Origin of the sequence: Geomonas edaphica, from assembly GCF_004917075.1 — a bacterium.
Lineage (GTDB): Bacteria > Desulfobacterota > Desulfuromonadia > Geobacterales > Geobacteraceae > Geomonas > Geomonas edaphica.
Genome location: NZ_SSYB01000002.1, coordinates 1 through 57671, shown reverse-complemented (window position 1 = coordinate 57671; position 57671 = coordinate 1). Strand labels below are relative to the sequence as shown.

Below are 57671 nucleotides of genomic sequence, written 5' to 3'. Positions count from 1 at the left end.
ACCACCGCCGCCGCGGACAACAGATCGCTGCTGTACGATTCGGGAAGCGGCACCACCACCGGGCGCGGATGTTCCCGGTTCGTCTCCTGGAGGTTTTTCAGCGCGGAGCAGAGCTCGTCGTAGGAAAGCGGCGCGGTCCTCGCCGCCTCCTTGCCGCGTTGGACGTGCACGAGGCAGTAAGGCCTCGCGCCGTGCCGGTCCACGAGCAGTTGATGGTAATCGGGGTTCGACTGCATCGCCACGAGTTCGGGGCTTCGCTCCACCACCGGGGCGGGGAGGTTCATCTCGGCTACCTGGCTGCTGGAGGTGTCCATCCTCGACATCTGGGTGAAGACCAGAAGGAGCAGAAAGGCGACATCAGTGAAGGAGATGAGCCACTGGTTTCTGGATGTTCCGACGGTGCGCATGGCGTCCCCCTAGATCTTCACCTGCAGGCCGCGGTTGATCGAGCGCTTCGCTACCACGTCGAGGCAGACGCAGATAGCCTGCAAAAGCACGTAGTACATGAGGGCGAAGTAGGTGGACCAGAGCTTCGCGCCGATGGCCCCGTTGTTGATGGCGCTCCCCGGGTCGCCGGTATAGAGGAAGATGACGATCATCCCCGCCACGGTCCCCCAGAGCCCGATCGGGGGGAGCAGGTTCGCGCACATGTAAATGCGGTTCACGAAGAGGCCGTTGAAATTGTTCTGCGCCACCTCGCGCGTGGCATCGTAGAGAAACTCCTTCGGGGCCGGCTGCCCGGCCGCGCCGTCACTCTGGCTCGTCGCCCAAAGCATCTTCGCGACGCTTTCAGCTAAAGTGTCCTGCGGCGAGGCGTTCTTGTCCTTCACGCTGTCCAGGTGCTTGTGGTCCATGGACTTCGCGTGGATGAAGGCGCGCACGGCGAGGACCATGGCGATGACGAAGATGCAGGTGGTCAGGGTGAGCGAGACCCTGAGCGACCAGATGTTGAAGCTCATGGGGTTGATGGTGATGAGGCCCAGAATGTCCATGTCGTCGGCTCCTTGGCGTTATTTCTTGGCGATGCGCGCCAGGTCGCTGTCCAATTGGCGGATGGCCTCGTCCAGCGTGGTGGTTTTCCCCTGGATCTGAACCGACATCTTCTGGTAAGGGGCGTACAGCCTCTTCATCTCGCCAAGTACGGTTCCTGCGTCGTCCCGGTAGTTGAGCACGATGAGAAGACGCGTCTTGACGAGGGCGATCTCGGCTGAGAGCTGCGTCATCTCGATGTTCGAGCCGTCCACCGCCTGGGTCACCAGGTAGTCGACATGCCTTCTTAAGTAGTCGTCGAGGGGTGCCTGGAGCTGCGCCGCGGTCTTGGTCTCGCCGCTGGCGATGAAGTGCTCGGCGAAGTTCAAAAAGACCAAGAGATCCTTCTTCACCGTCTGGAGTCTCAGCTCGAGCCCCAAGTCGTTCGCCTGCTCCGAAGTCGGCTCCTGAGCGGGCGCGGCAACGCCCTGCGGCTCGGCGGCGAAAAGAGCCGAGGCGGTAAGAAGGGACACCACTGCCGTCACCACGACGGCCGTTTTCCATCGCAATGCAACGCTGTGATACATATCCGACTCCTCTTCACGAGTGAGCTAAAGCGAGCTCACGTATCGTGATCCACTGCCCGGAGCGGCATCGCGCCCCGCGCCGGTCAGGGTCCTATGTGATGGGTGCTTCTAGGCTTGATGTTGATCCTCAACCCCGTGTCGATCTTGAAGGTGCGGTACGGGATGATTTCCTCCCGGCCGGCGTCGAGGGTGATCTGCAGATAATCGGGGAATTCGCGGAAGCGGACGTTGGTGAGGTCGAATTTGTCGACCGCAGCGCCTTGGGCCCCCATGCCGTTCACCGCACCGATGAGTTCGATGACCAGGCTGTAGGGCTCCACCATGGTGATCACGCGGAAGTCGCTGACCTTGCCGTTGGTGAAGAGGCTCAATCCGTTTTTGTCGATGGTGACCCCGGTCAGGGCGATCTTTCCCTCGGGCGTCGGCGTTGATGGGGCGCCCTTGAGGACGAAGGGTTCCTCGTCGGGGGCGGGCGGCACCGGCTCCTGCTTCCTGAGCGCGGACGAGACCGACTCGGCTTCCGGAACGGGAACGAGCAGTGGTACCTCTGGTGCGGCTACAGCGGGGAGCGTCGGCTCCGGTGCGGCGGGAGTGTTTGCGGCGGGGGCTGCCACTTCCTTTGCCCTTTGTGCAGAGGGGAGTTCAGGCGGCAGTTTCGCCGCGGCAACCTCCCCGGGGGCCGGTTCTCCCTCCAGAAGTGGGGCAGGCTGCGGTGCAAGCTGCGCCGCGGGGATCGCCGCGGGTGCCGCGGCCCCTTGCGGGGCGGCCTCTACGGGACGGTCCACGTAGGAGGATTCGATTTCCTTCTTGCGCTGCGCGGAAGGCAGCGGAGGGGGGACGGCCCCCTCCGCTACTGCGGTTGTCGGCGCAGAGGGGAGCAAAACGGCTTCCGTCTCCCCCTTGCGCTGTGCTGCGGGCAGGGCCGCGCCGGGCGCGGCTACCTGCGGTACAAACAGTTTTTCCGGTTCACCCTGGCGCGAGCCCGGGGTAACGCCACCGTCAAGCGGTGCGCTACCCTTCGCTGTCGCCAGGGCTAAGGGCTTTTTTCCGAGCGAGCTCTCCTTTTGGGGTACGGCCGGTGCCGGAGTCACCGCAGGAGCGGCCTCCTTTTTCCGGCACACGAGGTTCGCCTCGATGCGCCTGTTCTTCGCACGTCCCACGGCAGTCTTGTTGTTCGCTATGGGGCGGCTCTTGCCGTAGCCCTTGGCGGTCAGCCGCTTCGGATCGATGTGGAAGTTCTTCACGATGTAATCGCGCACCGCCTGGGCGCGCCGCTCGGAGAGTCTCTGGTTGTGGTCGGCACTGGCGGTGCCGTCGGTATGGCCGGAGATCTCGCCGTACGCCTCGGGGAACTCGTTCAGGAAGTCGCCCACCGATTTGAGTTCCGCGTGGTACTGCGGCTTCACGTTCCACTTGTCGGTGTCGAAGTTGATCATGAGCACCGCGGGCTGGTTGCAGAACCTCTTCTCAGCCTTGGTCGGCTGGGCCACCATTACCGCGGCGTTGGCGGCACCGGTCCCCCCCTTGCCCGTGCAGGTCAGGGAGTAGACGGTGTCGACCGCCGGGGTCACCGTCATCGAGCCGTTCACGGCGACGTCACCCAAATCTGGGCGCATCTCGCAGTTGTCGGCGCGCTTGCTCTTCCAGCTCAAAATGGAGCGTTCCCCCTTCTTGATCGAAGTGGGGGAGGCGGCGAGCGCCACCTCGGGAGCCGCGACCACGACCGGAGGAGGCGGAGTCGGCACGGTCAGGTTCAAGGTCGGCTGCGCCTGCGGCATGGTGCGGGGTACCGACTGCGGCGGGGCCGGCGGCTCGGGAAGTTTGGCAACAGCAGGAGCTCCGCCGAAAGGGATGTACAGGCCCGTGGTGTACTCGACCACGTAGTCCTTAAACTTGTTGTTGTAGAAGATGCCGCGTACGTCGCCACGCCAGGCGACATCCTCGGTCACGAAATACTTGAAGCCCCCGCCAAGGTCGAAAGCGCCCTTGGTGCCGGGGGGGAGCTGTACGCCGGCGTAACCTGCGGCGAGATTCGGGACGAACTTCTCATTCGGGCGGAAGTTCCAGAGGAGGTCCCCACCGAAGCGGTTGAAGTCAGACTCGCTGCCGTTACGGCTGTTTCTGAGCTTCGCGTAGTCGTAGAGCGCCTCGAGCTCCAGGTTTTTCGTGAAGTTGTAGCCGGCACGTAAGCCAAAGACCGGAGAGGTTTCCAGGTGTTCTTTTCCGGCAAAGGAAACACCGCCCACCATCGGGGAGATGGAGAAGGGGGAGGTCGTAGCTGCTGACACGGTCCCGGGGAGGGAGGCGGCGCATAGCAGTGCTGCAGTCATGATGGCCAATGAATTTGTTTTCAAGTCACGTCTCCGTTTCGGTTTCTGGATGAGCCCCGGAGGCGCACTGTCACTGGGATAGCGTGCCTGCCTCATAGGCTTGCCATAAGGTACTATTAAGCTACTATCAAATTCTGCCATGTCAAATGCTCCCATTTCTTAGAAATTTTTATACTTGACTACTGGCCTCTTTACATATAATTAACCATACAAAATTACCATTTGCAAATTTATTATTCACATATAATATGTGTATCAACATGAGTGATCCATTTATCGTGCCCACTATTAGGCATGTGCAATGGTGGTTGACTTTCATACCACGAACAGGAAGGTAGTTTATGGCACTGACCAGTAAGGTAATGACCGTAGTGGCGCTTGGCATGTTAACCTCTGCGGCGGGTACGGCCCACGCCGAGACCCTCCAGGAAGCCGTGAAGTACATGTTGCAATCCAACCCCGAAGTCCGGGCACAGTACTACAACAAGGTGGCGCGCGAGAGAGAGGTGCGCCAGGCCAAGGCGGGGTACCTTCCCACCATCGACGCATCCGCGTCGGCAGGGGTATCGCGCCAGCATGAGCCGACCTTCAACACCGTCGCCCCCGCCACCGCCGTGGTGAGCGTGCGCCAGAACGTCTTCCGCTTCTTCGGCACGCAGCACGAAGTGGAACGCCAGGAAGCACGGGCGAGGTCCCGCGAGTACCTCCTCGGGGGGACCGCCGAAAACAACGCCCTACTCGCCTCCAGGGTGTACCTGAATGTACTTAGAAACGAGAAACTCCTGGCGCTCGCCCAGGAGAACCTGACCAACCACCTGAGGATCCATGACCAGGTAAGGCTCAGAAGCGAATCCGGCGTGGACCGCCGCGCCGACTTCGAGCAGGTGAAGGGTCGTCTGGCCCTCGCCCAAGCCAACGTCGCCGCAGCACAAGCGAACCTCGACGACAGTCTCGCCGATTACCAGGCCGTGGTAGGCTACCTCCCCGGCGAACTCGCCGACCCGCCCTCGGTAATTGCGGAGCTCCCGAAGACCAAGGAAGAGGCCGAAGACCTCGCCGTACAGGGTAACCGCACCTTGAAGTCGGCCGGTGCCGACCTGCAGGAGAGAAAGGCACAACACGAAGCCGCGAAGAGCCTTCTTTACCCCACCCTCGATCTCGCCCTTGATTATCGCTGGCAAAAGGATTACAACGACTTGCCGGGACGCCGCGAGGAGTTCCTCGGGACCGCCACCATATCCTTCAACATCTTCAACGGCGGCTGGAACAAGGCACGCCTTGGGCAGACCCGAAGCGAGGTGTACGAGGCGGAGGAGATCCTCAACAACACGAAAAGGCAGACGGTGCAGTCCATCCGCCTCTCCTGGGACGCCAACAAGTCGGCGCAGGAGCGCCTGAAGTTCCTCGACGACTACGTCAAGGCGGCCGGCCAGACCGCCGAGGCCTTCGCTGCACAGTGGTCCATCGGCAGAAGGACCATGTTCGACCTGCTCGACACCCAGGCCGAGCTCATCAACGCCAAGGCAAGCCTGGTGAACGCACAATACGACCAGAGGTACGCCGAATACCGGATTCTGAACGGGATGTCGCGCCTGCTGCCGACCCTTGGCCTGCAGGCGCCAGACGCCAGCGGGAAGGTGACCACGGCAAGCAGCACGCCGTAGCCTCCCGCCAACAGACGTGACACAGAGTCCCGGATCGCCGCGAGTTACCGACGGTCCGGGCTTTTTTTTAACAAAAGGGGCTTTCCCTGGAGCGCCGTGGGCATCTACCTTAAACGACTACTATCGCTGTCCTTGGCCGCCTTTGTCGCGGCGCTTTGCGTTGCAGGCACCGTCTTCACCGCCGGCAACTTCAGCGTCGACCGGCAGCTTCTGCAGCAGGCGGAAAAGAAGTACGGCCGGGAGGCCTACCAGCGTCTGATCGCCTGGGAGGAGCTCATCGCACACGACAGGAGCCGCCACGACCGCGACAAGCTCGAGAAGGTGAACCGCTTCTTCAACGAGCGGATACGCTTCGCTTCCGACCGCGAGGTGTGGGGTGTCGAGGACTACTGGGCGACCCCGGTGGAGTTCCTGGCGAAGGGGGCCGGCGACTGCGAGGACTTCGCCATCGCCAAGTACTTCACCCTGAAGGCGATGGGGGTCGACGACGACAAGCTGCGCATCACCTACGTTAAGGCGCTGCGCTACAACATCCATCACATGGTACTCACCTACTACAGCGACCCTGAGGCCGAGCCGCTCGTGCTCGACAACCTGGTCGACTCCATAGACCACGCCTCCAGACGCACCGACCTCATGCCGATTCTGAGCTTCAACGGCTCCGGGCTGTGGCTCGCCAAGCAAAGGGGCAAGGGAAAGCTCGCCGGCAAGTCGAACCGGCTGAGGCTCTGGCAGGATCTTTTGCAGAAGATGTCCGAGAACAAACTGTAACGGGCAAAGGAAAAACATATGACTCTGTATCGACAGCTCATCATCTTCACCGTCGTCCTTTTCCTGCTCCTCTTCACCGGGACCTGGTACGCGAAGCTCGCCAACACCCGCACCTTCCTGACCGACCAGCTGGAATCCCACGTGCAGGATACCGCGACCTCGCTCGCCCTCTCCATCTCCCCGCACGTGGCGCAAAAGGACCTCACCACGGTGGAGGGTATGATCAACGCCCTCTTCGACCGCGGCTACTACCAGAGGATCACCTACACCGGCCCGCGCGGCGAGGTGCTTATAGACAGGACGCTCCCGGTCAAGGTCGAGGACGTGCCGCAGTGGTTCGTGAAACTCGTGCCGCTTAAGACCCCCGAGGCGGAGGCGGACGTGATGGCGGGTTGGAACCAGGGAGGAACCATCCTGGTGAAGAGCCACCCGGGCTACGCCTACGAGACGCTCTGGAACGAGGTGATCTCCATGACCGTCTGGTTCGCAGGCTGCGCCGTCTTCATGCTTGCCGCGGTCGGCATTGGTCTCAAGCTCCTTTTAAAGCCGCTTGCCGCCGTGGAGCGCCAGGCGGACGCCCTCGGGCGCGGCGAGTACGAGCTGCAGGATCCCCTCCCGCGCACCCGCGAATTCAAGAGCGTGGCCGAGGCGATGAACCGGATGACGGTGAAGGTGAAGGAGATGTTCGGGGAACAGGCGGCAAGGGCCGAGGGGCTGCAGGAGCGGGCCTACCACGACCCGCTGACCGGCATCGGAAACCGGCGCTACTTCGAGACCCAGGTGGGAGCCGATCTAGGCGAGGGGCAGGGGCGTGGCCTGCTCATCCTCGCCCGCGTGCACGCCCTGGAGGCGCTCAACACGGAACGTGGACTGCAGGCGGGGGACGAGCTTTTGAAGCGGGTCGCCTTGCTGTTGCAGGAAGCGGTTTCCGGCTACGGCGACGCGGTGCTGAGCAGACTCACCGGCGGCGACTTCGGCATCTTCTTGCCGCACCACTCCTCTGCCGAAGCGGAAATCGTCGCCACCGAGATTGCGGGCGAGCTCGGGCGCCTCGCCCGTGAGAGGCTGTCGCTCTCCGACAACATTGCGAACCTTGGCGTTGCGGCCTACGAGGGGAGCGTCACCCTGTCGCGGCTTCTCTCCGAGGCGGACCTTGCACTCTCGGCCGCGCAAAGCAAAGGGGCTAACGGTTGGGAACTGCGCGCGGTGAGCGGGGAATCGGCGCTCCCCATGGGGCAGCAGCAGTGGAAGGAATCACTCGTCAAGGCGCTCGAGGAACGGCGCGTGACGCTCGACGCCCAGGCGGTGATCGCGAACACTAAGGAGCGCGGCGTGCGGCAGCTGGAACTCTTCGCCCGCATCGCCCAGGAGGACGGCACGGCACTCGACGCCGCCCTCTTCCTGCCGATCGCCGAGCGCCTGAAGCTTGTTTCCGCCATCGACCGCATGGTGATCGAGGAGGCGCTGCGCTTTGACTTCCGCAGCATCGGCGTGGAACGCATCGCGGTCAACATCTCCCCCACCTCGCTTGAGGACGAGGCGTTCCGGGGCTGGCTCCACGGCTACCTGAAGGGGCTTCCGGCCGGCGCACCGCACATAAATTTCGAGTTCTCGGAGTTCGCCGCGGTGCAGCATCTGGAAATGATCAGGGAATTCGCCGCCGCGGTGCGGGCGTGCGGACACGGCATCGGTCTCGACCACTACGGCAGGAGCTTCTCGAAACTTGGCTACCTGAAGTCGCTGCGTCCCGAGTACGTGAAGATCGACCGCGCCTACACAGGCGAGCTCTTAAGCGGGGAGAACGACAGCGGCTTCTACGTCGCCTCGCTCTGCAGCGTGGCGCACAGCATCGACATCGCCGTGGTGGCAGAAGGGGTCGAATCCGAAGAGCAGGCGGCGGTGTTGAAGGAGCTGAACCTCGACGCGATGCAGGGTTACTTCTTCGGCAGGCCGCGGCCGCTCTCCTCCTTTACCGCCGCTTAGATGATGTCGTGCACGAGGAGATCGCTGGTGGAGATCTTCTCGCGCAGGCTCTGGCGCGTCTTGATCCTCTGCTGCGCCTGCTCGGGAAGCTCGGTGAAGTTGATGACGTTCTTTCTGACCAGAAGGTCGACCAAGTCCTCGATGACGCGGACCGTGGCGGCGTCCGAGAAGGCAAGCGACTCGCCCCAGGCGCCGCTCTCGTTCAAGAAGGCGAGCACCTCCGTGTCCATCAGCGGCTTCTGCTCGGCGTCCTGGGTGATGGGGGTTTTGTGCAGGGCGACGATTTTGCCGTCCTCTCCTCTCTCTATGTAGAGCATGCGGTTTCCTCTCTGTGATTCTACGGACGACGTAATTAACCGAAAATCATTGACACCGGACAACAGGCCCAAGTATAACGCAAAACGATTATCAATGTGAAACCTATTATGCTACAATAACCCACCTTTTTGTTTTGACGGGTGGCCTGCATAAAGAGGAAGCGACGTGCAAGAGACAGATAGAACCCCCCCTGAAACACAGTGGAACCTCGGCGAGGACATGGATCGTCACGACGATCCCCTTCTCGACTCGCTGATGCTGGTTGCCAAGCTGCATGGGCTGCCGGCCTCGCGCACCGGTATCGTAGCGGGCCTGCCGCTCGTGCAAAACCGCGTGACGGTGGAGCTTTTTCCGCGCTGCGCCGAGCGCGCCGGTCTCTCCAGCCGTGTCGTCAAGCGACCACTGGCGCGCATAAGTCAGCTGCAATTACCGGCTATCCTGCTTTTGCACAACCGCCAGGCCGTGGCGGTGGTGGAGCGCGACCTCGAGGAGGACACCTTCAAGATCCTACTGCCCGAGACGGGGACGGGCGAAAAGAGCGTCACCCGTGCCGAGCTCGAGAAGCTTTACGCAGGGTTCGCCATCTTCGTCCGCCCAAAGTACCGCCTCGGCAGGGAGGGTGGCGTCGCCCGCGAGGCCGAGGGGACCGGGCACTGGTTCTGGGGCACCCTCACCTCCTCCTGGCGCATCTACCGCGACGTCGTCGTCGCCTCCCTGCTCATCAACGTCTTCGGCCTCGTCAGCACCTTCTACGTCTTGAACGTCTACGATCGGGTCATCCCCAACAGCGCCTTTGAGACGCTCTGGGTGCTCTCCATCGGGGTCACCGTCGTCTACCTCTTCGGCATGCTGATGCAGGGGCTGCGCGGTTACTTCATCGACGAGGCGGGGAAAAAGGCAAACCTCCGGATTTCATCGGTTCTTTTGCAGCGCGTCCTCAACCTGCGCCTAGAGGTGAGGCCCCAGTCGGTTGGCTCCTTCTCCAACAACCTGCGGGAATTCGAGTCCATCCTCGACTTCATCACCTCCTTCTCCATCACCACCCTGATCGACGTCCCCTTCGTGATACTCGGGCTCGGGGTCATCTGGTACATCGGCGGCGAGGTCATTCTCGCCATCTTCATCGTCAGCATCGTCATAATGATCGCCTACGCAGCTTGCATCCAGGCGCCCCTGCGCCGTGCGGTGGAAAACACCTTCGCCGCCTCCAGTCAGAAAAACGCCATCCTGGTCGAGGGACTCGCCGGGCTCGAGACCGTTAAGATGCTCGGTGCGGAATCCCACGTGCAGCGCAGTTGGGAGGACGCGGTAGGCTACATCGCGACATGGAGCGCACGCTCGCGCTTTCTCTCCTCCTCGGTGAACCAGGTCGCCTACCTGGTGCAGAACCTGGCCGTCGTCGGCCTCGTCGTCGCCGGCGTCTACGCCATCTCGGTCGGCAAGCTCACCCAGGGGGGGCTCGTGGCACTCGTGATCCTCTCCCGGCAGGTGGTGGCCCCGGTCGCCCAGGTAGCGAACCTCGCCACCCGCTTCCACCGTGCGAAAGAAGCGTACAAGACCCTCGACGACATCATGAAGCTCCCGGTGGAGCGTCCGGCCGGCAAGACCTTCCTGCACCGCACCCGCTTCCACGGGGGGATCGGCGTACGCGGGCTCTCCTTCGCCTATCCGGGTCAGTCGGTGAACGCGCTGAACAACATCACCCTGAACATCGAGGCGGGGGAAAAGGTGGGGATCATCGGCCCGATCGGTTCCGGAAAGACCACGCTCGGCAAGCTGCTCCTGGGTCTCTTCGAGCCGGAAAGCGGCATGGTCACCATGGACGACACCGACCTGAGACAGATCGACCCCGCTGAGCTGCGCCACTACGTGGGGTACGTTCCGCAGGACATCTCGCTCTTCAAGGGGACGGTGCGCGAGAACCTGACCCTTGGCGCGGACGACGTCGACGACCACTCCATCATGCGTGCCGCTGAGCTCGCAGGCGTCGGCGAGTTCGTTAAGAAACACCCGCTCGGCTTCGACATGGAGGTGGCGGAGTTCGGCCGCGGGCTCTCCGGCGGGCAGCGCCAGTGCGTCGCCATCGCCCGGGCGCTCCTGCTCGACCCGCCGGTCCTGGTCCTCGACGAGCCGACCAGCAACATGGACAGCCGTTCCGAGCTGAGACTCAAGAACAACCTGGCCGAGGGGGCGAAGGAAAAGACCATGATCCTGATCACGCACCGTGCCTCGCTGCTCGAGCTCGTGGACCGCATCATCGTCATCGACAACGGCACCGTGGTAGCCGACGGCCCGAAAGGGGCGGTCCTCGAAGCGCTGCAACGCGGGCATCTGAACATCTAGCGGAGAAATGTCGTGGAGATAAACAAGAACAAAGCGAATGGGGTGTTCCGCAGGATGCCCGATGAAGACGTTGACTTCGTGACCGACATCAAGACCTCGATCCTGGTGCAGTCCCCGCGCGGCGGGAGCGCCATCCTCTGGTCGACCCTGCTACTCTTCGTCATCTTCCTCATCTGGGCCGGTGTTTCCGAGGTGGAGCAGACCACGCGGGGCGAAGGAAAGGTGATCCCGGCCAGCCAGGTGCAGGTGATCCAGAACCTGGAGGGGGGCATCCTCTCCGAGCTGCACGTGAAGGTGGGCGACCCGGTGAAGAAGGGGCAGCTCCTTCTGAAGATCGACGAGACCCGCTTCGTCTCCTCCCTGGAGCAGAGCCAGGCAAAATCCGGTGCCAACAAGGCCAAGGCCGCCCGTCTGCGCGCCGAGGCGGCGGGTAGCATGAGTTTCACCCCACCCCCCGACGCCCCCCCCGCCATTGCAGCGAGCGAGCGCGCCCTGTTCGAATCGCGCCGCGCCGAACTGAAGAACTCCCTCGACGTGAAACAGTCGCAGATCGACCAGCGCCAGGGGGAATTAAGGGAGCTGAACACGAGACTCAAGGAGCTCAGCCAGACCTACTCCCTTTACCAAAAGGAGATCAACATCACGCGGCCGCTTGTCGCGAAGGGTGCCGTCTCCGACATGGAACTCTTGCAGCTCGAGCGCAAGGCGAGCGAGATGAAGGGGGAGATTGAGACCATCAAGCAGTCGATCCCGCGCATTCAGTCGAAGATCAGCGAGAGCTACTCCGCAATGCGGGAACTGAAACTGAACTTCTCCAACAAGGCGAAGACCGAGTACAACGATGTTGCGGCGCAGCTGGGCGAGGAGGCCGCCTCCTCAATGGCGTTGAAGGACCGCCTGGACCGCACCCTGGTGCGCTCTCCGGTTAACGGCACGGTGAACCGCATCCTCGTTAACACGATAGGGGGCGTCATCCAGCCGGGCATGAACATCGTCGAGATCGTCCCGAACGAGGGGACCCTCCTCATCGAGGCGAAGATCAAGCCGGCCGACATCGGGTTCCTGAAGCCGAACCAGAAGGCGATGGTGAAGTTCTCCGCCTACGACTACACCATCTACGGCGGGCTCGATGCGCGGCTTGAACAGATCGGGGCCGACAGCATCACCGACGAAAAGAAAGAGAGCTATTACCTGGTGACGCTCAGGACGGACCGCAACTACCTGGGAACCAAGGACAAGCCGCTCCCGATCATTCCGGGCATGGTCGCCACGGTCGACATCCTGGCCGGCAAGCGCACCATCCTCTCGTACATCCTCAAACCAATTCTGAAGGCGAAGTACAGCGCACTGCGCGAGAGGTAACGCATGATCATCCTGCTGGCAAGCGCAAGCGGCACCGTCCTCACCCGTTGGCAGGGACTGCTTGCCGAAGGAAACGAGATCGTACAGGTTCGCACCCTCGATGAGCTGAGGCGGACGGTCCCTTCGGCAAGGCCCGACCTGGTCATGCTGCACCGCGACCTGGTGGACCAGGCGGAGTGCGCCGCCCTGCGCGCCGCGTCGCCGGCATCGAGACTTTTTCTCCTCTCCGACCGGCCTGAGCCGGACGAGGGTCTCGCTTTTTTAAAGGTGGGGATCGTGGGGTACGCCAACACGTACATCTCGGCGGAGCGTCTAAAGGAAGCGCTGAACGTGATCGACGGGGGCGGGGTATGGCTCGGGCAGCAGGTGATCCAGCAACTGATCCTGGAGGCGGCGCAAAACGCAGCGGCAGGAAGGGAAAGGCGGCTCGATGAGCTCCTGGCGCCGCTTAGCCCCATGGAGCGGAAGGTGGCCGAACTGATCGCCGGGGGGAGGACCAACCTCGAGATCGCCGCCGAGCTTGGCATCGTGGAGCGCACCGTGAAGGCGCACCTCACTTCGGTCTACGGCAAGCTCCCCGCCGGAAACCGGCTGAGCTTGGCACTCCTCATCAACCGGGGGTAGCGCTAGCGCTCCTTGAACCCGCCGGCGAAGTCCATGACGCAGATGGTGCGGTACACCGGGTGCGGCCCGCATGCGGCGCCCGCCGTGGCGAAGGCGCGGTTGAAGATGTTTTTGCGGTGTCCCCGGTTCCGGACCCCGTCGTCGATGATGAGCCCCATCACCACCATGCGTGCGGTGTCCGGGCCGTAGCTTATGTTCTCTCCGATGGTCGAGCTCCAGGAACCGTGGTCTTCGATCCTCCCCTTGATGCCTCCTGCATCCCCATGCCCCGTCTCCCCCGAAGCGGTCTGCTCCCGGACCAGGTCGTCTGCGGCCTCGGCAAGTCCAGGCGACCAGGAAAGCGCCGGCACCGGGCGCTGGCGCGCGAGATAGCGCACCGCCTCGTCAAGCGCCGCCGTCCCCTCCGAGGTCATCACCATGTTGAAGGTCCCCGGCACCCGGTACGCCTTCCCCACGAAACGCTTCCGAAACTCCCTCAGGTAGTTCGCGTAGCGCTGCGGTGCGGTGCGGGCCAGGTTGGTCTCGGCGAGCACCTGACGCGCGAGATCGGCTTCTCCCGCCCCCTGTGCGCCCAAAGCGACGCCGCCCCCAACCGGGAAAACGGCGTTCGTGCAGAAAAGAAAGATGACAGCCTGCAGTATCCTTCTCATCGTCTTTTGCCCTCCAAAAGCGCGAGCCTCTCCTCGAAAACCTTGAGGGCGTCGGCAAGGGTCGCCTCGATGTCGTCGCCGTACACGGTGAAGTAGATGTAATCTCCTGAGTAGTGGTGCCAGTTCAGGTCCTCGACGAGGAGCGGCTCCAGGTAGCGCTCCATCTTCTCGTACGGGTAGAACGGCTCGCCGTTGGGCCATGTGCGCCTGAGTTTCTCCGCCTGCACCTCGGTAAGCGGGATGCGGTAGCGCACCGAAACGACCTCAGCCTTCATGATCTCCCCTCCCCTGCCGTCACATTAGCCGATTTCAGCCAGAGCAAAGGATAGGACAGACCGTCCCGAATGGCAACCGAACATTCTCCCGGCCCTGCCTACCACCATCCATTGCCTGCCTCCCCCCGTCCATCCCCTCTCCCGCCGGGAGAGGGAGGATGGTCAATTCAGCAGCCACCAACGAAAAACGCCCCCCTTGGCAAACCAAGGGGGGCGTTCGGAAACGTTGCGGCAAAGACAGGACTAGATCGACTTTCTCCAGGTGAGCCTTCCCTCGAGCCAGCGCGAGAAGCTGGTGAAGGCGAAGCAGAGCACGAAGTAGACCCCCGCGATGAAGATAAAGATCTCGGTCGGGTAGGCCATGGTCCTGTTGTTGATCTGGGTGCCGACGTGGGTCAGCTCGGAGACCCCGACGATGAAGGCGAGCGAGGTGTCCTTTATGAGCGAGACGAACTGGTTCACGAAGGACGGGATCATGTTCCTTAACCCCTGCGGCAGGATGATGTAGAGCATGGCCTGCCAGGGCTTGAGGCCCGTGGATATGGCCGCCTCGGTCTGCCCCTTGGGAATCCCCTGGATGCCGGCGCGCACGATCTGCGACATGTAGGCCGAGGTGAAGATGGTGAGCCCCATGATGACCGTGGTGGCCTCGGGCACCGTCTTGCCCATCATGGCCGGCAGCAGGAAGTACATCCAGAAGATGACCATCAAAAGCGGGATGCCGCGCACCGCGTTGATGATGAGGTTCACCGGGTGGCGGATGATCGCGTGCCGCGACAGGCTCAAAAGCCCGAGGATGAGCCCCCCGAAGAAGGAGAGGACGCAGGAGACCACCGCGAGGTACATGGTGAGCCCAAGCCCCCCGAGCGGGCCGTTGGGGTAGCGCCCGATCATGAAGTAGGTCAAGTTGTCGATGATTACCTGAAAGTTAAGTGCTTCTTCCATTTATGTTCTCCATTTCCCGCAGGAAAATCTGCCGTTCTTGATCCCGAAGCGAGCGCGTCCTAGGCGCGGTGCGGGTTGAGCACCTTCTTGTTGTAGAGGTCCATGAGCGCCGTGATGATCACGGAAAGCACCAGGTACACCACGGTGGCCGCGGTGAAGGCCTCGAACCCCTTGAAGGTATAGCTTTCAACCTGGCGCGCCTGGTAGGTGAGCTCCATGACGCCGATGCTCATGGCAAGCGAGGAGTTCTTGGCAAGGTTCAGGAACTGGTTCACCAGGGGAGGCACGGTGATGCGCACGGCCTGCGGCAGGATGATGTACTGCATGGAGCGCAGATAGGAGAAGCCGGCGCTTCTCGCCGCCTCCATCTGCTCCTTGGGAATGGAGAGGATGCCGGACCGGATGTCCTCGGCGATGAAGGCCGAGGTGTAGATGGTGAGCGCGATGGCGGCCGCGGCGAACTCGAAGTTCGTGCTGTTCAGCCAGTCGTTCACCACGGTCGGGAGCACCTTGTAGGAGCCGAAGTACCAGAAGAAGATCTGGACCAGAAGCGGCGTGTTCCGGAAGAACTCGAGGTACGCGGTGGCGATCCAGCGCACGGGACGGAAGTGGCTCATCCTCAGGACAGCGATCAGCAATCCCAGGATGAAGGCGCAGACTATACCGACGACGGAGAGTTCCAGGGTAACCTTTAGCCCGGACACCAGCCATTCGAAATACTTGCCGGAAGTGACGATGGACCAGTCAAAATTGTACTTTAGCACGTAAAACCCCTTGAAGGCAGGTTGAGGCCGAGGTTGAGAGAACAACCGGATGGAAGATACTGTCTCAACGTCGGCCTGAAATCCTTATTGCTGTTACTGTCAGGGAGGCCGGGGACGAAGTTGAGAGTAAGGCTATCAGCACAACACCTTTTCTCAACCTCGGCCCCAGCCTTGGCCTGGATCTTTGTTACTTGTCAGCTACGATCTTGAAGGTTCTCTTCAGAGCGAACGGGGTCCCTTTGCCGAACCACTTCTCGAAGATACGCTTCGCTTCGCCGCTCTTCTCCATCTCGAGGATGGTCTTGTTCACGAAGGCGATGAATTTGGCGTCTTCCTTCCTCATGCCGAGGCCGTACGGCTCGGTGGAGATCTGGACGTTCGGGATCTCGAACTTCGCCTTGTTCGGGGCCTTGGCGAGGATGCCGGCCAGGATCGCCTCGTCGGTGGTCACCGCGGCGACCTTACCCTGCTGCAGCGCGAGGAACGCCTGCGGGTAATCGTCGAAGGCGAGCACGGTGGCGGTCGGGATGGCAGTCTTCACGTTCTGCTCGGAGGTGGAGCCTTTCGCGGTGCCGATCTTCTTGCCTGCGAGGTCCTTCAGGCTCTTGACCTTACCCTTCACGGTGATGAACTTCTGGCCGGTGGCGAAGTAGGTGTGGCTGAAGCCGATCTGCTTCGCGCGCTCCGGGTTCTTGGTCATGGTGGCGGCGATGATGTCGATGTTACCCTCGGTGAGCTGCGGCATGCGGGAAGCGGAGGTAACCGGCTTCAGCTCGACCTTCACGCCCAGCTTCTTGGCGATGGCCTTGACGAAGTCGACGTCGTAGCCGACGATCTCGCGGCTTTTTTCATCGACATAACCAAAAGGAGGAAGGGAATCCTTAACGCCCGCCACGAGAACGCCTTTCTTCTTTACCTCGGCGAGGGTGTCGGCCGGAGCCGCGGCGATCGCCTTTCCGAAAGTCCCCATGAGCGCAGCCAGACCAATAACAACAGCAGCCAATCTTTTCACAGTGAATCTCCTTTTGATGTTCGGTATTTAACAAGCGCCTCCGGCAGGTCCGAAGACAGGCAAGTTCTAGTGCATCGGCGACAGCAGCTGCTTCAAGAACTGCTTGGCGCGGTCGTGCTGCGGGTTGCGGAAGAATTCTTCCGGCTGGGCCTCCTCGAGGATCACGCCGTGGTCCATGAAGACGACGCGGTCGGAGACCTCGCGGGCAAAACCCATCTCGTGGGTCACACAGACCATGGTCATCCCGGTGGACGCCAGGTCCTGCATGACGGAGAGCACCTCGCCGATCATCTCGGGGTCGAGGGCGGAGGTCGGCTCGTCGAAGAGCATGATGCGCGGCTTCATGGCGAGTGCGCGGGCGATAGCGACGCGCTGCTGCTGGCCGCCGGAGAGCTGGGTCGGGTAGGCGTCGCGTTTCACGGCGAGACCCACGCGCTCGAGAAGCTCCATCGCCTGCTCCTGTGCCTCCTTCTTCGAGCTCTTGCGGATCTTGATCGGCGCCAGGGTGATGTTGTCGATCACCGAGAGGTGCGGGTAGAGGTTGAACTGCTGGAACACGAAGCCGACCTCGGCGCGCAGCTTGTTGATATCGGTCTTCTTGCTCCTGAGGTCCATGCCGTCAACGATGAGGCTTCCATCCTCGATGGGTTCGAGCTGGTTGATGGTACGGATCAGGGTGGACTTGCCCGACCCCGACGGACCGCAGACAACGACCACCTCCCCCTGCTTGACGTGGAGGTCAATGCCGTTTAGCACGTGAAGCTTTTTGAACCACTTGTGGACCCCTTCAAACTTGATCATCTGCTGCTCCTTTTCTATTTGTTGCCAATCGAGTCAGTCGAAGCTGCTGCACAGGATATGGGCAGTTCCGCCTTTTACCTTCGGCGCGAACCGCCGTTTCACCGCCGGCCTCGGCAGTATGCTAATGAAGCGACACCATATATAGCAAGGGGGGTGCCAACCCGGGCGTAAACGGCTAAGAACTCGGATTAATATCCGAATACAGGACTTTGAAACGCTGCATTAGAAACAAAGGGGTATAACCGTAAACAGAAAGACGTTTCCGTGAAATGCGAAAGAGGCGAAGAAAGGGAGGTTTAGCAGAGGTATAACAATCCTCATAGAGTTAACGAAAGTTATACCCCATGCGAAAGACAGGAAGAGGGAAGGTGCAGACGGTGCCATGGCGGCGCGGGAAGAATTGCTGAAAAATGAGGCAAAAACGGCGGTTAGCGCTTGGTAAAGGCGAACGTCACGGTGCAGGACGCTGCCTGGAAGTTAAGCAGCAGGGGCGGCGGCCAAAAGAAAGCAGAACGCCGCAAGCATCCCCCTCTCCCGGAGGGGGAGGGGCAGGGAGGGGGGGCGAAGGGCGGGTGAGGGCGTTGCCACGAAGCGAGGAGTTGCAGCTGCCGACGCCCTCACCCCGCCCTCTCCCGGGGGGAGAGGGGGACTAGTGACCTCATCTAGGAGTACACCCTAGCTCATCCACATCACTCCTCCGCATCCTTATCCTTACCGCTTCTTTGCAGCTTGAGCCGTTTGCTGAGGGCGGGCTGCGAGATGCCGAGCATGCGTGAGGCCATGCTCTGGTTGTTGTCGGCGCGTCGCATCGCCTCGATAACCAGCTGTTCAACCGCGGAGCTGAGCGTGGGGATCTCACACAGGGAGGCGAAGACATTTTGTTCACCGCTCGCAACACCCCCATCGGACACCGCCGTCTCACCATGCTCTCCCCCCTTCACCTCCATCGCCTGCCTGAAGCTGTTCATGGAAAGCATGCGTGAGGAGTGGACGCTCATCGCGTCAAAGACCATGGAGCGCAATTCGCGCAGGTTGCCCGGGAAACCGTAGTTGACGAGGAGAGTCAGGAGCTCCTTCGGGTAACTAGGCACCTTCTTGCCGAAGACCTCCGCGCTTTCTTTCAGGAAGTGATCGAGCAAAAGCGGGATGTCGTCCTTTCGCTCGCGCAAAGGCGGTATGTGCACGTGGTGCGCCCGCAGCCGGAAATAGAGGTCCTTCCTGAAGCTTCCCGCATCCTTTTTCCGCGAGAGGTCGTGGTGCGTCGCCACCACGATACGGGCCCGCAACTGCTTGGGCTGATCGCTCCCAAGCGGGTAGTACTCCCCCTCCTGCAAAAGCCTCAAGAGCTTCACCTGGCAGGCAAGCGAAAGGTCGCCGATCTCGTCCAGGAAAAGGGTTCCCTCGGCGGCCTGCTCCACCATGCCGCTGCGGCTCTCGTCGGCGCCGGTGAAGGCCCCCTTCTTGTGTCCGAAAAGGGTGTCGGTGAAGACGTTATCCTCGAGCCCCGCCACGTTCACCGGGACGAGAGGTCCGTCGCCGCGACTCAAGGTGTGCACGGCACGCGCGATGAGCTCCTTTCCCACGCCGCTCTCGCCGGTGATCAGGATAGGCTGCGTGCTCTTCGCGACCGCCTCGATGTACTGGAAGATGGAACGCATCGCCTTGTTGTTCGTCACAAGCGGCGCGAACGCCTCCGGGCACTCCAGCCGGTCGTTCAAAAAGCGGCGCCGCATCTCCTTGTTTTCCAGCTGCAGCTCCTGCATCCGGATCGCGCGCCGCACCGAGTCGAGGATGCGGTCTTCCTCGTCGGTCTTCACGAGGTAGTCGAAGGCGCCAAGCCTCATGCAGGAGACCGCCGTCTCGATCTGGTTCAGACCGGAGAGGATTACCACGGTCACCTCGGGGTGTTCCTCGGCGATGCGCGCCAGGAGCTCCTGTCCCGAGAGGTACGGCATGGTGAGGTCAAGGAGCACGAGGCCGATGTGCCCCTTGTCCAGCACCCCCATCACCTCGCGGCTGTCGGTGAGCGTCATGATGTTACTGATCGCCCCCGGCCCCTCCAGGGTCATGCGCAGGCTGCGCAGCCATGGCGCCTCATCGTCCACTAAAAGAACGCCGAAGGCCGGATAAAGTGCTTCGCTCATTGCAACTCCTCTTCGTGGTTATTCTCAAGACTCCCCACTTTGCGAAGGGGGAGCCTGCCCCCCATAGCCTTGGCGAAGGGGGGCGGGGGGGGATTTGCTCTTTGCCGGCAGGTCCGAACCGAAGCCGCTCAGCATATGCCATCTGCCTACGCCGTTTGCGGGATCTGCCCAAGAACTAAGGCAAATCCCCCCTGCCCCCCTTCGCAAAGGGGGGAACGTTAGGCCAATGCTGCGCTTCGTGGGCACTATGGTGAGCAGGAAAGCCCGATCCCAACTAAGCCTCGCCCCGGTCCCTAAGCGCCGGCAGCTCCATGGTTACCGTGGTGCCGAAGCCCGGCTGCGAGTCGAAGATCAGCGTCCCGCCGTGCTGCTTCACGATCCCCGCGGAGATGGAGAGGCCAAGCCCGCACCCACCTTCCTCGCGCTTGGTGGTGAAGAAGGGATCGGTAAGCCGCGCCAGGTGCTCCGGCTCCACCCCCCTCCCCTCGTCCCGTACGCTCAGGAGCACGAGGTCGCGGAAACGGTCGTGCCTCGTGGCGACGTGGACGCTCTTGCCGCTCCCTTCGAGCGACTGGCTCGCGTTCAGAAGCAGATTCACGATCACCTGCTCGATGCGCTGGCTGTTCCCCTTCACCCGCGGCAGCGTGTCGGAGAGGTTGACGGCCACGTCGTGCGCGCTCTTCACCACGGTGTTCTCCACCAGCCGCAGCGCCGCCTGGGCGCACTGGTTCAGATCCACAAGCTCGGTGAGGTCGGCACTGTCACGGCGCGCAAAATCCTTCAACTCGGTGACGATGCGCTTGATCCTCTTTGCAGCGTCCTGGGTCTCCGAGAGCATGTGCGGCAGCTCTTCGCGCAGCCGTTCATAGCTGTGCCGCCCGAGCTTGAAGTCGCCGTGCCGCTCGCGGTACTCGTCGAGGATCGGCTGCGAACCGCGCAACACCTCCTCGAAGCGGGGGAGGTTCAACAGGATCAGGCCGTTCGGGTTGTTGATCTCGTGTGCGACCCCGGCGACCAAGACCCCGAGCGAGGCCATCTTGTCCGCCTGCACCAGTTGGTCCTGGTGCATCCTTAGCTTCTCAAGCGCCTCCTGTTTCTCGGCCACCTCGCGCGCAAGCTCCTCGGTGCGCTGAGCCACCTTCTTCTGCAGGGTCCGCGACCAGACCACCGTCCCCAAAAGGATTATGAGAAGCGGCGCCGCGACCAGGGTCACGTAACGCACCACGCGCGCCCACGACACCGGCTGCGACTCCATCACCCCGAGCCACTTGTTGTGGATCTCCTGGAACTGCCCGGAGCGCTTCAGAATGGCGAGCCCCTCGTTGAACCGGGCGAGCACCTCGGCGTTCCCCTTCTTCACCGCGTAGCCGTAAGCCTGGGTCATGATCGGCTCGGCCACCGGGATGATCCTCTTAAGCCCCAGCTCCTTCTCCAGGTACATGCCGGTCAGCCGCGAGACGAGCGCGCAGTCTCCCCGCCCCTGGTTCAGGAGTCTCAGCGCATCGGCGAGGGTGTCGGTCAGGATGAGCTTCGAGGTGGGGGCGTAGCTCGTCATGAAATCATGCATGATGCTGTTCTTCATCACGATGACCTCTTTGCCGCGCACGTCCTCGATCGACCTGATCTTCCGGCTGTCCCGCCGTATCCAGATGGACTGGAACAGGAGCGCGTGCGGGGTGGAGAAGTCGACCTCGCTGGTGCGCTCCTGGGAGAAGGCCATCCCCTGCAGGACGTCGACCTCACCGCGGTCCAGGGCGCGGCGCATGCCGTCCCACGGTCCCAGGGTGATCTCCACCTTGAACCCCATCACCTCGGCGATGGCCCGGGTCAATTCCACGTTGAAGCCGGTCGGCTTCCCCTCGTGATCGACGAACTCGTAAGGGGGATAGTTGTAATCGCCGCCGACTACGACCACTCCCTTGCCTAGCCCACCGCGTCCCGTGGTGTCGGCGTGCAGCGCGGGGACGAAGCCAAGCAGCAGGAAGAGCAGCAAAATCCAGATAGCCGCGACTACGCCGGGGCGCTTCGCACCGTATGTGGAGGGCTTTTCCATATGGAAGGTAAAAAAGGGCAAGGAGAGGGTACCTTTACTGGGGATTACCGGAGCAGACAATGGGAAATTAATGACATAGACCAGGCGGCGCTGTCAATCGACTTCGCCTGAAACACAGGCACCAAAAGCCTTCGGAAGAAACAGGATAATTACGGGCGGTCACTTGCTTTTTGCGGAGTGTCGGTATTATTTTTAGCATGTGGTTCGTTGAACTTCCTACTTACAGGTGACCATATGCGGCTCTCACTATACCTCGAACACGGCGAACAGTTTTCACGGGCAGCACTCAAACTGCCGGTACAGACACCCATCGACATCGACTCAACACTGCTTAACTGCTACATCGAAGTGCTGCCGGTGGCGGCCTCCCATTACGTGGGACCGGACCAGCTCCCCGGCATCGAATTCCCCCACCCTGACATCCGTGTGGTGTTCCAGCTTAAAGAGCACCCGCAGGTGGTGGCGATCTACTCGATCGATGTCTTCGTGACCGACGCCATGCTGAGCCTGGTAAGCCACGCCCAGGGGCACACCCACGTGGACATCAACCGCAGGGCGGCGCACATCGAGCGACTCGTCGCTAACAAACAAAACGGGCTCCTGGAACTGGTCGGCTGCAGCAACACGGCCCTCATCGACCGGCTCACCCAGGCCTTCGTCCAGCTGCGCACGTCCTACCTGAACGCGCTCAGCGATGAGGGTTGCCTCCCGGTGCCGAAGCACTTCTAGCTTCCCGTCTCACCGAACAGCCCGAGGCACGGCCGGCAAAGGCCGTCCTCGGGCTGCCACCCCGGAAACCTCTCCTGCACGCGCCCCACGACGCCCATATTTTCCAGCATCTCTTCCTTCAAGACGAGCTCGTCCGTCTCCATGCCGCACACCGGACAGGTCTCGCCGTGCTGCATTTCCCCCGTCTCCCGCAACCCGCCGGTCAAGTTCGCACGCTGCCGCTGCAGGCAGGGAAGCCCTAAAAGTGTGTCGCCGAGCCTTACATCCCCGGATTGCCGCCTGCTACCGCCCGCCATGGCCCCTCTCCTTCCGTCTCAACGCTTTTGCTCCTCCTTTGCCACGGTGACCAACAGGCCCTTTACCCCGACCACGCGTACCTTTTCACCCCGCAGCACCGACTCGGGGCAGGTCGCGTTCCAGTATTCCCCATGCACCACGACTTTTCCGTCCGGGTCGAGATCTGTCTCGGCCACTGCCGCGGCGCCGATCATCCCCTCGACACCGGTAATGGGAGGCTCCCGGTGCGCCTGGATCACCTTGACGATCACCACGGTGAAAAAAAGCGCGGTGATGCCGACGGTAAGCGCGATCACCTCCCAGGAGAGCCGCAGGTACGGCTCGGGAGACGGGAAGAGTATCAGAGATCCCATGACCAAGGCAACCACCCCGCCAACCGCCAGCATGCCGTGGGAGACCACCTTGATCTCGGCTATGAAGAGGACGATGCCGAGCAGGATCAGCGCGACTCCGGCGTAGTTCACCGGGAGGGTCTGCAGCGCGAAAAAGGAGAGCAGGAGCGAAATCCCACCGATCACCCCGGGGAGGATGACGCCAGGGTTGGAGAGTTCGAAGAAAAGCCCCAGCATCCCCAGAAGCATCAGCATGTAGGCTACGTCGGGGTTACTGATGGCGTCGAGGATGCGGTCCCGCGTCCCCATCTCGTGGCGCACCACGCGGGCGCCGGATAGATGCAGCACGGTCTGCTTCCCGCCGCGCAAAAGGGTGCGCCCCTCCAACTGGGTTAAGAGCTCTTCCCTGCTTGGCGCGACCAGATCGATCACCTTTTCCCTCACCGCCGCCTCGGCCGTGAGCGATATGCTCTCCCGCACCATCTTCCCGGCGAGCTGGACGTTTCTCCCCCGCTTCCCGGCGATCCCCTCCACGTAGGCCTCGGCATCGTTCACGATCTTCGCTTCCATCACCGGATCGGGTTTGCCCGAAAGTGACACCGGGTGTGCCGCGCCGATGTTGGTGCCGGGCGCCATGGCGAGGACGTCCGCGGCAAGGCCGATGACCGCCCCGGCGGAGGCTGCGCGCGCCCCGGACGGGGTGACGTAGACCACCACGGGGACTGGCGCGGCGAAGATCGCCTGCACCGCCTCGCGCATGGCGAGGTCGAGCCCTCCCGGGGTGTCCAGCTCCACGAGGATGAGCCGTTCCCCTCGCCCCCCGGCGCGGGACAGGTTGTCCTTCAAGAAGGCCGCGGTCACCGGGTTTATCGCCCCGCGCAGCGAGATGAGCCCGACCTGCGGCTCCTGCGCCGTGAGGCTGAGCGGCAGGGCAAGCATCAACATGACCAATAAAAACCGTTTCATCTGTGCACCTCCCGTAGAAGCCTCGGCCGGTACCGCAATAACAGGCGGAAACCTCTTAACGCAAAGACGCGAAGCCGCAAAGACGCAAAGGTTAAAGGAGCTCAAAGCGAAGAGCCATGAAACCGACCCGGCTTGCCAGGCAACTTAGGGGCTTCTCTTTGCGCCTTTGCGCCTTGGCGCCTTTGCGTTAACGCTTCTGCCTTCCTTTTTCATTGGGACACCCGCGCTATTCTTCCATTAAAAGCCGGCGTTGGCAAGTATCGCCACGCCGGTTACCCTTGCCGAACGATGACTTACCGTTTTTTTTGCAAACCCGTAAAAATTATAGTTTGACATTTAATCGTTTCAGTTGTAGCTTTAGATCGTCGACAAGATGTTGAGAGCAAACGGAGAGAGATCATGAAAAAGGACGGCACTTCCAAACTCGCGCTGAACACCTACACGAAGCTCATGCGTGGCGCCGAATCCGTGACCGGAAGGGTGGGACGCAAGATGTCCGAGGCGGGTCTCACCATAAGCCAGTTCGGCGTGCTCGAGGCCCTCCTGCACAAGGGTCCCCTGTGCCAGCGCGACGTCGCGTCGAAGATACTGAAAAGCACCGGCAACATCACCCTCGTCATCGACAACCTGGAAAAACAGGGGCTCGTCCTGCGCGAGCGTTCCCTGGAAGACCGCCGCTTCTGCACCGTCATCCTTACCCAGAAGGGACGCACGCTGATCGAGGCCACCTTCGCCGAAGTCGAGGCGGCCATCGTTGCCGAGATGGGGGTGCTGACCGATGAAGAACAACAAACCCTGGGCAGGATCTGCAAAAAACTCGGATTACGGGAGGGATGACGGGAAGAACGAGAACGGCTTTTTTTTAGGATAATAATTTAACATCAAAAGACAACAACTCAAACGAAAAGAGAACTCGCAAAGGGAAAAAGGAGAAACGCCATGAAAAGAACGATCGCAACCATCGCCGCAGTAGCAGCTTTTGCCCTTCCAGCCCTTGCCTCCGCATCCACTTGGAACATCGACCCGGACCACTCTAACGTCGGCTTCAAGGTCCGTCACCTGATGGTATCCAACGTGAAGGGGAGCTTCGAAAAGCAAAAAGGGACCGTCGAGATCAACGACAAGGACATCACCAAGTCCAAGGTCGCCGTCACCATCGAGACCGCCTCGGTGAACACCAACGTCGCCAAGCGTGACGAGCACTTAAGGAGTGCGGATTTCTTCGACGTCGCCAAGTACCCGACCATGACCTTCGTATCCAAGAGTGTCGCGAAAGCCGGCAAAGGAAAGCTCAGGGTGACCGGCGACCTGACGCTGCACGGGGTGACCAAGCAGGTGGTGCTGAACGTCGAAGGGCCGGCGAAGGAGAGCAAGGACCCGTGGGGCAACATGAGAAGCGGCGTCGTGGCAAGCACCAAGATCAACCGCAAGGACTTCGGCCTGGTCTACAACGCGGCCCTCGAGACCGGCGGCGTGGCGGTAGGCGAAGAGGTCGACATCAACCTCGAGATCGAGATGATAAAAGCAAAGTAACTAAGCATGTCACAAAAAGGCTGCGCCGGGTCCGCTCGCGGAAAGGCGCAGCCTTTTCCCACTCCCATTGTCTGAAGAAACGACCTGAACAAGTTTTTTACTATACGCCCCACGATCTTACTGTCATCGCCCTCCTTGTACCCACATCCTTTCCTCAGTTAAATCGTAATTGACTGTGAACAAACCTCATATATACTGCTCCAGAAAATCAGACTTTCAACCATACTCACTTAATTGACTATTCCTAGTACAAACAAGGATGCAGTTATCCATCAATCGGACCGGGAGGCTATACGGCGATGTCATCAAGTGGTGCTGGATGTGATTGCGAGGGATTGTATCGGCAACTGCTGGACGCGATGATCAACGCGAACCGTGCCCGCGCTGCCGAGGTCGTCGAGAGCGCGCTCGCAGGCGGCATCCCCCCTGCCGAGGTCATCACGCACATCCTGGACCCTGCCATTGTGGAACTCGGAACGCGGTGGGAGGGCGAATCCATTTCGCTTGCCCAGAACTTCATCGCCTCGAAGATCGCCGAGGACGCCCTTTTGCGCTGCCTCCCCGACCGGGAGGATCCCGATTGTCGCAAGGGGGTGGCCGTGATCGGCAACATCGAGGACGACTTCCACAGCCTGGGACGGCGGACGGTGGGGCTCTTCCTCGGCGCGGCGGGATGGCAGGTCGTAGATCTGGGCAACGACGTCCCCGCCGAGCAGTTCCTGGAAAAGGCGCTCGAAGTCGGGGCCCGCGTCATCGGCGTCTCGGCGATGATGCAGACCACCGCCATCAACATCAAAAAATTGCGCGAACTGATCGATCGAGAGGGGGAAAGGGACCACATCAAGCTCGCAGTTGGCGGCGCGGTCTTCAACTGGCGCCCCGAGCTGGTGACCGAGGTGGGGGGCGACGGCACCACGAGAAACGCGATCGGCGCGGACCAGCTCTTCACTGCCCTTCAGGAGCAGGCCCTGGCGCGGGAGCTTTCATCATGAACTCCTACCGTCGCGTCATGAACACCCTCGGCGGACTCCCAGTGGACCGGCCGCCTGTCTTCGCGGTGCTGGGTGCCTACGGAGCCGCACTCACCGGCTGCGACCTGCGCACCCTCTACAGCGACCCCGCCGCCTACCTTGCCGGCCAAAAGGCCGTGCAGGAGAGCTACGGCTTTGACCTCGTGCTTGCCCCCTTCGACTTCAGCGCCATCTCCGAGGCCTTCGGCGGAGAAACCGTATGGGGACGACTGCAGACCCCGAACGTCAGGCGTCCCCCCGCAGGTAGCGTCGCCGAGGCGCTCGCCATGCCGCTGCCGTCCCTCTCCTCGACCGGGCGTCTGCCCGTAGCACTTGAGGCGACCAGGGGGCTTGCCCGGTGCTACAAGGAGGAGGTACCGGTGATCGCGGTACTTCCCGGCCCCGGAGTTTTCCCCGCGCTCTTGATCGGGCTTGAGAGCTGGCTGGAGACGGTCCTTTTCGAGCCGGACCAGGCGGCACGACTCCTCGCACACAGCGCTCACTTTCTCATCGCCTTCGCCGACGCCCTTCTCGAGGCGGGTGCCGACTGCCTCGTCTTCACCGAAGGGATGGCCTCTGCCGAGATCGCGCCGCGCGAACTCTTCGCCGAAGCGATCCTGCCCCACCTGACCGACGTGCTCCGCGCGATAAACGGCCCCAAGGTGATCAGCAGTACCGGGGGACGCATGAACCACGTGCTCGACCTCCTCCCGGGGCTTCCCGGGGTGGTCGGTGCCATCGTCGGCTCCAGGGACGACATCGCCGAGTCGCGCCGGCTCACCCCACCGGGATTCAACCTGATCGGCAACCTCGACAACCTGGCCTTCGCCTCCGCCGGCTCCGCAAAGATCGGCCGCCTCGCCCTCGACTGCCTGTCGGTCGCGGCTCCGGCCGGCCACTTCGTGCTGTCCAACTCCGGCGGCGACCTCCCGCAGGAGACTCCAGCGGCGAACCTGAAGGCGTTCAAGGAGAGCGTCTCCCTCCACCGCGCAGGCCACGGAGAGGTGGCATGACAAGGGAAACCGTTTGGCTGGCCTGCGGCGTCCTGCGCGAGGAGCTTACGCGGCTGCGCCATGACGGCGGGATCGACGGGAAACTGACCTTCCTCGACTCCCTACTGCACATGAACCCTCCACTTCTCGAATCAACGCTCAGCGAGGAGCTGCGGCGCCGCCGCGAAGAGGGAGACCGCATCGTGCTCGTTTACGGCGACTGCTGCGCGGGGATGCTCGATCTCGCCCGCGAGTCCGGGGCGGGGCGGGTGGACGCGATCAACTGCGCCCAGTTGCTCCTCGGCAGGAAGCGTTATCGCGAGCTGATGCGCGAGGAGGCCTTCCTGGTGCTGCCGGAATGGGCGGAGCGCTGGGAGGAGGTCATGACGGACGCCCTGGGACCCGACCCCGCCACGGCGCGCGAGCTGCTGGGGGAGCACCGTTCCGTGCTGGTCTATCTCGACACAGGAATCGTGCCGGTTCCCGAAGTGCAGATGGAGGCTTTCTCCGCCTACAGCGGTCTTCCCTGGCGTGTGGAGAGGGTGCGGCTCGAAACGGCTCTGGCCGGGCTTTTGGAGGCTGAAGCACGCGAAGGGGATGAGACGTGACGGATCAAAAGAGCGGTGAATTATCTCCAGCGGCGCAGCTCATGGCGGTCGAGGTTATCTCGGAGCTGCTCGTTTCGTCGTCTCCGCACGAGCTTGGCGCGGTGCTGACAGAACACCTGCGCGAACTGACCGGGGCGCGGACCGTGATCGTGCTGCTGCACGACGAGACACGTTCACCGGGGCACGAGCTCTTGAACGTGAGCCCGCAGCGCCGCAGCGCCATGTTCACCCCGGAAGAGCTAGAGCTTTTCTGCTACAAGAGGGTTCCCGAGCGGCTGCCACTCACACCGGACCAGCTCGACGAGCGGCACCCGCTGTCCGCCACGTTGCGCCGCGCCGGGATCCGCTCGATGATGCGCTACCGCCTGGTTGCGGCCGGCGAGATCATCGGGGTTTTGCTCCTCTTCGACCTGCACGCGCTGCACCGCATCGAGGAGGTGAACCAGATCATAGCCCTCCTCTCCCCCCCGATCGCCCTCGCACTGAAAAACGCCATCGCCTTCCGCGTCATCGAACAACAGGCGCTCGTCCTGGAACGGCGGGTGGAGGAGCGGACCGCAGAGCTCACCGAAGCCCAGGCGCTCCTCCAGGTGGCCGTCGACAGCTCCCCCTACCCCATCATGATCTGCGACGAGGATGGCAGGGTGCTTCAGCTGAGCGCGGGGTGGACCAGGCTCTCCGGGTACACCATGGCGGAGATCCCCACCCTCAAGGATTGGGCCACCGCGGCCTTCGGAGAAAAGAGCCCGACCGCCATGGAGTATCTGCGAGGGCTTTTCGCCATAGAGAAGACTGCGTACAACGGGGAGTGGAGCTTCAACTCCAAGGAAGGCTCGGCACGCACCTGGGATTTCCAGACCACACCGCTTGGCAGGGTGAGCAAGGGGAAGCGGGTCCTCCTGGTGATGGCCACGGACGTCACCGAGCGTAAAAAGGCTGAAGAGGAGAGGAATCGGCTGGAGGCCCAGCTGCTTCAGGCGCAGAAGCTCGAATCGGTCGGACGCCTGGCGGGGGGCGTCGCACACGACTTCAACAACATGCTGAGCGTGATCCTAGGACACGCGAACCTGGCGCTTATGGACCTCCCCCCCGGGGACCGGCTGCAGGCCGGACTCGAAGAGATCAGGAAGGCGGCGGAACGCTCGGCCAACCTCACCCGCCAGTTGCTCGCCTTCGCCCGCAAGCAGACAATTTCCCCGAAGCTGCTCGACCTGAACGAGACGGTCGGCAGCATGCTCAGCATGCTGCAAAGGCTTATCGGAGAGCGTATCGAACTGGTCTGGAAACCCGCCCCCGCGCTTTGGAGCGTGCTGATCGACCCGTCCCAGGTGGACCAGATATTGGCCAACCTCTGCGTCAACGCGCGCGACAGCATAAAAGAGATAGGAAGCATCGTCATCGAGACGGCCAACAGCGCAGTGGACACTGAGCGTTGCGCCAGCGAAGGGGTTTCTCCCGGCGACTTCGTTCGCCTAAGCATCCGTGACACCGGCTGCGGCATGGCGCCTGAGACCCTGGCCCATGCCTTCGAGCCCTTCTTCACCACCAAGGAGGTGGGTGCTGGTACCGGCCTGGGCCTTGCCACCGTTTACGGCGTGGCGAGGCAGAACGGGGGATGGGTCGACGTGGACAGCGAGGTCGGGCAAGGGACCACCGTCTCCGTCTACCTGCCGCGCCACAGGAATAAACAGGTGCATGAGGGGGGAAGCCTCCCGGAGCAGCCCCCCCCAGCGGCAAGGAGACCGTCCTGCTGGTCGAGGACGAGAGCGCCATCCTGAACATCGTCACCATGATGCTCGCCAAGCAGGGGTACCAAGTGCTCCCTGCCACCTCGCCCAAAGAAGCGATGGAGCTTGCCAGGAACCACCAGGGGAAGATCAGCCTTCTCATCACCGACGTCATCATGCCCGAGATGAACGGCCAAGAACTCGCCGGGCTCCTGCTCGCCGGGAACCCGGAGCTGAGATGCCTGTTCATTTCCGGCTACACCGCGGACCTGATCGCCCACCACGGCGTGCTGGACGAGGGTGTGCACTTCGTTCAGAAGCCTTTTTCCATACCTGAGCTTGCCGCCAAGGTGCGCGAGGCGCTCGCCTGAACCTCAAGGGGGGCTTTGGTCACTACTCCTGCGCCTCCCGCTCCACGCCGGCGCGCAAAAAGGCGATGGTGAGCTTCAACTCCAGCCGGAAATCGGCCAGCGCCTGCGCCGACTCCCCCTCCCCCTTGAGCGCGCTTTCCAGCCGCTGCGCCGCCCGCTGCAGCGGCTGGGCCGCCAGTACCCCCGCGATCCCCTTCACCGAGTGGGCGAGCCGTGCCGCCTCATCCAGCCTTCCTGCAGCCACCTCGCCCTCGATCTCCTCGCCTTGTTCACGGTACTCGAACTCGAACTGTCCCAGCAGGTCCAGGTACAGGCGCCGGTCACCGCCGGTCTGCCGCACGCCGGTCTCAAAATCCACCCGCGGCAGCGTTTGTCCGGCCGGCGACGCTTCCGCCATATCGTTTGCCTCCCCCCTCGTCGGGACTGCCCCGTCGTCATCGAGCCAGACCGCGATGGCGCCGTAGAGCGTCCCGGGGGTGAATGGCTTCGCGATGTGTGCGTTCATCCCGGCGGCGAGGCTTGCCTCAACGTCGCGTTCCATGGCGTTCGCGGAGATGGCGAGGATGGGAAGCGAGGCGGCGCCGGGGCGGTCCAGGGCCCGGATGTGCCGGGCCGCCGTGAGCCCATCCATGACCGGCATCTGGATGTCCATCAGCACCAGGTCGAAGTCGTTACGCTTCACCTGCTCCACCGCATCCGCACCGTTACCGGCCACCGATACCTGCAGCCCGGCCCGCTCCAAAAGCGCCAGCGCCACCTTCTGGTTGAACTGGTTATCCTCGACGAGGAGGACGTGCTGCTGACGGAACCTCCCTACGCGGGACTCCCTGTGCTGCGGCACCTGTCCCCTTACGCTCGCGATGCCGAAGGGGAGACGGAAGGAGAAGGTGCTCCCGAGACCGGCGACGCTTTCGCACCAGATCTCCCCCTTCATCACGGCACAAAGACGCCTGCATATGGCGAGGCCGAGCCCGGTCCCTCCGTAGGTGCGGGTGATGGAGCCGTCGACCTGGGTGAACGCCTGGAAAAGCTGCGCCTGCTCATCCGCCAGCATACCTATGCCGGAGTCGCGCACCGCGAAGAGGAGTTCCGCCGAGGCGCCGTCGCGGCTTGCGAGCCGTACCGAAATACTGATGTAGCCGTGCCGAGTGAACTTGAGGGCGTTACTGAGCAGGTTGTTGAGGATCTGGGAAAGACGCATCGGGTCGCCAAGAAGCGACGGGGGGATCTCAGGGTCCAGTTCAACGGAGAGCTCCAGCCCCTGCTGCTCGGCCCGTGCCGAGTAGACGGAGAGGATCTCCTCCACCACGTCCCGGACGGAGAATTCCACCCGTTCGATCTCGAGCTTGCCCGCCTCGATCTTCGAGAAGTCGAGGATGTCGTTGATCACCTTCAGGAGCAGGTCCGCCGAGATCATCAGGGTCTGCAGGTAATCGCTTTGCTGTGACGTGAGCGCGGTCCCGGACAGCAGGTGGCTTGCCCCTACGATGGCGTTCATCGGCGTGCGGATCTCGTGGCTCATGTTGGCCAGAAACTCGCTCTTCGCAGCAGAGGCGCGGTCCGCCTCACGGCGAGTTCATTGGCATGCTGCACGGTCCGCAGCAGTTGGCGGTTCGCTTCCTCCTGTGCCCGGGTGCTCTGCCTGAGCGCCTCCTCGGCCTCCCTTCGCTTCGTCACGTCCCGAAAGGCCAGCACCGCACCGGGGTGCGTGCCGCCGCCAAGCGAGCTGCAGCTCAGGTCGGCATGGAAGGACGTTCCGTCCTTGCGCCACATGAGTTCGTCGAAGGAGCGCTGGCGGCTGCCGCCGAAGGCCGGGTTCAAAAGGCAGTTCGTCTTGCCGCACTCGGCGCAGCGTGCGGCGCCCCCTTCGTGCAGCACGGTGCGCAGGTCCCGCCCCTCCAGCTCCCCATCGCCGTAGCCTAAAAGCTCAAGGGCGGCACGGTTTACAAAAACCACCGTACCGGAGCCGTCGACCGCCACCACCCCTTCCTCGACCGATTCCAGAAGAAGGCTGGCCCGTTCCCCGGCCTCCCCCACCGTATTCCTCCGCCCCGGTGCCCAGCACCAGGCGAGGAACCATGCGAGCACTCCGCAAGAGATGAGCAGGGCGTACAGCCGCAGGTCCGGCATCACGCTGTCGTGCATCGCCAGCATGACCACCGCCAGCAGGGTCCCCCCCGCCGTTATCTTAAGCCCACGTTCCACGCTCATGACGCTTCCCCTATCGCTTCTGCAGCCTCACCGTCAGGGCCTTCGCCCTGCGGCTAGGCGGCATGCGCCTCCCAGTCCAGTTCGCTCAGCAGCAGAAGCTGTTCCGGGTCGATGACGATGAGGAGCCGCTCGCCGCGATCGATGACGCCGGTTACGCACTGCCTTCCGCCGCCTGCGGCGACGAGCGGAGGAGGAGGCTGGAGTTGTCCCTGCGGGACCCGGATCACCTCGGAGACCGCGTCCACCCGAAACCCCACCACCTTTTCCCCCACGGTCATCACCATGATGCGCGTATGGCTGTCGTTTTCCACGGCGCAGAGACCGAAGCGCTCACGCAGGGAGATGATGGGGATCACACCGCCGCGCAGGTTTATGATGCCGTCGACGTATGCCGGGGCGTTCGGGAGGCTCGTGATGACGGGAAGCCGCATGATCTCTCTCACACTCGCCACCTCCACCGCATACCCCTCGCCTCCCACGTGAAAGGTGACCAGTTGGAGCAGTTGCTGCGCCTTGCCCGCTACTATCTGAAGATCGTTAGCCATGACCGTTCTCCTTTTCCTAGGCCGCAAGCTTGAAGCGGCTCACCAGTTGCTGCAGTTCCTCGGCCTGCTGGGCGAGTTGCGCCGCCGCCATCGCCGTCTCCTCGGCACCGCGCGCCGTGTGGTGCACGACGTCCGTGATCTGCTGGATGTTGCTGGTCACCTCGGTGGTGGTGGCGGTCTGCTCTTCCGCTGCGGTCGCGATCTGGCTCACCTGCAGGGAAACCTCGCTGATGCACCTGAGGATGTCTTCCAGGGCCTCCCCGGAGCGCTGCGACGAAACCGCTCCCTTCTCGGCCTCCTTCACCCCCTCGTCCATGGCACGTACCGCCTCGCGGGTCTCGCCCTGGATCGCCTTGATCATGGCGCCGATCTCCTTGGTCGCCTTGCTGGTGCGCTCGGCGAGCGCCCGGACCTCGTCGGCCACCACCGCAAATCCACGCCCCTGCTCACCGGCCCTGGCGGCCTCGATGGCAGCGTTCAGTGCCAGGAGGTTCGTCTGGTCCGCGATGTCCTCGATGGTCCCGACGATGTCCCCGATCTCCTCGGAGCGAACCCCGAGCGCCTCGACCGTCTTCGAGGTGTTGCGTACCCGGTCTGCGATCTCGCCCATGCCGGTGATGGTTTCCTGCACCACCTTGGCGCCCCCTTGGGCCGACTCGGTCGACTGACGCGACGCCTCGGCGGCCAGCACGCAATTGCGGGCGATGTCCGCGCTTGTCGCCGCCATCTCCTCACTGCCGGTCGCCACGGTACCGGTCTGCGAGGCGACCTCTTCGGCACCGGTGGCGATCTGTGCCGAAGTCCCCTGCAGCTGCGTTGAGGCGGAGGCTATGCTGCTCGAGATGTGCACCGTCTGGGAAACCAGTTCCCGAAGGTTCGCCACCATGTGCCCCATCGCCGCCTGAAGTTGCCCGGTCTCGTCCTTGGAATCGACCATCACCTCCACGGTGAGATCCCCCTCGGCGAGCTGGTTTGCCACCTTGACCGCCTTGTCCAGGGGACGGGTGATCATGCGGGTGATCGTGACACCCAAGACCAGAGCGAGGACCAGCCCCAGGACCAGCAGTGCGCCGATGGTGCGGCCGGCTGCCACAGCGGCGAGTTCGTTGTTGTGCGCCGTCACTTTCCCCTGCTCCTCTTTGACCGACATCATCTTGTCGAGCAGCGCCTGCTGATCGAGGGCAGCCTGTTTCGCCACGCCGTGCAGGATCTCCCTGGCCTCCGCCTTTTTGCCCGACGCGTCCAGGGCAAGGATCTTGTCGACGTAGCCGAGGTAGCCCGACCGGGCCTTGGTGAAATCGGCGAAGAGGCGATGCCCGTCCTCGCTGACGATGCTTTTTTCGTACTGGCCGGCCAGATCGCCGATCTTCTGGCGCAAGCTCACCACCGTGTCAACGTAGAGCTTCCGCTGTGCCGGGTCGGTCGCCTCGACCGCGTCCCGCACGTTGATCCTCACGCGCTGGAAGCTGACGGACATCCCGGCCAGCTGCCCAAGCGGGACGGTAACCCTTTCGTAGGTCCTTTTCCCTTCCGCGTTGAGGTTGTTGGTTACCCTCATACCGATGAAGCCGATCACCGCCGCTATAACCGCAACGCAGGCGAACCCGGCCGCCAGCTTCGTTCCTACCTTGAGATCCCTTATCGTTCTCATTGTGAATCCTCCCGTGACTGCTCTGTGGCCGCGGAGCTTTGAAGGCTACCTCTCCGGCCGGTCCGTTTGCCCCTGTTCCCTGCGGAACAGTGCGGCGTCTGTACTGCAGTAAGGAGCACGACTGGTGCCAAGAGTGTTTTGTAATGTTTTCAAAGAGTTAGCTGAAGGAGGTGAGCACCGAGGTGTCCCCCTGCGGGACACCATGTACAGATTGGGGACGGGAGTAATGAGAAGGCGCGAGAGCTTAGGTGGGACGGCGACGGCAGTGCTGCGAGCCGGGGCCGGTCAGGCCCGGTAGAAGGCCTTACGGTTCACCTTGAGAAGCTGTGCCGCTTTCGACTTGTTACCGCCGCAGCGCTGCAGGGTGACGTCGAGGATCTGCTCGGTGAGGGCATCGAGGGAAAGCTCCTCCGGGGAGAGCGAGAGGTGGTAGCTGACACGGTCCCCGTCCGCTGCCGGTTCCACAGCCCCAGGGGAGGCACCGGCGAGAGCCAGGTGCGCGGGACGGATCAGTTCGTTGTCGGTGAGAATCGCCGCCCGCTCCAGGCAGTTGCGCAGCTCGCGCACGTTTCCCGGCCAGCGGTAGTTGAGCATCACCTCCATCGCCTGCGGCGAGATGCCGGGTAAAGGCTTCCCGAGGTGCTGGCGCAGCTGTTCGAGGATGTGGTCGCACAGGATCGGGATGTCGTCCTTTCTTTGGCAAAGCGGCGGAATGGTGAGCGGGAAGACGTTGATGCGGTGGTACAGGTCCTCGCGGAAGCGCCCGGCAGCGACCAGTTCGGCGAGGCTTCTGTTGGTGGCGACGATGACGCGGCAGGAAACGGGGATGGGGGTGTTGCTGCCGATCTTCTCGAAGACGCGCTCCTGCAGGACGCGCAAAAGCTTCGCCTGCAGTGCGAGCGGCATGTCGCCGATCTCATCGAGGAGGATGGTTCCCTTGCGGGCGAGGCTGAACTTCCCCTCGCGGTCGCGGTCAGCGCCGGTGAAGGCGCCGCGGACGTGTCCGAAGAGCTCGCTCTCCATCAGGTGCTCGGGAATTGCCGCGCAGTTCACCGCCACGAACTCGGCGGGAAGCCCCTTCCCCGCGAAGTGGATGGCGCGCGCCAGCACCTCCTTCCCCGAGCCGCTCTCGCCGTAGATCGCCACCGTGGTCTGTCGTGCCGCAGCGACACGCGCGGCGAGTTCCAGCACCTGCTTCATGGCGGCATTCACGGTGACGACGCTCTGGAAGGTGTACCGGTCCGAGAGCAGCCCCTTGATCTGCTCATTTTCGCGAACGATGTGCTGGTAATCGATGGCGCGCTTGATGGTGATGCGCAGGTCGTCAGGCTGGTAGGGTTTTTCCAGATAGTCGTAGGCGCCGCGCCGCATCGCCTCCACGGCGCTCTCGACGCTGCCGTGGGCCGTGATGACGATGATGGGAGGGGCCGCTTTGCGCTTTTGCACCTCCTCGATCAGGGCGAGCCCGTCCATCCTCGGCATGACCAGGTCGGAGAGGATCAGGTCGATCGGCTGCTGTTCCAGGAGCTCCAGCGCCTGCAGGCCGTCAACCGCGGTATGGACGGTATAGCCGATGTCGCGAAGCTGCTTCTCCAAAAGGAAGCGGAAGACCGGTTCATCATCTACGGCGAGTATTCTGGTGGTGTTGGGCATGTGGTGCGGGCTCCGGGGTTGCAGTTTCTCGTCTTATCGGCACGACAGCGGGAAGCTTGAGGAGGGCGGTTTGAACAAAGGACCTACAAGGGCCACATGGAAATCAGACGTCGAGGAAGGACAAGGAAAGGTCAACGAGATCGACCACCAGGAATCGATCCAGAAGCTTCGGCGCACCGCCGATGACACGGCAAAGCTCGCCGCACATGAGCCCCGCGATGACGAAGACGCTGTAAGGGCTCACCTCTATCGCCCCCGCCGGCTGCACGCTCCCCGCGTAGACCTCGGAAAGCGGCTGCGACTCCCCTTTCACCAGGGTCAGCACCTGCCCACGGTCACCCTGCACGCCGCCGTGGACGAAGCGGCAGCCGTCCGGCAGCGCGTCCCAGAGAGCGAAACGACCTTCATAGTTGTCGAGACAGTCGGCGACGAGCCGGACCCCGCCGGGAACGGCGAAGCCGCAGCCGATCCTCTCCTCGTGAATCACGACCTCGACCGTCGAGTTGATCGCCTGAAGGCGCTCCCGCGCCACTACCACCTTTTTCCTGCCGAGATCGCACTCCCCGTAGAGGCTCTGGCGGTGCAGATCCTCAAGGGCCACCACGCCATCATCATAGAGATGCAGGCGCCCCACCCCCGCGCGCGCCATGATCTGGCAGACGGTGGCGCCAAGACCGCCGACGCCTGCGACGAGGAGCTCGCTATCCCCGATCAGGCGCTGCCGGTCATCCCCCCAGAGAAGGCGCTGCCTCGCGTACCGTCCCTCCATGCTACCCTCCGGCACCGGGTGGAAAGAGCGCCAGGACGTCCCCGTCCCGCACCGGCGTCTCCAGCTTGTCCAGGTGCAGGATGTTGCGCCGGTTCAACAGGATGATGGTCCCCGTGTGCAGCATGCGCCGGTCGTCGATGAGCTTGTGCGTCACAGCAATGCGCTCTTCGGCCTGGAAGCGCTCCAAAAGCGACCCCACCGTATCCCCCTCGTAACAGGGAAGTTCCACGGACTCCCTTCCTCCGAGCATCATGCGCAGCGTTCCGTAAATCTGAAGAAACACCATGACCGTGCCCCTCAGGCGATCTGCCGCATGAAGCCCGCGTACCGGTTCTCCCCCTGCAGCGCCCGCTTTCCCGGAAACGGCAGTCTCGCGCGCACCATCTGGTAGTAGAGCCCGGAATCGTTGGTCTCCCCGATCACCACGGCGCCGACCACACGGTCCCTCTCGTCGAGAAACACCTTCCTAAAACGGCCGGAGGCGAGCGAGCCGTGCACGACGCAGCGCGGCGCCTCGTCGGAACAGAAACCGATCGCCGCCACCTCGAGGCCGAACACCTCGGTGATGTTGTTTTTCATGCCCCCTTCGTAGACGTGCTGAAGCCCGAGCATGTTGCAGGCCGCCACCTCCCCCTGCTCTACGGCGGTGATCCAGTTCCCCTGCACCGTCGTCTCCCCGGTGACGAAATCCTTCCCCTGCGCCGCATCCCCCGCGGCATAGACCGCGGGGTGCGAGGTGCGGCACCGCTCGTTAACGAGGATGCCGTCCTTAACGGCGAGCCCTGCCCCGGCGGCAAGCCTCGTGTTGGGGACCACCCCCTTACCCACGACGAGGGCGTCGGTCGCAAGCGTCCCACCCGAGGCGAGGGAGATTTGCAGCCGCTCCCCTTCCAGGACCTCGGTGATATCGTCCCGCTTGTGCAGGATCACCCCTGCTGCGCCGAAGTGCTCCTCCAAAAGCAGCGCCGACTCCGCGTCGAGCAGACGACTGAAGATGCGCCCCGAGGCGACGATCAGGTGACGCTCCACGTCCCGCGGGAGGTGAGAAAGCACCGGCACGCTCACAAGCCCCGCGCCAAGCGCGGTGACGCTTTTGGCCGGCTGCAAAAGGGACGCGAGCTTCTCCGCATCCGCCATGTGCCTGAGCGTACTGATGCGCCGGGAACCGGTTTTGAAGGGGCGCGCCTCACTCCCCATGGCAAGCAGGAGCGAGCCGAACCTGAGCGTCATGCCGTCCTCGAGACCGAGCTCGCGGCGCTCGGGGTCGAGGGACACGGCGTTTTTGCCGAAGAACGTCGTCACCCCCATCTCGTCGTAAAAGGGAAGATCCACGAGGTAGAGGTTCTCCCGGGGCGTCTTCCCGCCGATGAAGTACGGGGTGAGCACCCGGGAGTAAGCGGGACAAGGCTCCCGGTCCACGAGGGCTACGCTGACCGTGCGGTCGTGGCGGCGGATGGTCCTGATCGCCTGCAGTCCCGCCGCGCTGTTACCGACGATCACGATGTCGAACTGCAACATGGTCATCCCTTCCCCCGTTATGCAAGCCCCAGCGACTTCACCTTCGCCGCCGTCGGAATCCCCTTCTCCCATCCACGCACGTCGTAGTATTCCGAGAGCATCTCCGGCAGGTGCGAAACCGCCCCCTTCAGAGGCCCGTCCGGCAGCGGCTCCTCGAGGATCCGTTTCGGAAGGGTGTCCTGGGACGGGTCGATTCCCGCCTTCAGGTTGAACAGGCGCTCCAGGGTGTAGATCCGGTCGCCGATCTCCATCATCTGCTCGTCGGAATAGCCAAAACCGGTCGCCGCGTTGAAAAGGCGCGTCACCTGCGGGATGCCGATGCCAAAGGTGGTAAAAAGGCAGACGCCAGCGGAGTCGACCACCGCGGTCACGTCCTGGAACGCCTTCGCCCAAACCGCCTTCCCCGCCACCGCCTCGGGATCGAGTTTCTCCGGGACGCCAAGGATCTCCGGCGAGACGAGATAGCCGCGTACGTGGCACGCGCCGCGGTTACTGGTCGCGTACTCGAGCCCCATCCCCTGGATCGCCCGGCCGTCGTAGGCGGGGAACTCCTGCTTCTTCACCGACATGGAAAGCTCTGGCGCACCACAGCTTTCCGCGAGGCGGTAAGAGCCGAGCCCGGCCCTGACGCCGAAGCCTTCCCCCTTGCCGGTCATCTCCACGAGCCTGACCATCGCGTCCGCGTCGCCGAACTTAAGCGGCATGCCGGTGTCGGCGTCCCCTAAAAGGCCGCGCTCGTAGAGCTCCATCGCGCACGCCACCGTCGATCCCATGGTGATGGTGTCCATGCCGTACTCGTCGCAGAGGTAGTTCGCATGGACGATGGCGGCGAGATCCGACACGCCACAGGCGGCACCGAGCGACCAGAGCGTTTCGTACTCCGGCCCCTCACCGGCACCAGAGAAGCGCGGGTCGGCAAGCCTCGTCACCCTCCCGCAGGCGATGACGCACCCCATGCACCCCTTGTTGCGCTTCAAGAAGGTCTGCGCCAAGCGCTCGCCCGAGATCTCCTCGGCCTTGTCGAAGGTCCCGCACTGGGAGTTGCGCGTAGGCAATGCGCCGCTTTGGTTGATGATGTTGACGAGGACCGCGGTCCCGAGCGCCGGGAGTCCCTCCGAGGTCACCGGATGCTGACGCAGCATCTTGAGCGTATCGCGGGCCGCTGCACGGAAAGCAGCGTTGTCGGCCGTCGCCACGCCGCCGGTCCCGCGTACCGCAACGGCCTTCAGGTTCTTACTCCCCATGACCGCGCCGACGCCGCTACGGCCGGCGGCCCGGTGCTTGTCGTTCACGATGCAGGCGTAGCGCACGAGCGACTCACCGGCCGGGCCGATACAGGCGACCTTGGCATCGCCGTGGAACTCGGCGCGGATGGCGTCCTCGGTCTCGGCGGTGGTCTTTCCCCAGAGATGTCCGGCGTCGGCGAGTTCCGCCTCGCCGTTTTTGATCTTTAGGTAAACCGGGCTCTCCGCCTTACCCTCGATGATGACTAGGTCGTACCCCGCGTACTTAAGCTCGCAGGGGAAGTACCCGCCCGAGTTGGAACAGGCGATGGTCCCGGTGAGCGGCGACTTGGTCACCACCATGTACCGGCCGTTCGCGGCGCCGTAGGTCCCGGTGAGCGGGCCTGTGGCGAGGATCATCTTGTTCTCGGAGGAAAAGGGGTCGACGGTCGCATCGACCTCACTGGTAAGATATTTGGAAGCAAGTCCGCGCCCCCCGATGAAGGCGGCCGCCCACTCCATGTTGAGCGGCTCAACGGTACAGCTCTTGTCGGTCAGATTCACACGCAGCACTTTGCCATGCCAGCCGTTTCCCATATCACACCTCCCCCTGGCCGTCTTTCATCGTTCTCGCGAATCTCAAGACCTTCTCCCTCAGCGGCAGATCCTCTTCGGAATACTGCAGGCAATGGGTCGGGCAGAAGGCGACACACTCGGGGAAATCCGGGCCGCACAGGTTACACTTGTCCGCCTTGCCGGTCTCGTCCAGGTAACGGATCATCCCGAAGGGGCAGGCGCTGACGCATGTTCTGCAGCCTACACACTTCATCTCGTCCACGGTGACGATGCCCGACGCCATATCCTTCTCTATGGCCCCCTTCGGGCACGCCTTCATACACCACGGATCGTTGCACTGCATGCAGGTCACCGTGATGAACTGGGCCTCCTCCATGAACACCTCATTGATGATGCGGGACTTGCTAGGCGCGAATTCGCCGCGATGCCTGAAGGAACAGGCCATCTCGCAGCTCTTGCAGCCGATGCACTTGGACGGCTCGATGCGAATCAGCTTTTGCATGATGCGACCTCCCATTGTGAAAGTTAACCAACTATTACACAACTTGATGAAATCTCCAGCCGTTCAAAGACAATTACCGCGACAACGGGGGAGATCGATCAATGTCACTGAGTATCAGGTGTACCGCCTGTTTCAGCCAGGATTTCTCCGTTGCATTAACCCTTGTTTCATCGTATGCTTTGTCGCTTTTTATAAGAGACCGCTCAGCGCCTCTGCTTATCCTCCAATGCCGATGAGAGTTTCCATGTCCAAAAGCGATCGCATACTGGCCTTTATCCCCGCGTACCGGTGCGCTCCGCAGATCGTCCGGGTCCTGCGCCAGTTCCAGGATCCCGCCGTGCACGGCCACTTCTCCGAGATCCTCGTCATCGACAACGTGAGCCCCGACGATACCGCCGAGGCCGCCATCGGGGAGTCGCGCGCCCTTGCCCTGGGCAAGGTGACCGTAGTGCGCAACCACGCCAACTACGGGCTCGGGGGGTCGCACAAGGCGGCCTTCACCTACGCCATCGAGAACGGTTTCACCCATGTCCTCGTGCTCCACGGCGACGACCAGGGGAGCGTGCAAGACATCATCCCGATCCTTCGTGCCGGACGTTATCGTGACTACGATTGCTGCCTTGGTGCCAGGTTCCACCCCGACGCCCGCATTGAGGGATACTCCACTCTGCGCGTCGTAGGAAACCACGCCTTCAACCGGCTCTTTTCCGCGGCATGCGGCCGAAAGCTCCACGACTTAGGCTCCGGACTTAACCTCTACGAAACGGCGCCACTCAAGTCCGGGTACTGGCGAAAGTTCCACGATAACCTCATGTTCAACTACTGCATGATCCTTGCGCACGTAAAGCGCAACGACCGGCTCCTCTTCTTCCCGATCTCATGGCGCGAGGAGGACCAGGTCTCCAACGTCAAGCTCTTCTCGCAGGCACGGCGCACCCTGGCACTTTTGGGCTCCTACCTGAAAAACGGTGAACGGTTTCTCGCCCAGGAGTTCCGCGAGACACCGGTGGAGGAGTACCGGTTCGAGACCCTGGTGAAGGGAGTCTGACCGTGGCCGCTTCCCGCTCGAACGCGCCGCTCGCGCTCGACCTCTTCGGGCTTTGCGTCGCCGCCGTCTCCACCGTATTTCTCCTTTCCCATTCGTCGCAAAACCTGAAGGCCATCCAGGTGGGTGCCGGCTGGTCCGCGTCGGCCGTCGTGGCATGCCTCGCCGCAATGGTCGCTTACGCCCTCGCCCACACCCTGAGGGCGATCCGCCTTTGGCTCATCATCGGCACAGACCGGCTCAGTTTCTCCTCCACCTTCGGCTGCCACGTCTCGATCGCCCTCGTCACCTTCGCGACCCCCTTTAAGCTCGGCGATCTGCTGAGGGCCACCGAGTTTTCCCGCATGCTTGATAACGACACCAGGGGCGTCTTCGCCGTCTGGCTCGACCGCCTCTTCGACGTGACGGTGATCCTCGTCATGCTCGCCGTCCTCGTCACCTTAAGGCCGGCGGGGCCGTCAGCCGACCTCGTTTTCGCATCCCTTGGTGCTTTCCTTCTCTGCTCGATCCTTTTGGGGATGCTACTCCCCGGGGCGGTAGCGGCGTTTGTGCGCGCGCTGCTCCAGTCCCGGAGTAAGCGATCCATTCGGGTGCTGCGCGGGATGCAACAGGTGCGCGCTGTGCTATCCCGCATTCCGACCCTGGACGCGCAGACCTTCTCCCTTCTCTGCATCGTCACCTTCGCGGTATGGGGCTTAGAGCTCGCCATGCTCTTCCTGCTTCTCTTGGCCTTCCCCGCCGCAGGTTATACCGCGCCGCAGCAGGCGATCGACATCCTTGGAAGCGCCATCATCGCAAGACCCGGCAACCACCTTCTGCAGCTCGCCCTGTACCGCTCCATCTGCCTCTTCACCCTCGCCGTCATGGCAGCGTTGGGAGTGCGCAGCTATGCCGCGCGCCGTCTGCGCCCTTCCAACGGTAGGGCAGCTACGGCGCGGTACCACTACACGCCCGTGTTCCTAGCCGCGAAAACGGCCGTTAAAGGACGGACCCGATGACCACCGTACTTCTCTACGACGACAGCCGCACCGTTTCTCCGGAACTCTCCAGCCTCATCGGCGCGGAAAGATTCGGCGACATCGTCTTTCGCCGCCAGTGCCTCTTCGAGCGCGCCTGCTCGTTCACGCGTCAGCTCGGTTGGCAGGCCATCCGCGTCGGTGCCGACACAGCTCCGGGGACGGTGGAGGCCGAGCTCGTACGCCTGCGCTGCTCCCGCGTCATCCGAATCGCGGCATCCCTGGTCCCCGCGGTGGACTCGGTCGCTGTGGATCTCCTGGAGAGGATGGCGATCTGCACCGACACCTGCCAGGCCACCGTGAACGGCTGCGCCGTCCCGCTACAGGGAGCTGCCCTTGACAGCTTCCGGGAAAACTCCGGTGCCTTCCTCTCCGTCGAAGCGGCCGACGCGGCCTCGGTGCGGATCCCGGTGGACGGCGCCTTTATAGATGTGAGCGACCAGGTGGGGCTGTTGGATTTTCTAAGCGGCTCCTTCAACAGCAGGCACTTCAACAACGTAACGCTCACCCTGCAAAACGTGGTGAAACGCTCGGTGAACACTGCAAAGATCCAGGCCGAGCACGATTTCTACCGGCTCTTGCCCGAAGCTATGCGCCGCTTTTTCGTAATGCCCTACGACCTGAAGTTAGAGGGGGCGGGTGCGAGCTACACCATGGAACGGCTCTTGATGCTGGACATGGGACAGCAGTGGATCAACGGCGGCCTAGGCCTCGAAGAATTCGCCCGATTCATGGAAGACGTCCAGCGCTTCCTCGACCAGAGGGCTCGGCGCTCCTGCTCCCGGGAGAAAGCCCGCACTAACTTCGACAGGCTTTACCTCGACAAGGTGCGGCAACGCCAGGAGGCGCTCAAGCCGCTACCACTCAAGAGCTACCTGGACGACATGCTGCGTAACGGCACCCCCTTCGCCTCGCTTGCCGAGCTTTTAGAAAACTACCTCGACCAGGTGAGCCCCTACCGCAACCGGCTTCCCGATTTCGAAGCGATCGGGCATGGCGACCTCTGCTTTTCGAACATCCTCTACGATAAGAGGATCCGGCTCTTGAAGCTGATCGATCCCCTGGGGGCTACTGGCGAGGACGACCTCTACACCGATCCGTTCTACGACTACGCGAAGCTTTCGCACTCGGTCCTTGGCGGATATGACTTTGTGATCAACGGGCTGAGCGAGATCGTGGTGGGGAGCGATTTGCAGCTGCAGTTGCAGACGCCGGACGCGGACTTCGCCGCCTACGCGGCCGTCTTTCTTCCCCACCTGGAGCAAAGGGGAATTGACGTGAAGCAGCTGCGCCTTTACGAGGCGTCCCTGTTCCTTAGCATGCTCCCGCTGCACATCGACTCGCCGCGCAACATCCTTGCCTTCGCGCTGATCGCGGCGCACATACTTAAGGAGGTTGCGAACCAGTGACGGCCAGACAGACGACCATCATCATAACCATGGCCGGCTTCGGCATGCGCTTTCGCGATGCGGGGTACGCCATGCCGAAATACATGATCGAGGCGCGGGACCTCACCCTTTTCGATTGGTCCATGAAGGGACTCGAGGCGTTCATCGATGCCGGTTCCCCGTTCGTCTTCGTGGTACGCGCTGGGGACGGGGCAAGGGATTTCATCGAAGAGAAGGCAGGCAACCACGGCATTCGCAGCATGAAGGTGATCGAGCTAGACGCTCCGACCGACGGGCAGGCGACGACGGCGCGCATCGCCTGCGGCGAGATCGACGGCTCGGCGCCCATGGCTATCTTCAATATCGACACCGGCGTCGAGCCGGGAAGGCTTTTGCCACACCAGGCTTCGGGGGACGGCTGGATCCCATGCTTCCAGGCGCCCGGCGAGGGGTGGAGCTTCGTGAAGTGCGCGGCGGACGGGCGCGCCGTCGAGGTCCGCGAGAAAAAACGCATCTCCGAGATGGCGACCATCGGCTTCTACTGGTTTTCCTCCGGCGACCTATACGCCCGCGCCTACGACGCCTACTACGCCGTATCCGGCCGCGAGGAGCGCGGCGAGCGCTACGTAGCCCCGCTATACAACCAGCTCATTTCCGAAGGGAGGGAGGTTACCATCTCCGAGATTCCCTTCACCTCGGTTACCCCCCTCGGCACCCCGGACGAGGTGAAACGCTTTCTCGCCGGCCGATAACACGTCCCGCTAGGCACGCCCCGGCGCTCAGGAGACCACATGGAGCAGGTCCACAACCAGATCGCAAGCGGACCACTCAGGATGGTCCGGCGCGGTCCGGCGATATGCGCCTTTCTCGTACTGCTATTAACCTTCTGGAACAGCATCCCCTATTCCGAGATCAACCTCGCCGTAGTACTGAAACTCCTAGCGGCCAAGGCGATAGTGTTTTTTTGCACCTATTTCCTTGCGGTGCGTTTAACAGATCGCATGCAGCAGGCAAGAACCCATGGGCTAGACAGCGAGACCAGGACCTTCCTGCTGTTCTTCGCGTTTTTCATCTGCTGGTTCGGTTTCTGGCTGATTGGTCTTTGGCCGGGATACTTCATGACCGACTCATACGCCACACTCTGGACGATGTATTCCCTTCAGTTCGACGGATGGTTCTCCCGCCTGCACCCACTGATCTACCTCGCCCTGTACCAACTGCTGCCCAACGCCGTCGTCGTCCCCATCTTCCAGATCATCCTCACCTCAAGCGTCTTCGCCTATGCTATGGCGAAACTGCGCGGCATGGGGCTTTCCAGGCTTTTGCAGACCCTTTTAGTCGTGCTGCTCGTGGCGAGCGTCCCTACGACCGCCCTTACCCTGCTCGCCACCAGGGACACCATCTTCTCTGTTGTGCTGCTGTTTTTAGCTCTCTGGATGTTCTTTGACGTGTCGGAGAAAAAAAGGGAGGAGCTCTCCTTGAAGGAGCTCTCTTTCGTGGCGGCGGCGCTTCTTTTTATTTCTATTTACCGTGGAGACGGTATCGCGCTCGTGTTGGCGGTCCCGCTGCTTTTGAGGATGAATAAGAGGGTAACCACCGCGACCGCTGTTGCCCTCTTCGTCTCTGTACTGCTTCTTTCGAGCCCGGCCAAGTCGTTTCTTCGCGTACTACTGCAGGCTCCAACGGGGGAGGAAACTGCCTACTCGGTTTCGCTCATGATGAACCCGCTGGGCTACCTGCTGCAAAACAACTACGTCACCGCCACCCCAGAAAAGGATCGCAAAATACTGGGTATGCTGGTGCAGGTCGACAAGGTGAAGGAGGTGTCCATCCCGTACGAGATACCCGCATTCTGGGAAGGTCACTGGAGACAAGGCATCAGCGACATCGCTTTTTCGAGGGTTAAAAGCTTATACGCACGGATGGTGAGAGAGAACCTGGGGATGTTTTTGAAAAACCGCTGGCTTTGCTTTGCGGCCAGCACGGGGATGACTCAGGCAGGCTTCACCTACTCCGACATGTCCCGGGAAAAAAAGCACCCGGCGCACTACGACGTAGTCTACAACGAACCGCTGCACCGCGCCCTCTTCCCCTCCCTTTACGAGCTCCAGTCAGAGACGATCGCCTCCACCTCGGTGTACAAAGGGAAGCGCCTGGAAGGGAAGTTCCTGCACTGGAATTTTCTTCCCGAGCTTGCGCTTAGCGCGCTGGTCCTTTTGCTCTTCCCGTGGTTTCCGGCAACGGCATCGGCGAGCCTGGTCGTCCTCTCCCGCGTCCCGCTCGTCTTTCTTGCCGCCCCCGCCTCCCAGTTCAAGTATTACTACTCCCTGTACCTCTTCGGTTTTTTCGTGATCTTCATGCTCATCGCGGAGAAAAAGGTACACAGCCGAGTCAAGGAGGGCGCCCGCTAGCGCGACGCAGAAAGGCAAGCAGGTTGCCGGACCGACTCCGCCGGCGAGGAGTCCTTCTGGCGGCGTTTGAAATACTTCGGCAAGAACCTGCACCAAGTCCGGGAGAGCTCAGTAATTCCCGCAGATTGTTTCATCTTGACAATGGAAGGTCTATGAGTGTAAGCACAATGAAAATAATTTCAGCGATAAACGATAATACTAAACCATTCGCGAGAGTGGGGCGGAAAGCCTAAAGGGTCTCCACGAGACAGCCGGGTTGCCGAAATATCCAATGCGATATTCAGCCCCGGCTTTTTTGTGTCCAGAAAAGAAGCCGGAGCTACCAGGGAGGCCCCGATGAACCCATCAAATCAGGCAGCAGGGAACTCCAGGAAGAAGCTGGGCGAGATCTTCGTGGAGCAGGGGATATTGTCCGCCCTGACGGTGGAACGGCTCGTTGGGTACGCCCGCAAGAAGGGAAAACGATTCGGGACGGTACTCGAAGAACTGGAACTGGTGACGCCGGACGAACTTGCCGAGGCCCTTGCGCGGCAGCACAACCTGAAGTTCCTAGGCGACTTTCACCGCCACAGGTTTTCCGACGAACTGCTCAGGATGGTTCCGCCCAAGGTGGCCATGGCGAACCTCGTCTTCCCGCTGAAGCTGCAGGGTAACAGGATGGCCATTGCAACCAGCGACCCCACCCTGCGCGATGTTTTGCAGAGCATCGAGAAGGAACACGGCGTGACGGTAATGCCGTACGTCTCCACGCGGCGCGAGATCATGACCGCCATCAAGCTGCACTACCTGAAATCGGCCCCGGCCGCGGCCAACGACAAGAAATGCGTGCTCATCGTCGATGACGACAAGGCGGTGAGCAGCTTCATCTCCGCATCGCTTAGGCGCAAGGGTTATCACGCCGTATGCGCCGGTGACGGCATGGAGGCCTTCCGTGAAATCATGTCGAACCGTTTCGACCTGGTCATCACCGATAAGGAGATGCCCAAGCTGAACGGCTACGCCGTCCTGGAGAGTCTGCGCACCTTCCCCGAAACGGAGAAAGTACCCGTGATACTGATCACCTCCACCGCCACGGTGGATGAGGAGGCTACCGCGCTCAAGCGCGGCTTTTTCGATTTCATCCCTAAGCCCCTGCGCGAAGCCACCCTTGCCGTGAAAGTCGAGCGCGCCCTCGCCATGGCGAACGAATATTGACGGCATCCTGGCCAGTGCGAGATGATTCACTGTCAAAAGGAACAGCATTAAGTAGGAAGGACATTAGATTTCTTGCTTCAAAAAGAACACAAGCTATAATCGCCCCACACGATCATAAATAGCTTATTAGTTGACATAGGACATTAGGTAACTACAGGGGGCGAAATGCCTGATGATACTTCCTCCAAAAAACGGAAAGATCCTCTTACCCACTATGCACCGGCGTTTAGGCAAAGTGCCGATGAACTTGTATGGGACATTGAGGAAGTCGTTAACAGTCCACTGGTAAGCGGGCTAATGTCAATAGCAAATGGTCTTTTTGCAGTCTTGAACAAACATCGCCAGGTAGTTGCTTTAAATGATGAGTTCTTGAAGCTGATGGGGATAGACGACCCAAAGCTGGCAATAGGCCTGCGTCCCGGTGAATATGTTGCTTGTGTCCATTCTTGTGATACCGCCGGCGGATGTGGCACCTCAAAGTATTGTTCCACATGCGGTGCGGCTATTTCGATCATGACAGCCATTGACACATTACAGCCACAAGAAAGAACTTGCGCAATAACAGTAGATAGAGATCATAAACAAGCCGATATATATTTCAACGTCCGCAGCTGTCCGATATTTGTTAACGAAAAGGTTTATATCTTGCTGTTTATGCAGGACATAACCCTGCAGCAGTCAAAAGAGTGCCTCGATAGAGCTTTTTTCCACGACATTAACAACATACTTTGCGGATTGCTTGGGAAAAGCGAGTTACTGTCCCTTGAGTTTACCTCTCAAAGCAATAGAGTGACCGAGCTGCATCGTATTGTAATAAGAATAGCGCAGGAAATCTCCATTCAGGACTCCCTGACTAAAGCAATAAACACTGCCTACAAGCCTCTGTACACAGATGAATGCCTAAACGACTTTCTCCATGAAATAGAGCAAATCTTCAATGACCACCCCTTAACCGCCAGCAAGCGCTTGGAAATTATTTACTGTTCAGATGCTATAACCATAACTTCTGACTTTAGTTTACTAACCAGGGTCGTCGTTAACATGATTACCAACGCTCTGGAAGCTATCTCGCAGGAAGACAAAGTAACACTGTGGACCACCCCGCATCAAAATGCCATATCGTTCAACGTTTGGAATTCTGGAACCATTCCACAAGAAGTCGCACAGCGTATTTTCCAACGCAACTTCAGCACCAAGGGCAATATAGGGAGAGGTATGGGCACCTACTCCATGAAATTATTTGGAGAACAGATCCTCGGAGGTTCCGTTGAATTCATAACTTCCGCCTCAGACGGAACTACCTTCACTTACACATTACCGATGAGCCCGTTGGAATGATCCTTTAGGGGTTCGCCCACCATTATCAGCGACACCATCCCGTATCAGAGCACATAGTGGCCGTTACAACCAGGCCGCACGAACAGCGAGGACAAAACAAAAGGGTTACCCCGGAAGAGGTAACCCTTTTGAATGCTTTGTGGTGCAGAGAGGGGACTTGAACCTTTATAGGGTGAAAAAAGCCACCCGCCAGGGAACCTACATTATTTATTTAAAATTCAGACACCTCTCCTTCCCGTACTGTAGGTGTCTAATTTTATAGTCATTTTATTTTTAGCCGCGCCAAATTTAGCAGACATGGTGCCCTTATCGATCAAAAATTCCATTGCGCATCTGAATGCGCAATGGAGAAAGGTATCAGCTACGCCACAAAACAAAAGCCTTATACTTTCAGCCAGCCCAGAAACCATACTCTGTGACAATATTGCTATCAGAGCGGACCTAACCGTTGTAGATTCGGGAACACACTGTACACAGCAGCCTGACAGGGATAATCGCTTAGTCGTTACCGGCCTTGGCCACCCTCACTTTGACAATGGACGTCGGGGTTACCTAAAATTCGAATGGACTCGATGAATCAGCATCATCAATCAACATCAAGCTGCACAGTGTCTTGTAGCCGGGACCGATGTCTGATATTTTCTTGTATGCAGCTCGTCTATCGGTTCTGTGTAGATTCTTGAGCCCTACAATAAGGCTGGAAGCTGCTAATGACTCTTCTATATTATTTAAAGCAGACTCTTTCAAGGGCATCAAGTGCCCTTCTTCATCCTCAGCTTCCAAGATAAGAGCTCTAACTATATCAGTAGCAGCTGGAGCGTGATACGCTTTATTCAATATATCAGCGGTATGTTTATTCATCTCATAGCAATCAATCACGATTTTGGATAACCAAAATAGTTCGTGCTCTGTAACCTTGTTAGATATCAAACGCTTTCCAATACACCTAGAAAAATCTCCAATATAGTCAGTGTCCTCCAGGTAGGTGTAAACATTCTTTAGAAGGTTTGGATATGAGTCAATTACCATACTAATAAGCTCAAAAGCTTTTTCCTCATCATACTTCAATAAAGAAAGAGCAAGTTCAACATCCTCTTCAGCGACATCCTTACTCTGAATTAAGGCTTCTAGGTACTCAAGTTCCTCAGCCGTCAAGCCTTCAAAATCTCTATCATAGCCATCTTCATCACTGTCATCGCCATCATCCTCGTCATCGACATCTTCGTCATCATCCTCGTCATCATCATCATAATCTACTTCTTCTTCGCGGCGAGCTAGTAGTGCTTTTTTGATGTCATCTATATGACGGTCTTCAAAGTCTGAAAAATCATCACCATATTCCGTTTTAGTTACGTTCAGTACAAGGCCTCGTTGGTCCAGCATCTCTTCAATAATCGTTAAATCGTCTTCCAAAGTCGACATTTTATTAGAGAACAGAAAAATGTCATCTAAAAATCTTATTATAGCTGGGCTCTTTAACCTCTTGGATTTTTCAATAAATGAAAGATAACCGTTTCCTAGTGCCTTGGCAGGATAGATCCCTTGAGGAAAGGTGCAGTGCGGGTTGCCGACATTAATATCATGTAGAAATTTCTCGAATGCCTTCCCATCCTCATGTTTCACAACAGAAAAGATGAATCTAGCTAGGTCTTCATGATTAAAGGAATTAAAACAGTCCCGAACATCTATTTTGGCGTAGTAGGTGTACTTGGCTTTTAAGCTATACTTCCGTCTCCTAAAATCATGGTAGCCGTCAAAGGCAGTAACTAGACAGCCGTTTTTAAAGGCGTAACCGTAGGATTGTCTCTCATTATTTTTGGTGAGCGGGAACGCCTTCCAGTTTCTGTACATAAAGTCATAAAAGAAGACACTAGCAAAGGGATCAAGCACCTGAACCCTTCTGAAAGTCGTTTTGTCTTTGGAAGATAGAAAACTATTGGCAGTTTGGAAGGTGCCACTCTTTCCGAATATGTTAGTGCTGATATATTTCCCCATTTTCCCGAGGCCCTTGTCCACAAACTTTGGGACAGATGATAATGGGAAGAGGCTACGCTTGAAGTCTCTTTTTATAAAGGATTTAACATATGGACTTATCATAATTCTTCCGTGAAAGTAAATAATCGTTTCTTTTTGCTTTTCTTTCCAGATTTTATAATTACCTGATCCCTGGAAGTTAAACCTATTTCAAATCCGTTCACATATCTACCAATCAGCTCGGTCAGTACTTGATGTGCGTCCGTGATCAACTTTAGGGAATTACCTTTTGTAATAAAGTGTCCACTGTGAGCAACTGAGTTTCTTGATGAGCTAATCTTTTGCGCCAATTTCAGAATATCTGACAAAGTATCAAAGTCGGGATCACCCTGAAGCAAGGGAGTAATGAAATGCGTAATTTTATTTGCCAAGCCGTTAGCCCACCTTAGAAGATGCTCAACAAAGTCAGGTTCAAGCTTACGCTTCGAGATTAATTCAGCTCGGACAACAAGGTTTGCCGCAAGCTCAATCGTTACAGCTGCACGAACAACAGCCATAGAAAATTCATTCTGCTCATATAGCGCAATAGTTTTAGACCAATTTGCAAAGACCTTATCGGAATCTGATCTCTCAGAGTATGGTGTTTTAATTTTCACAATATGCCTGCCATCTAGGATTTTACCACCTGATTAAATCGTCTGATTCCGGCTCCCAATCTCTGATTTTTTTCGGCACATCCTCATCTTGTAAAGTTTCATTCCACCTCGCATTTTCAGTAGATCGTGTAGCAAGCGCTTCAGCAGCCTCTGTAGGACTCGAATAGGTCCCAATCACTTGCCCATTACTTCCAATACTTAGGTTATACTGCTTGCCCCCAGTAAAGATGTATCTCTGCCCCCTATAAACCCAACGTTTAGGCTCCATTTCCTGTTTTTCCATTTGCTCCCTCACGAAATCTCGATAGACAGTCCAGAGCTCGAGACTATAGTAGTTTTCTTAAACGAAGCCACTTAACTTCAAATTTCAACTTGAATTTCACCTACTTCAACCATGTTCTCAATAGCAGCTTGAATTCGGTCATAGATTTCGAGATCCTCATTTACAGATTCGAAAGTCACGGCTAGTGAGTATTTGGCGAAGGACTCAATATCTTTATCCCATCCCTGATGACCTACAACTCCAATACAAAAATCCTCGGGAAACTGGTTTGACTTCAAGACTGCCCAGTCTTTCTGCACGGTTCCGATGCCACGCTTAATCCCTTCGATATTTCCCCAATCATTTCGCTCACGAAGCATCCAAGGGATTTCCTCGCCACCATCATTAACCCCACGCACGCCATCTTTTAACACACGGTTTTTAAAGGAATCGTAGCTTTCACCGGTCTTCGAGCTTTTCCAATCAACCCAAGTTGATAGATAATTTCTCGGGTGGCGCCTAGTTCTTCTAGGTTTTGCAGCGTACGACAAGGTAACATCGACCCTGAGGTCGTGATCTTCAACTATGTTTCGTAAATCATCTGGAATAGGCACACGATATATGTGAGCTTCCCTTGCTCTTATATGCATCTCTCCACTGGTTATTAAAGTAACTCTATATGAAGAATTCGATGTAGCACGCTCTAGATCAGGGATACCGTACCCAATTTTTTTAATAACATTTGATTTCATTCCATGGTCCTCTGCCCAACTTGGCCACCTCGCAGAGTTGACTATCAAAGCTCTATACAGCAAAGCAGGTTCATCAGGGAAAATAGCCTCAATTGAAGCTGCTATATGAGCAACTTTAGGAGCCGAGAAAGATGTTCCAACACTATCACGAGCAAAGGCAGGACCCCCATGGGGGTAAGTGGAACGTACCAATTCGGGGCAGACCTCGGGTGGTGTCGTAATATTTGGCGGGTTACCTCTGTCGTAAACCGTACCGCCACCATACTCGACAACTTCCGGCTTAATTGACCCCCAAATGCCCAAGCCGGTCGTGGTGAACGCAGACGGCATTCCAGGAGTTTCGAAGGAAGACGAGTCAAGAGTGTCGACCTCTGCATGGGCAACAGAGCCAACGGTCAGTGCTTGAAAACTTTGTGAAGGATTTGGAATCCGGCAGGAGTCTTCCAAAAGATACTGTGGATATTTTCGCCCTACCCTTAAATGGTCCGTAATGCCATACCGAATAGGCCCCGGGTGAGTATTACACAAGTTTCCAGCACTTTGGACTAGCAGGATGTCTTTTTCATAGGAAAGCAAATCGATTTGTGCGGCCCAAGCAGACATGTGGCGGAGCCTACATGGGTAAAAGCCGGAGATTGAATGATTAAAAATTTTGGTTGGATGTGGATGCTGATTTCCCGAATGCCTGGTCACCACTTTTGAAAGCATCGTTGGCGGAAAGATCTCTTCAACTAGTCTATTGTCTTCGTCCAACACCCTTGCATTTCGAATCCAAAATGGGAGTTGATAGCTACCATCACGCGGGATCCCCTCGGGATATAAGATGACTCCTGCAACTCTTGTCCCGTGTCCCCCATTACTGACATAGTCAGCTACATCAATAGGCGCCTTTCCAGGTATAAAACACTCTGAAGATGTCGTATCGATAGCATCTCTTATCAGAGAGTGCTCTTCTTGGATGCCGCTATCAATCACACAAACATATGGTGCTGTTTCATCTGGGGGAAGGATTTCAAAAGCAGGGAGAGGAGAAGGTTCAGCTTGCATAGACTCTTCTTGATAAAGAACATCAGGCTCTGAGACTTCGAACAAGTATGGGTAATTTAAAACAACATCTTTTAAACCTAAACCAGAAATTCTTGCTCTTACTGTGAAACTATCAGGAAGAAAAACTGCTTCACCATCGATTAGGTCAAGTACTTCGCCATCATAAGCGCGTACCATTTCCACAAAATGGTCTTCACGTTCAAGCCTCAACTCGTCCCACTTTTCATAAGCTTCATGCTTCTTTAGCTCCCAACGCCGCAGCCTCACTTCATAGTCTTCGTCACTCTCGTCACCGGATTGTGGCTTCAGTTCGGGCATGACAATGGTACCGACACATTCAATTCCGAATTCCACTACATACTGGGCTCGATCATCAATTTGAGGCCATTGCAAACGCAACATTTCAGACAGCAAGCGATCAAGCCTACTTTCTAAGGTCTGATCCTCCATTATTTCATAGATCTTTGCAGAATTCCCAGTGCGCCCCTCGTTACGTGAAAAAGCTTCTACTTTCTCAACAAACGCAGCTAAATCAAGCTGGTCGGAAGCAACTATTACAAAACCATCTTCCTGCTCTGAAACTATTTCAAAACCGAAGGTTGACCTCAGAAAATCCAGGTCTGAATCTGGTTCAATCTTTAATAAGATCGGTACCCCCGCCGGTAGTGGAGGCAATTCTTGACCTGTACGAAGTCTACGTCTCTCATCCCAGTGCCCAACTACAGTTCTCGCTGCAGTCGCTAATGTAGTACCGTGTTGTATTCGATTCGCTTTGTTGTTGACAAATTGCTCTGGCTGATTGCCTCCGCCGGTTAAAAAAGCACGATCCGACAACACAAATGGCAAAGGCAAATGTTGAAACTCAACATCAGGTGGCATGGAATAAGTCCCCTTGCTGGTCTTTTAAGTACATTTCATTTAATGCTAGCTCCAAATCCATCTGCCTAACAACCTTATTGCCTTCTAAAATCGCTGTTTTTGCTGCATTCTGCGCAACTTTTACCACATTTGCTGCTGACATCCCAACTAGCTTAGATGCCATGTCTTTCCAATTTAAATTATCTTGAGTCTTTACTGCCGCTAGGGTAGTTTTTAACAACTGTAGATTTTCCATGTACGTAGGCATTGGGACTTCAAAAACATCATCAAATCTTCTAAAAATAGCTTTATCAAGCATTTTGTCCAAATTTGTTGCAGCAACAAGAAGGCCAGGAGCATTATAATCATCTAGCAACTGCAGTAACGTGTTAACAATTCGTGGAATTTCGCCCACATCGTTGGAAATATTTCTGGACTTTGCAATAAAATCGCATTCATCTAGGAACAATAATGATGGTACATCTTTAACAGTATCAAAAATATTCCTTAGATTAGACGCTGATTCTCCAAAGTAAGAAGAAATCATGGCATCAAATCTAACTTTTATCAATGGAAGACCGGTGTTCCAAGCCAGTCGTTCAGCGCCAAGTGTTTTACCACATCCAGGAGGTCCGTATAGTAGCACTTTCTTTTTGTACGAAAAGCCGAACTTAGCCAATCTGTCGCGTGCAGCAAATTCTTTTTCAACTCTTGTGAATCTACTATCAACATCTGCGTTGAGAATCATGTGATGCCTAAGCTCCTCGCGCGACATAACAACCACCAAGGGGTCGTTGTGCCTGCGACTTGTCGGGAGTTTAGCAAGGTTCTTGGTACTCCCCTTTGAGATATCCCGCGATTCAAGGATTTTTTCAAGGCTTGCAGCCAGAACTGAGTGCCCTTTTTGACGTTCGCTTTCAATTATTTTTTTGCATGAAAATAGTAGCTCTGTGTCTGACCCCTTACTGACAGCCTTGAACAGCCTTTTAATTAATTCAGCCTGCATATAACACCCAAACCTTTTTATTAAAACTACTTTGATAAATTTTGTGTGCCGGAGGCACACTTGCAACACTTTGGGTAAACGGCTCCACCATGTTAATATGCTTGTCACGTCAAAACCGCTCAAAAATACGACAATTTTCAAGTTTTATCAAGCATATCATCAGGTGTATATCTGATTAATTCTGCGAGTGTCTAGAAAACTGGTGGCGATTCAAACACCAGTGAAAAGCGTGGCTGCGTCGTCCGGAGAAATCCAATTTTCGGCCTTGGGGAGGGCCTTAGATCACTGTGCGTGGAACATTGCGTGATGCGATGCCGTCTCAATGTCCAACACGGAACTCGGCCCTTCAGGATTAGGCATTGATATATTGATAGAACAGTCCTAGCTTGTATCGCCGCTGGGTAACCGCAGTCGGGCAATGTATCGGTGGGATCGTATCAGAAACAGGGTGAAAAGCGAAGAACTCTAATGAATTTTAGACAGGGATATATAGGTGGGACAGTAGACAGCGACTCAAACATCTTCGATGCAGGTGTGGGAGCGCCTGCCGGCGCAGGCATCAGCCCCAACCATCCTGAACATACAGTCTGTAGGGGGGGAGGAGGAGGATTTTGCGGACCGTGCCCCGGAGGAGAGGGCGGACTTTCAATGCACTTTAAACTAGCCTTACGGACTCTTACTCCCCTTTGAGAATCAGCTTTGCAATAGTCAGTACAAGCCGCCTTTTTTCTAAGCCAGCAGATGCAAGCAGGGTCTCTACCTCGCGTGTTTCCTCCCTAAACGGTTCAAAGTCAAAAAGGTCCTTCAATGACACCTCTAGAGCCGTAGCCACTTTTTCAAGTGTAGGCAAAGATGGGCAACTAGTGCCAACCTCAATCCGGCTGAGGTAGTTCTCAGTGATTTCAACATGTTCCGAAAGCTCTCCTTGGGACAACCCCCTAGCCTTTCGGATCTGTTTAATACGTGCCCCAAGTAACACTTTAGCGGAACTCATCACACCCCCCATTAAAATATTCGGAGGGACTGTAATCCTTTTCTACTCGCAATTGAACGACCTTACAGGCCTGATATTTGCCAAATATTACCGCTGAGGTATGATTAGCTTTGGGAATCTGGTCCGTAAGCGTAGTGCTGCTTAAAGCCTCCCCAGCCTCCAATGACATCGTGATGCCAGCCCTTCTGGGGTTTAGGGGAGGAGGCGGGATAATTACGATCAATAGATCCGAAGGTGCCGATGGCAATCATCGTAGGCGACATTCATGGCAATCTTGAGAAGGTCCAAGCTTTTCTGGCGTATCAGCCCGACCATGAGCATATTGCCTTGGGCGACTACCTGGATTCTCCCTGGGAGTCGCTGGAGCGCCAATTGAGAGCCCTGCAACTGCTTATGGAAAGTCCAGCCGTGCTCCTGTGGGGGAATCACGATCTTCACTACTTGGTGCCACCACCGTTCCGCTGCAGTGGTATGCAGTATCGGGAAACAGTGCTGCAGGAGATCATTGAGGCAAACCATAAGCGGTTCGTAGCGGCTTACGTCGCAGATGGCTGGCTCTGCACCCACTCGGGGTGCAGTACAAAAATAACGTGCGGGGAACCCGCCGAACAGATCGTCGCCAAAATCAACGCAGCAATGAACGCCTGGTTGTATCATGGGGAAAGACACAGCATTTTCGACATAGGGATAGCCAGGGACGGGTCAGCGGCTGTTGGCGGATGCTTCTGGTTCGACCTGAGAGAGGAAAAACCTTTGCTTGATACGGGGATCCAGCAGATTTTTGGTCACACCTGTCAACGGTAATTGAAAAGTACCCCTTTTCGGTAATCGAAAAGTCCCCCCCTTGGTTATGACTGTTCGATGTGTTTAGCCAGCAGTCCAGCCTTGAGTTTCTCCTTGAGGCGGTAGCTTTCGCCCTTGA

The 57671-nt window shown here is 59.3% G+C and carries 53 protein-coding genes and 1 riboswitch (1 of these 54 running past the window's edge); of the genes, 22 read left to right on the top strand and 31 right to left on the bottom strand.

Translation table 11 applies throughout. The features are described from left to right. From E8K79_RS06505 to E8K79_RS06490, 4 genes are all read right to left on the bottom strand, one after another. Positions 1–407, bottom strand: the 5' portion of a protein-coding gene (locus E8K79_RS06505; RefSeq protein ID WP_135872831.1) for a hypothetical protein. Its footprint begins 67 nt before the window's first position; 407 of the gene's 474 nt are visible here — the first part of the coding sequence; the start codon lies at positions 405–407; its stop codon lies beyond the left edge, outside the window. Between the two features lie 9 nt (positions 408–416). Then, positions 417–992, bottom strand: coding sequence for a hypothetical protein (locus tag E8K79_RS06500; RefSeq protein ID WP_135872829.1), 576 nt, complete (start codon positions 990–992; stop codon positions 417–419). 18 nt (positions 993–1010) lie between these two features. Then, positions 1011–1556: a hypothetical protein gene (locus E8K79_RS06495; RefSeq protein WP_135872827.1), complete on the bottom strand. Its 546-nt coding sequence runs from the start codon at positions 1554–1556 to the stop codon at positions 1011–1013. Between the two features lie 83 nt (positions 1557–1639). After that, positions 1640–3910: an OmpA family protein gene (locus E8K79_RS06490; RefSeq protein ID WP_162604615.1), complete on the bottom strand. Its 2271-nt coding sequence runs from the start codon at positions 3908–3910 to the stop codon at positions 1640–1642. Positions 3911–4227: 317 nt separating this feature from the next. Here E8K79_RS06490 and E8K79_RS06485 point away from each other — a divergent pair, with 317 nt between their 5' ends. The 3 genes from E8K79_RS06485 (at position 4228) to E8K79_RS06475 (ending at position 8304) form a co-directional block, all read left to right on the top strand. Then, positions 4228–5550 carry a TolC family outer membrane protein gene (locus tag E8K79_RS06485; RefSeq protein ID WP_136514038.1) on the top strand — a complete coding sequence of 441 codons (1323 nt, stop codon included), beginning with the start codon at positions 4228–4230 and terminating at the stop codon, positions 5548–5550. Positions 5551–5646: 96 nt separating this feature from the next. Next, positions 5647–6321 (top strand): transglutaminase-like cysteine peptidase, encoded by a 675-nt coding sequence (locus E8K79_RS06480; RefSeq protein ID WP_135872822.1) that lies wholly within the window; start codon positions 5647–5649, stop codon positions 6319–6321. An 18-nt stretch (positions 6322–6339) separates the two neighbouring features. Next, positions 6340–8304 (top strand): bifunctional diguanylate cyclase/phosphodiesterase, encoded by a 1965-nt coding sequence (locus E8K79_RS06475; RefSeq protein ID WP_136514037.1) that lies wholly within the window; start codon positions 6340–6342, stop codon positions 8302–8304. Here the strand turns inward: E8K79_RS06475 and E8K79_RS06470 are convergent. Further along, positions 8301–8621 (bottom strand): tryptophan synthase subunit beta like protein, encoded by a 321-nt coding sequence (locus E8K79_RS06470; protein WP_136514036.1) that lies wholly within the window; start codon positions 8619–8621, stop codon positions 8301–8303. The genes E8K79_RS06475 and E8K79_RS06470 overlap by 4 nt on opposite strands. 166 nt (positions 8622–8787) lie before the next feature. Between E8K79_RS06470 and E8K79_RS06465 the strand changes: the two genes are divergently transcribed. The 3 genes from E8K79_RS06465 to E8K79_RS06455 are packed head-to-tail and all read left to right on the top strand — an operon-like array spanning position 8788 to position 12951. Then, the gene (locus E8K79_RS06465; RefSeq protein WP_136514035.1) at positions 8788–10965 is read left to right on the top strand and encodes a type I secretion system permease/ATPase; all 2178 of its coding nucleotides are present in this window, start codon (positions 8788–8790) and stop codon (positions 10963–10965) included. Positions 10966–10977: 12 nt separating this feature from the next. Then, positions 10978–12327, top strand: a complete 1350-nt coding sequence (locus E8K79_RS06460; RefSeq protein WP_136514034.1) for an HlyD family type I secretion periplasmic adaptor subunit — start codon at positions 10978–10980, stop codon at positions 12325–12327. A gap of 3 nt (positions 12328–12330) precedes the next feature. Continuing rightward, the gene (locus E8K79_RS06455; RefSeq protein WP_136514033.1) at positions 12331–12951 is read left to right on the top strand and encodes a helix-turn-helix transcriptional regulator; all 621 of its coding nucleotides are present in this window, start codon (positions 12331–12333) and stop codon (positions 12949–12951) included. 2 nt (positions 12952–12953) lie between these two features. Here E8K79_RS06455 and E8K79_RS06450 read toward each other — a convergent pair whose 3' ends face one another. The 8 genes from E8K79_RS06450 to E8K79_RS06415 form a co-directional block, all read right to left on the bottom strand. Further along, positions 12954–13601 (bottom strand): CAP domain-containing protein, encoded by a 648-nt coding sequence (locus tag E8K79_RS06450; RefSeq protein ID WP_136514032.1) that lies wholly within the window; start codon positions 13599–13601, stop codon positions 12954–12956. Further along, on the bottom strand, positions 13598–13876 hold the full coding sequence (locus E8K79_RS06445; protein ID WP_136514029.1) for a hypothetical protein: 279 nt from the start codon (positions 13874–13876) through the stop codon (positions 13598–13600). The genes E8K79_RS06450 and E8K79_RS06445 overlap by 4 nt, the downstream gene beginning before the upstream one ends. Before the next feature lie 243 nt (positions 13877–14119). Continuing rightward, positions 14120–14821, bottom strand: coding sequence for an amino acid ABC transporter permease (locus E8K79_RS06440; RefSeq protein ID WP_135872806.1), 702 nt, complete (start codon positions 14819–14821; stop codon positions 14120–14122). A gap of 59 nt (positions 14822–14880) precedes the next feature. Then, entirely contained in the window at positions 14881–15585 is a 705-nt protein-coding gene (locus tag E8K79_RS06435) for an amino acid ABC transporter permease (protein ID WP_135872804.1), read from the bottom strand. A 187-nt stretch (positions 15586–15772) separates the two neighbouring features. Beyond that, positions 15773–16597: an ABC transporter substrate-binding protein gene (locus tag E8K79_RS06430; RefSeq protein ID WP_136514028.1), complete on the bottom strand. Its 825-nt coding sequence runs from the start codon at positions 16595–16597 to the stop codon at positions 15773–15775. A 66-nt stretch (positions 16598–16663) separates the two neighbouring features. Then, entirely contained in the window at positions 16664–17398 is a 735-nt protein-coding gene (locus E8K79_RS06425) for an amino acid ABC transporter ATP-binding protein (RefSeq protein ID WP_136514026.1), read from the bottom strand. Positions 17399–18087: 689 nt separating this feature from the next. Further along, a complete protein-coding gene (locus tag E8K79_RS06420; protein WP_136514024.1) occupies positions 18088–19542 on the bottom strand; it encodes a sigma-54-dependent transcriptional regulator in 1455 nt (484 codons plus the stop codon). Between the two features lie 274 nt (positions 19543–19816). Then, positions 19817–21616, bottom strand: a complete 1800-nt coding sequence (locus E8K79_RS06415) for a transporter substrate-binding domain-containing protein (protein WP_246043752.1) — start codon at positions 21614–21616, stop codon at positions 19817–19819. A gap of 213 nt (positions 21617–21829) precedes the next feature. Here E8K79_RS06415 and E8K79_RS06410 point away from each other — a divergent pair, with 213 nt between their 5' ends. Beyond that, positions 21830–22324 (top strand): hypothetical protein, encoded by a 495-nt coding sequence (locus tag E8K79_RS06410; protein WP_136514022.1) that lies wholly within the window; start codon positions 21830–21832, stop codon positions 22322–22324. On the opposite strand, the gene E8K79_RS06405 is transcribed toward E8K79_RS06410, so the two are convergent. Both E8K79_RS06405 and E8K79_RS06400 read right to left on the bottom strand, forming a co-directional pair. Continuing rightward, positions 22321–22620 (bottom strand): hypothetical protein, encoded by a 300-nt coding sequence (locus tag E8K79_RS06405; protein ID WP_136514020.1) that lies wholly within the window; start codon positions 22618–22620, stop codon positions 22321–22323. The genes E8K79_RS06410 and E8K79_RS06405 overlap by 4 nt on opposite strands. Positions 22621–22638: 18 nt before the next feature. Continuing rightward, positions 22639–23919, bottom strand: coding sequence for an NfeD family protein (locus E8K79_RS06400; RefSeq protein WP_136514019.1), 1281 nt, complete (start codon positions 23917–23919; stop codon positions 22639–22641). A gap of 399 nt (positions 23920–24318) precedes the next feature. On the opposite strand from E8K79_RS06400, the gene E8K79_RS06395 reads away from it, so the two are divergent. The 7 genes from E8K79_RS06395 to E8K79_RS21490 all read left to right on the top strand — a co-directional run bounded on the left by E8K79_RS06395 (position 24319) and on the right by E8K79_RS21490 (position 30160). After that, on the top strand, positions 24319–24756 hold the full coding sequence (locus E8K79_RS06395) for a MarR family winged helix-turn-helix transcriptional regulator (protein ID WP_129127826.1): 438 nt from the start codon (positions 24319–24321) through the stop codon (positions 24754–24756). A 102-nt stretch (positions 24757–24858) separates the two neighbouring features. Beyond that, a complete protein-coding gene (locus E8K79_RS06390; protein WP_136514017.1) occupies positions 24859–25452 on the top strand; it encodes a YceI family protein in 594 nt (197 codons plus the stop codon). Between the two features lie 299 nt (positions 25453–25751). After that, positions 25752–26444 carry a cobalamin B12-binding domain-containing protein gene (locus E8K79_RS06385; protein ID WP_136514015.1) on the top strand — a complete coding sequence of 231 codons (693 nt, stop codon included), beginning with the start codon at positions 25752–25754 and terminating at the stop codon, positions 26442–26444. Then, positions 26441–27475 carry a uroporphyrinogen decarboxylase family protein gene (locus tag E8K79_RS06380; RefSeq protein WP_136514014.1) on the top strand — a complete coding sequence of 345 codons (1035 nt, stop codon included), beginning with the start codon at positions 26441–26443 and terminating at the stop codon, positions 27473–27475. The genes E8K79_RS06385 and E8K79_RS06380 overlap by 4 nt, the downstream gene beginning before the upstream one ends. Next, positions 27472–28062 carry a DUF1638 domain-containing protein gene (locus E8K79_RS06375; protein ID WP_136514013.1) on the top strand — a complete coding sequence of 197 codons (591 nt, stop codon included), beginning with the start codon at positions 27472–27474 and terminating at the stop codon, positions 28060–28062. The genes E8K79_RS06380 and E8K79_RS06375 overlap by 4 nt, the downstream gene beginning before the upstream one ends. Continuing rightward, entirely contained in the window at positions 28059–29840 is a 1782-nt protein-coding gene (locus tag E8K79_RS06370; RefSeq protein WP_136514012.1) for an ATP-binding protein, read from the top strand. The genes E8K79_RS06375 and E8K79_RS06370 overlap by 4 nt, the downstream gene beginning before the upstream one ends. 11 nt (positions 29841–29851) lie before the next feature. Beyond that, positions 29852–30160, top strand: a complete 309-nt coding sequence (locus tag E8K79_RS21490) for a response regulator (RefSeq protein ID WP_136514011.1) — start codon at positions 29852–29854, stop codon at positions 30158–30160. A 22-nt stretch (positions 30161–30182) separates the two neighbouring features. On the opposite strand, the gene E8K79_RS06360 is transcribed toward E8K79_RS21490, so the two are convergent. From E8K79_RS06360 to E8K79_RS06315, 10 genes are all read right to left on the bottom strand, one after another. After that, the gene (locus E8K79_RS06360) at positions 30183–31682 is read right to left on the bottom strand and encodes an ATP-binding protein (RefSeq protein ID WP_136514010.1); all 1500 of its coding nucleotides are present in this window, start codon (positions 31680–31682) and stop codon (positions 30183–30185) included. After that, positions 31679–32371: a PAS domain S-box protein gene (locus E8K79_RS06355; protein ID WP_136514009.1), complete on the bottom strand. Its 693-nt coding sequence runs from the start codon at positions 32369–32371 to the stop codon at positions 31679–31681. The genes E8K79_RS06360 and E8K79_RS06355 overlap by 4 nt, the downstream gene beginning before the upstream one ends. 53 nt (positions 32372–32424) lie before the next feature. Next, the gene (locus E8K79_RS06350; protein ID WP_135872776.1) at positions 32425–32916 is read right to left on the bottom strand and encodes a chemotaxis protein CheW; all 492 of its coding nucleotides are present in this window, start codon (positions 32914–32916) and stop codon (positions 32425–32427) included. 16 nt (positions 32917–32932) lie between these two features. Next, positions 32933–34567, bottom strand: coding sequence for a methyl-accepting chemotaxis protein (locus E8K79_RS06345; RefSeq protein WP_135872774.1), 1635 nt, complete (start codon positions 34565–34567; stop codon positions 32933–32935). A 285-nt stretch (positions 34568–34852) separates the two neighbouring features. Further along, complete coding sequence (locus E8K79_RS06340; RefSeq protein ID WP_136514008.1) at positions 34853–36220, bottom strand: sigma-54-dependent transcriptional regulator; 1368 nt, start codon at positions 36218–36220, stop codon at positions 34853–34855. 103 nt (positions 36221–36323) lie between these two features. Continuing rightward, positions 36324–36989, bottom strand: a complete 666-nt coding sequence (locus E8K79_RS06335; protein ID WP_136514007.1) for a HesA/MoeB/ThiF family protein — start codon at positions 36987–36989, stop codon at positions 36324–36326. A 1-nt stretch (position 36990) separates the two neighbouring features. Then, positions 36991–37275, bottom strand: coding sequence for a MoaD/ThiS family protein (locus E8K79_RS06330; RefSeq protein WP_136514006.1), 285 nt, complete (start codon positions 37273–37275; stop codon positions 36991–36993). A gap of 11 nt (positions 37276–37286) precedes the next feature. Then, entirely contained in the window at positions 37287–38513 is a 1227-nt protein-coding gene (locus tag E8K79_RS06325; protein ID WP_246043751.1) for an NAD(P)/FAD-dependent oxidoreductase, read from the bottom strand. 11 nt (positions 38514–38524) lie between these two features. Continuing rightward, positions 38525–40327 (bottom strand): aldehyde ferredoxin oxidoreductase family protein, encoded by a 1803-nt coding sequence (locus E8K79_RS06320; protein ID WP_136514005.1) that lies wholly within the window; start codon positions 40325–40327, stop codon positions 38525–38527. Position 40328: 1 nt separating this feature from the next. Further along, positions 40329–40808, bottom strand: coding sequence for a 4Fe-4S dicluster domain-containing protein (locus E8K79_RS06315; protein WP_136514004.1), 480 nt, complete (start codon positions 40806–40808; stop codon positions 40329–40331). A gap of 244 nt (positions 40809–41052) precedes the next feature. On the opposite strand from E8K79_RS06315, the gene E8K79_RS06310 reads away from it, so the two are divergent. The 7 genes from E8K79_RS06310 to E8K79_RS06280 all read left to right on the top strand — a co-directional run bounded on the left by E8K79_RS06310 (position 41053) and on the right by E8K79_RS06280 (position 49200). Beyond that, positions 41053–41856, top strand: coding sequence for a glycosyltransferase family 2 protein (locus E8K79_RS06310; protein ID WP_136514003.1), 804 nt, complete (start codon positions 41053–41055; stop codon positions 41854–41856). A 2-nt stretch (positions 41857–41858) separates the two neighbouring features. Continuing rightward, positions 41859–42851: a lysylphosphatidylglycerol synthase domain-containing protein gene (locus E8K79_RS06305; RefSeq protein WP_162604614.1), complete on the top strand. Its 993-nt coding sequence runs from the start codon at positions 41859–41861 to the stop codon at positions 42849–42851. Beyond that, on the top strand, positions 42848–44278 hold the full coding sequence (locus tag E8K79_RS06300) for an aminoglycoside phosphotransferase family protein (RefSeq protein ID WP_136514001.1): 1431 nt from the start codon (positions 42848–42850) through the stop codon (positions 44276–44278). The genes E8K79_RS06305 and E8K79_RS06300 overlap by 4 nt, the downstream gene beginning before the upstream one ends. Next, positions 44275–45009: a glycosyltransferase family 2 protein gene (locus tag E8K79_RS06295; protein ID WP_246043750.1), complete on the top strand. Its 735-nt coding sequence runs from the start codon at positions 44275–44277 to the stop codon at positions 45007–45009. Before E8K79_RS06300 ends, E8K79_RS06295 begins: the two co-directional genes overlap by 4 nt. A gap of 39 nt (positions 45010–45048) precedes the next feature. Further along, positions 45049–46668: a hypothetical protein gene (locus E8K79_RS06290; RefSeq protein WP_136514000.1), complete on the top strand. Its 1620-nt coding sequence runs from the start codon at positions 45049–45051 to the stop codon at positions 46666–46668. A 187-nt stretch (positions 46669–46855) separates the two neighbouring features. Continuing rightward, positions 46856–46932, top strand: a riboswitch (cyclic di-GMP riboswitch). A 72-nt stretch (positions 46933–47004) separates the two neighbouring features. After that, positions 47005–47862 (top strand): response regulator, encoded by an 858-nt coding sequence (locus tag E8K79_RS06285; RefSeq protein ID WP_136513999.1) that lies wholly within the window; start codon positions 47005–47007, stop codon positions 47860–47862. Positions 47863–48027: 165 nt separating this feature from the next. Further along, positions 48028–49200: a sensor histidine kinase gene (locus E8K79_RS06280; RefSeq protein ID WP_136513998.1), complete on the top strand. Its 1173-nt coding sequence runs from the start codon at positions 48028–48030 to the stop codon at positions 49198–49200. A 552-nt stretch (positions 49201–49752) separates the two neighbouring features. Here E8K79_RS06280 and E8K79_RS21075 read toward each other — a convergent pair. From E8K79_RS21075 to E8K79_RS06245, 6 genes are all read right to left on the bottom strand, one after another. Continuing rightward, a complete protein-coding gene (locus E8K79_RS21075; protein ID WP_162604613.1) occupies positions 49753–51297 on the bottom strand; it encodes a reverse transcriptase domain-containing protein in 1545 nt (514 codons plus the stop codon). Then, the gene (locus tag E8K79_RS06265) at positions 51294–51830 is read right to left on the bottom strand and encodes a hypothetical protein (RefSeq protein ID WP_136513997.1); all 537 of its coding nucleotides are present in this window, start codon (positions 51828–51830) and stop codon (positions 51294–51296) included. The genes E8K79_RS21075 and E8K79_RS06265 overlap by 4 nt, the downstream gene beginning before the upstream one ends. Before the next feature lie 22 nt (positions 51831–51852). Further along, entirely contained in the window at positions 51853–52113 is a 261-nt protein-coding gene (locus E8K79_RS06260; protein ID WP_136513996.1) for a hypothetical protein, read from the bottom strand. A 77-nt stretch (positions 52114–52190) separates the two neighbouring features. After that, on the bottom strand, positions 52191–54770 hold the full coding sequence (locus E8K79_RS06255; protein ID WP_136513995.1) for a S8 family peptidase: 2580 nt from the start codon (positions 54768–54770) through the stop codon (positions 52191–52193). After that, positions 54760–55755 carry an AAA family ATPase gene (locus E8K79_RS06250; protein ID WP_136513994.1) on the bottom strand — a complete coding sequence of 332 codons (996 nt, stop codon included), beginning with the start codon at positions 55753–55755 and terminating at the stop codon, positions 54760–54762. The genes E8K79_RS06255 and E8K79_RS06250 overlap by 11 nt, the downstream gene beginning before the upstream one ends. 676 nt (positions 55756–56431) lie before the next feature. Beyond that, on the bottom strand, positions 56432–56749 hold the full coding sequence (locus E8K79_RS06245) for a helix-turn-helix domain-containing protein (RefSeq protein ID WP_162604612.1): 318 nt from the start codon (positions 56747–56749) through the stop codon (positions 56432–56434). 240 nt (positions 56750–56989) lie between these two features. On the opposite strand from E8K79_RS06245, the gene E8K79_RS06240 reads away from it, so the two are divergent. After that, positions 56990–57553 carry a metallophosphoesterase gene (locus E8K79_RS06240; RefSeq protein WP_136513992.1) on the top strand — a complete coding sequence of 188 codons (564 nt, stop codon included), beginning with the start codon at positions 56990–56992 and terminating at the stop codon, positions 57551–57553. Positions 57554–57671: the final 118 nt, after the last annotated feature.

Bases quoted from the DNA above. Each gene is read 5' to 3' on its own strand.
- E8K79_RS06500 (WP_135872829.1), bottom strand. From the start codon at position 992: ATGGACATTCTGGGCCTCATCACCATCAACCCCATGAGCTTCAACATC.
- E8K79_RS06495 (WP_135872827.1), bottom strand. From the start codon at position 1,556: ATGTATCACAGCGTTGCATTGCGATGGAAAACGGCCGTCGTGGTGACG.
- E8K79_RS06485 (WP_136514038.1), top strand. From the start codon at position 4,228: ATGGCACTGACCAGTAAGGTAATGACCGTAGTGGCGCTTGGCATGTTA.
- E8K79_RS06475 (WP_136514037.1), top strand. From the start codon at position 6,340: ATGACTCTGTATCGACAGCTCATCATCTTCACCGTCGTCCTTTTCCTG.
- E8K79_RS06470 (WP_136514036.1), bottom strand. From the start codon at position 8,621: ATGCTCTACATAGAGAGAGGAGAGGACGGCAAAATCGTCGCCCTGCAC.
- E8K79_RS06455 (WP_136514033.1), top strand. From the start codon at position 12,331: ATGATCATCCTGCTGGCAAGCGCAAGCGGCACCGTCCTCACCCGTTGG.
- E8K79_RS06450 (WP_136514032.1), bottom strand. From the start codon at position 13,601: ATGAGAAGGATACTGCAGGCTGTCATCTTTCTTTTCTGCACGAACGCC.
- E8K79_RS06445 (WP_136514029.1), bottom strand. From the start codon at position 13,876: ATGAAGGCTGAGGTCGTTTCGGTGCGCTACCGCATCCCGCTTACCGAG.
- E8K79_RS06440 (WP_135872806.1), bottom strand. From the start codon at position 14,821: ATGGAAGAAGCACTTAACTTTCAGGTAATCATCGACAACTTGACCTAC.
- E8K79_RS06425 (WP_136514026.1), bottom strand. From the start codon at position 17,398: ATGATCAAGTTTGAAGGGGTCCACAAGTGGTTCAAAAAGCTTCACGTG.
- E8K79_RS06420 (WP_136514024.1), bottom strand. From the start codon at position 19,542: ATGAGCGAAGCACTTTATCCGGCCTTCGGCGTTCTTTTAGTGGACGAT.
- E8K79_RS06410 (WP_136514022.1), top strand. From the start codon at position 21,830: ATGCGGCTCTCACTATACCTCGAACACGGCGAACAGTTTTCACGGGCA.
- E8K79_RS06405 (WP_136514020.1), bottom strand. From the start codon at position 22,620: ATGGCGGGCGGTAGCAGGCGGCAATCCGGGGATGTAAGGCTCGGCGAC.
- E8K79_RS06400 (WP_136514019.1), bottom strand. From the start codon at position 23,919: ATGAAACGGTTTTTATTGGTCATGTTGATGCTTGCCCTGCCGCTCAGC.
- E8K79_RS06395 (WP_129127826.1), top strand. From the start codon at position 24,319: ATGAAAAAGGACGGCACTTCCAAACTCGCGCTGAACACCTACACGAAG.
- E8K79_RS06390 (WP_136514017.1), top strand. From the start codon at position 24,859: ATGAAAAGAACGATCGCAACCATCGCCGCAGTAGCAGCTTTTGCCCTT.
- E8K79_RS06385 (WP_136514015.1), top strand. From the start codon at position 25,752: ATGTCATCAAGTGGTGCTGGATGTGATTGCGAGGGATTGTATCGGCAA.
- E8K79_RS06380 (WP_136514014.1), top strand. From the start codon at position 26,441: ATGAACTCCTACCGTCGCGTCATGAACACCCTCGGCGGACTCCCAGTG.
- E8K79_RS06375 (WP_136514013.1), top strand. From the start codon at position 27,472: ATGACAAGGGAAACCGTTTGGCTGGCCTGCGGCGTCCTGCGCGAGGAG.
- E8K79_RS21490 (WP_136514011.1), top strand. From the start codon at position 29,852: ATGATGCTCGCCAAGCAGGGGTACCAAGTGCTCCCTGCCACCTCGCCC.
- E8K79_RS06360 (WP_136514010.1), bottom strand. From the start codon at position 31,682: ATGAGCCACGAGATCCGCACGCCGATGAACGCCATCGTAGGGGCAAGC.
- E8K79_RS06355 (WP_136514009.1), bottom strand. From the start codon at position 32,371: ATGAGCGTGGAACGTGGGCTTAAGATAACGGCGGGGGGGACCCTGCTG.
- E8K79_RS06350 (WP_135872776.1), bottom strand. From the start codon at position 32,916: ATGGCTAACGATCTTCAGATAGTAGCGGGCAAGGCGCAGCAACTGCTC.
- E8K79_RS06345 (WP_135872774.1), bottom strand. From the start codon at position 34,567: ATGAGAACGATAAGGGATCTCAAGGTAGGAACGAAGCTGGCGGCCGGG.
- E8K79_RS06340 (WP_136514008.1), bottom strand. From the start codon at position 36,220: ATGCCCAACACCACCAGAATACTCGCCGTAGATGATGAACCGGTCTTC.
- E8K79_RS06335 (WP_136514007.1), bottom strand. From the start codon at position 36,989: ATGGAGGGACGGTACGCGAGGCAGCGCCTTCTCTGGGGGGATGACCGG.
- E8K79_RS06330 (WP_136514006.1), bottom strand. From the start codon at position 37,275: ATGGTGTTTCTTCAGATTTACGGAACGCTGCGCATGATGCTCGGAGGA.
- E8K79_RS06325 (WP_246043751.1), bottom strand. From the start codon at position 38,513: ATGACCATGTTGCAGTTCGACATCGTGATCGTCGGTAACAGCGCGGCG.
- E8K79_RS06320 (WP_136514005.1), bottom strand. From the start codon at position 40,327: ATGGGAAACGGCTGGCATGGCAAAGTGCTGCGTGTGAATCTGACCGAC.
- E8K79_RS06315 (WP_136514004.1), bottom strand. From the start codon at position 40,808: ATGCAAAAGCTGATTCGCATCGAGCCGTCCAAGTGCATCGGCTGCAAG.
- E8K79_RS06310 (WP_136514003.1), top strand. From the start codon at position 41,053: ATGTCCAAAAGCGATCGCATACTGGCCTTTATCCCCGCGTACCGGTGC.
- E8K79_RS06300 (WP_136514001.1), top strand. From the start codon at position 42,848: ATGACCACCGTACTTCTCTACGACGACAGCCGCACCGTTTCTCCGGAA.
- E8K79_RS06290 (WP_136514000.1), top strand. From the start codon at position 45,049: ATGGAGCAGGTCCACAACCAGATCGCAAGCGGACCACTCAGGATGGTC.
- E8K79_RS06285 (WP_136513999.1), top strand. From the start codon at position 47,005: ATGAACCCATCAAATCAGGCAGCAGGGAACTCCAGGAAGAAGCTGGGC.
- E8K79_RS06280 (WP_136513998.1), top strand. From the start codon at position 48,028: ATGCCTGATGATACTTCCTCCAAAAAACGGAAAGATCCTCTTACCCAC.
- E8K79_RS21075 (WP_162604613.1), bottom strand. From the start codon at position 51,297: ATGATAAGTCCATATGTTAAATCCTTTATAAAAAGAGACTTCAAGCGT.
- E8K79_RS06260 (WP_136513996.1), bottom strand. From the start codon at position 52,113: ATGGAAAAACAGGAAATGGAGCCTAAACGTTGGGTTTATAGGGGGCAG.
- E8K79_RS06255 (WP_136513995.1), bottom strand. From the start codon at position 54,770: ATGCCACCTGATGTTGAGTTTCAACATTTGCCTTTGCCATTTGTGTTG.
- E8K79_RS06250 (WP_136513994.1), bottom strand. From the start codon at position 55,755: ATGCAGGCTGAATTAATTAAAAGGCTGTTCAAGGCTGTCAGTAAGGGG.
- E8K79_RS06245 (WP_162604612.1), bottom strand. From the start codon at position 56,749: ATGAGTTCCGCTAAAGTGTTACTTGGGGCACGTATTAAACAGATCCGA.
- E8K79_RS06240 (WP_136513992.1), top strand. From the start codon at position 56,990: ATGGCAATCATCGTAGGCGACATTCATGGCAATCTTGAGAAGGTCCAA.